This window comes from Bradyrhizobium sp. 172 (assembly GCF_023101065.1).
GTDB classification, from domain to species: Bacteria; Pseudomonadota; Alphaproteobacteria; order Rhizobiales; family Xanthobacteraceae; genus Bradyrhizobium; species Bradyrhizobium canariense_D.
Map to the genome: position 1 here is coordinate 4510729 of NZ_CP064701.1, position 55698 is coordinate 4566426.

The following is a 55698-nucleotide window of genomic DNA, read 5'->3' on the forward strand; positions in this document are numbered from 1 at the left end:
AAGTGCAACATCGATGCCGGAAGGAAACTCAGGAATCGTTCCGACGAGAGCAACGCCGACTGCATAAGGATCGAATACACGGTTACGCTGGCACGTGGCACCTCCAGCCCGGAGGCGTGAAATGCGTTGGCAATCCAGCCGCCCGGAAAGCTTTCGCGCGGCGGCAGGCACCAACGCTCGTTGACCAGCTCGTCGAGGCGGATCTTGCGCCGCCCCACCCACGGACTGTGCAAGCCTGCGACAACGACACCGCTTTCGTGCAACAGCACTTCGACGTCGGTATCGGCAGCGGGTGTCGGGCTCGGCAGGCGCCCTATCATGAGGTCGATGTCGTGATTGCGCAGATGACGATCCTGAAGCTCCGGCGGTTCGCCCTCGATGATGTGAAGCGCGAGCCTCGGATATTGCCGGGATAGCCGGTCAATGATGGCCGGCAGTAGTCCGGCCATCACGGGCTCGGTGCTGCCAATGCGCAATTCACCCACCGCGGGATCAGCGAGCGATTGCAGCTCGTCGACGCCACTCCGCAAATCGTTGCACAAAGCAATGCTGCGCTTGAGCAAGGCCTTGCCGTAAAGCGTGGGCTCAACGCCGAGCCGGCTGCGCTCCAGAAGCGGAAGGCCGATCGTTTGCTCCAGGCTTGCGATCATCTTGGATATGACAGGCTGAGAAATGGCTAGGTGCTCGGCCGCCTTCGCCATGCTCCCGTATTCCACGACGGCGATAAACACGTTCAGTTGCCGCAGCTTGATCCGACGGCTGATCTGGGATGCATCGAGCATGCGACCCTTTCCGAAATGGAATAGAACTATCGAGAAATAGAACTTTTCTTATATAGATCCGCGGGACAAGCTGCAATTCGCGTTACCCTCCACCGCCAAGGTTTGGAGCAGCCATGTCGAACATTCATGTACCCCGTCGCACCTTCCTGTTCGGAAGCCTCGCGGGATTGTTGCTGCCCGGCCAGGTCGCCGCGCAACCTTATCCGTCCAATCTCATACGTGTTGTAGTCCCTGCCGGCGCGGGGACACCGCCCGACATCATCAGCCGCATGATCGCCGACGAGCTCGCCGCCAATGAAGGCTGGCGACTTGTGGTGGAAGATCGCCCCGGTGCGCTGCAGACCATTGCCATGAACGACGTGAGCGGTCGTCCGGCGGACGGCTATACACTGCTGACCATGAGCCTTCCGATGACGGTCACCCCGGCCCTGCTTCCGAAGGCGGAGACACGGGCGGATGTGGATTTCGATCCGGTGATCAAGATATCGAAATCCTACACCGTGCTCGTTACAACGCCTTCCTTGCCGGTCGACTCGTTAGCCGGTCTGGTGGCGTTGCTCAAGAGCAAGCCAGGGAAGCTCAACTTCTCTTCCGCGGGCTTCGGCACCCCCTCGCACCTGATCGGCGAAATGTTTGCATTGCAGGCGGGCGTGCGCGCCACCCACGTGCCCTACCAGCAGTTTTCCCAAGCAATCACCGATCTGATCAGCGGCAACGTCCAATACATGTTTGTCACCACGCTTCCGGTTATTGACCTCATTGCGACCGGCAAGTTGCGAGCGCTTGCCGTCACCGCCCCCACCAGGATTGCTGCCCTGGGAGACATTCCCACTGTGATCGAGGCAGGCTTTCCCGATCTGGTGACAGCCGATTGGATCGGCTTTGCAGCGAAGCGTGGAACGGCTGCGGAAGTAACGTCGCAGCTCAACAAGGCAATTAACAAGGTACTTCTCGAGCCGAAGATCCGTGCTTCCCTCGACAAGATAGGAGCCGTAGCCGTGGGTGGCACCGCCGCAGAATTTGGTGAGGGAATCCGGAGTGACATCGCCCACTGGGCCAAGGTCGTCAAGGATGCGGATATCAAGCTGCCTTGATGAGCCAGACCCCATCCAAAGCCCAGACGAGTGGCCGCGATGCAGCAGCATTGGCGATCACGCCGCCGCAGATTGTCGGCCCGTTCTACCCGGTCTCGGAGCACCCCGATCTGGCAACCGATCTGGCGCGTCCAAGCGGCAGCACCGCTGAGGCGCTGGGCCAGCTCATCCATCTCAGCGGACGCGTGCTCACGCGTTCGGGAGCGCCGGTGCCGCATGCACGCATTGACATCTGGCAAGCCAACGCGGCGGGGAAATATCGTCATCCGAGTGATATCAATCCGGCGCCGCTCGATCCCAATTTCAAAGGCTTCGCGCGTCTCACAACGGATGCGGCCGGGCACTACAGCTTTCGTACCGTCAAACCGGGCCGCTATCCGACAGCAGAGGGCGAGGTCAGGCCGCCGCACATTCATCTCACCGTTGAGGGGCGGTTCGATTGCCTGGTGACCCAGTTGTATTTCGCTGGCGAAGAAGAAAACGTGACCGACCGCTGGCTCAATGCGGCCCCGCATCCGGAAAGGTTAATCGTTACTCTGCAAAATTCGCCATCACGCCTTGAGAGGCATGCGTTGATCGCGCATTTCGACATTGTTCTTGCCAGCGGATGACAAGCGTTTCAGGTGGCTCCAAGCCCGATTTGGGTCGTTCGCCACCGGCGCTGACGCGTCGGGCAAAACACCCCCGTCAAGGCCTCCGCGCAAAAATATTTCGCTTTTCCGAATTTCGGATTTGTGGCATACGCCCGTCATCCTGGCCCTGCCAAAGGGGCGTTCGCGACCGTCACGACATGCGGGCCGGGTGGCGGTGGACGCGGCAGCGACGGCGCGGGCGGCGTGACGACAGGGCGGGCAACCGTGAGTCCTCGCGCGACGCGTACGACACGGCGCTGGAGAGCGGGCTTGTCGGTCATCGGGGGTGAGCACACGCAAGCCCTCGATGATTTCGGCCGGACCGTCCGCGGATGGAGAAGTCGTGTGGTCCTGACGCCCGGGGTCTGTGCGTCAAGCCTCGCGGTGATGTGGCGGCCCGACCGGGCGCGCGCATCATCGATCGGCCAGGCGACGGGGGCAATAGTGCATCGCTCCCCGGGGAGAGCACGAAGGACACCGTTAAAACCATCCGCGCAGGGAAGGCCGGGCGATCGGCCACCCTATCGGTCCACCCCGTGTGCATTCCTGTAGCGCACGGACCAACGGGTGCCGCCGGCGCCCGGCCTTCCCTGCGCCCTTTGGCCTCCAGTTGGGCGATGAACGGCAGCAAGGTTCGGGCAGAATCTGCCGCGGGAACGCGCAAGCGTGCGCCCTCCCCGGCGCGACCGGCCAACGCTGTACACACTGTCGCACCGCTTTTCGCCCGCGCCTCGAGCTGGTAGAATGGCGATATTGTTTGGGGAATTTTGATGCGCGCGAGGATTTTCAATCGCGTCCCGGGGCTGGCGATGCTGGTCGCAGCCCTGCTCGTCGTCGCAACGCACCCGGCATCGGCCGAGAAGCGCATCGCGCTCGTGGTCGGCAACTCCGCCTACAAGAACATCACGCCGCTCGACAATCCATCCAAGGACGCGAGCCTGATGGCGGACACGCTTGGCCTGCTCGGCTTTACGCTGGTCGGAGGCCGCGCCCAGCTCGATCTTGACAAGGGCGCGATGGATCTGGCGGTGCAGAGCTTTGGCCGGCAGGTGCAGGGCGCCGACGTCGCGCTGTTCTATTATGCCGGCCACGGCGTGCAGGTCTCGGGCGCCAACTATCTCGTGCCGGTCGGCGCCAATCCGACCCGCGAGGCCGACGTCGACTTCCAGATGACCGATGTCAACCTCGTGCTGCGCCAGATGCAGGGATCGGGCACGCGCCTCAACCTCGTGATCCTGGACGCCTGCCGCAACAACCCCTTCGGCTCACGCGGCCTGCGCGCCTCCGATGGCGGCCTCGCGCAGATGCGCGCGCCCGAGGGCACGCTGATCTCCTACGCAACCCAACCCGGCAACGTCGCCCAGGACGGCAGCGACGGCCACAGCCCCTACACCAAGGCCTTGGCCGCGACGGTCCGGACCGCGGGCCTCGACGTGTTCCAGACCTTCAACCAGGTCGGCCTCGCGGTGAAGCGCGCCACGTCCGGCGCGCAGCAGCCCTGGGTGTCGTCCTCGCCGCTCGACGGCACCTTCTATTTCGTCGCCCCCACGCAAACCGCGCCGCCGCAGGTCGCAGCGATGCAGCCCGATCCGCCGCCGGCGGATCGGCTGCGCGCCGATCCGGACCGCGTCCCCTTGCGCGATGCCGCCCTGCTGAGCGAACTCAGCGAGCGGCTCTACGAGCTCAATTTCGATCCTGACAGCCCTGATGGACTGACCCGCGCGATCACGAAACTCCAGCAGCGGATTTCCATGGCGCCGACGGGCGAAGCCACCGAAGGCCTGCTGTTGCGGATGCGCAAGATGGAGGACCTGAAGCCATGGGGCTCGATCGTCTACGGCCCCGACGGCAGCAAATGGGGCATCTCCTGGAACCACGCCTCGCGGCGCGCGGCGGTGGCGGATGCGCGCGGCAATTGCGCCGGCGCCAAATGTCCGATCGAGCTGTCTTTCTATGGCAACCGCTGCGGCGCGTTCGCGATCTCCGACAAATCCTGGTCGCTGGTCCAGCGCGACAGCGTGCAGCGCGCGAAAGATGCCGCGCTTGACGAATGCGGCAAGGCTGGCAAAGCTTGCCGCATTATCGGTTCCGTCTGTGCCGACGGCTCCGGCCGCTGATACGATTTTTCATTCTGGATTTTTACTCATGCGCGCCATCATCCCTGCGATTGCCCTGACCGTCTTCCTGTCCGCCGTCGGCGCTCCACCGTCCGCCGTTGCGCAGTCCGGCAGCGCCGGCGGCTCGATCGGCAATGACGAGAAATCGCTGTCCGGCTCGCGGTCGGATCGTTCCGCCGAGCCGGCGCCCTCGGCGCGCCGCAGCAAGCCCGCCGAGGAGCCGCGCAGCTCCTCGCGACGCGGTGGTGGAGGCGGTGGCGTGAGTTTCGACGGCGCCTGGATGGTCGTCAGCGTCGGCTGCGGCGGCACCACGTCCGGCGCGGTCGTGGTCTCCTCGGGCAAGGTCATAGGCCAAGGCGTCACGGGTACCGTCAGCGCGAGCGGCGCGGTCAGCACGTTCGGTCAAGGCGATGGCGTGACCTTTACCGGCTCGGGCCGCCTCGCTGCCCGCAGCGGCTCCGGTTCCTTCCGCCGCTCGGACGGCTGCGGCGGAACCTGGACTTCGACCAAGCAATAGCAGCGAAAAAGTCTGGTTTCGCGGGGGAACGAACGCCGCGCAAGCCCGATTCAGGCCACATCCTCTCCGGATTTGCGGCTCATTGCCACCCAAGTCTTTGACGACAAAGGGAAGGTAACGAGTTGCGTCATGCGTAATCGGGAGACCAGGATGGGCAACCGCACCGCAAAATTCTTATCTGCCCTCGTAGGCAGCATCATTGCCGGCGCGCCACTTGCCGCCGTGTCGCAGAATGCATCGACGCCACCGAGCACGGCAAATGCCGCGAGCGACTGCCTTGGCTCGCCAAAGGGCGCCGCGCCGCAGGGCCAGCATTGGCATTATCGCCTCGAGCGCGCGACCAAGCGGCAGTGCTGGTATCTGCGCGCCGAAGGCGGCAAGGCCACCCAAACCGCACAGACTGCGCCCGATACGCCTGCAGCGGATTCAGCCGTGCCGCAGCAGCACTCGGTCGAGGACGCGCGCGCCGAATATCTGACGCCGCAGAGCATCGCCGCCGTGAAGACGCCTGCACAGGCGGGACCGGCGCCGACGCAGCAAGCTGCGAACCCCTCCGCTGACGCCAACGCACAGCAGCCCGCCGTCGCCGGGCGCTGGCCCGACGCCTCCACGGCGTCCGCCGCGCCCACAGAGCAGCCGTCGCCTGCACCTGTCGCGGCCGCCGCGCAGCCGACCGCGAAGCCGGCGAAGTCCCCTGCTCCGATGGCTCTGGCCGCGGCAGACAGCACCGCCGACAAGCAGACCGGCTCGCTCCAGATGCTGCTGCTCGTGATCGGCGGCGCGCTGGCGCTTGCCGGCATCCTCGCCAGCGTCATCTACCGCTTCGCCGGTGGACGCATGCGCGTCCAGGCCGCCGACCAGCGCCGCGTCAACTGGGACAATTTTGAGCCGCACGATCACGACGATGGCCGTGCACCCTGGCTCAACGCTGCGCCCGCCGGCGCGCCGCACGCTCGGCAGCCCCGCCCGGTGGATTTCGATGCCCTGCGTCCGCAGTCAACCCAGCTCAAGACCGCGCAGCTCGCCGCGATCGATCGCGAGATCGATGTGATCGACGAGCTCGCCCCGCAAGCGCAAGACCAAGTCCACGTCGAGGCCGCAGAGCTCGACGAGGCCGATATCTTCAACGGAGAATTCCAGATCGAGGCCGCACCGCAGCTCGCGGCCAACGACGTGAATGACGAAGAGCCGGCCGGCCATGACGACGCGGGAGTCGAGAACGCCATCGACATCGACGTGATCACGACGATGCTGGAACGGTTGGCGAAGGACGGGCCGCGGCTGACGCAGCCTACTAGCCTTGAAGTTGACCTTGCAGACCTCGCACGAAGCCCACGAGGCCGGTCTGCCGCTCGCGCTTGAGGCGTTCGGCCTTCAGGATCGACTGCACCTCGGCGAAGGCCTCGTCAACGTCGTGGTTGATGACGATGTAGTCGTACTCGGCCCAGTGGCTCATCTCGTGGCTGGCGCGGCTCATGCGCTTGCGGATCACCTCGTCGGAATCCTGCGCGCGCGAATGCAGCCGCTTCTCGAGATCGGCAGCCGAGGGCGGCAGGATGAACACGCTGACGACGTCGGCGCGCGCCTTCTCTCGGAGCTGCTGCGTGCCCTGCCAGTCGATGTCGAACAGCACGTCCTGCCCGGCTGACAGCGCCGCCTCGACCGGCGCACGCGGCGTGCCGTAACTGTTGTCGAACACGGTCGCCCATTCCAGCAGCTGGTCGGCTTTCACCATCGCGCCGAAGGTAGCCTTGTCGACGAACGAATAATCCCTGCCGTCGACCTCGCCCGGCCGCATCGCCCGCGTGGTCGCCGACACCGACATTCGAAGGCCGGGCATACGGTCGATCAACATGCGCGACAGCGTCGTCTTGCCCGCGCCCGACGGCGAGGACAGCACGAACATCAATCCGCGCCGCTCGACACCATCAGTTCCGTGACCGCCAATCGTCATCGATCACTCCAGATTCTGGACCTGCTCGCGGAACTGCTCGACCACGTTCTTCATGGCGAGCCCCGTATTGGTCAGCTCGATGTCGTTCGACTTCGAGCAGCAGGTGTTGACTTCGCGGTGAAACTCCTGCGCCAGGAAGTCGAGCTTGCGCCCGACCGGGCCGCCCTTGCCGATCAGCTCGCGCGCCTGCGCGATGTGCGAGGCGATCCGATCGAGCTCCTCGCGGATGTCGGCCCTGGTCGCAATCAGGATCGCTTCCTGCATCAGGCGGTCGGAATCAAAACGGTCGGAGGTGTCGAGGAGGCTCGCGATCTGCTCGGCGAGCCTGGCCTTGACCGCCTCGGGCTTGCGACCGGGCGCGGCCTCCGCCTTCTTCGCCAGCTGCTCGACCTCGTCGACGCGCTGGATCAGGATCTGCCCGAGCGAGGTCCCCTCACGCTTGCGCATCTCGACGAGTTCGGCGAGCGCCTTGTCGAAGGCATCCGCGGCGGCGGCGCGCGCGGCCTTGTCCTCCTCCTCGTCGCCCTCGGGCTCGGCGACCTCAATGACCCCCTTGATGGCCAAAAGCCCGTCGACGCTCGGCGCGACCGCATCGACCTTGCCGGCGATCACGGCGGCGGCCTTGAGGACGGCGTTGAGCACGTCCTCGTTGACGCGGACGCTGGTGGCTGCATTGGCCCGCTTGACGGTCAGATTGGCGTAGACGGTGCCTCGTGAGAGCAGCTCGGCGGCGCGCTTCTTGGCATGAGCCTCCAGCTCGTCGAACCCCTGCGGCAGCCGCACCCGCAAGTCAAAGCCCTTGGCATTGACCGACTTCAATTCCCATTCGAACGTATACGGCCCACTCGCGCCGTGGCTTCGGGCAAAGCCGGTCATGGACGACAACGCCATCAGGTCAATTTCTCCAGAAGCACGGGATTCGCGCGGCCATCAAGCCACGCGAATCTTAAGACTATTTTGCAGGAAAATGTAATCCGCAAAGTCCCGCGGGGCAGGTCTACGCGCAGGCCTAGCGCTGCACCACCGGGGGCGAGGCCTGCACCGCGCCTTGTCGGGCCGGCGGCGGACCCGGGGGGCGAGCGGCCGGCGGCTTCTTCTGCTGGTTGGGGCGTGCCGGCGTCGTCGCCGTCGGCGTATCGGCGGCGCCGGGCGCGGCGGCGGCCGGCGGCTGCGCGTCCTCGGCCGGCTCGACCGTGTCGTTCTGGATCTGCTTTTCCATGGCGCGCAGCTTGGCGACGTTCTTCTGGTGCGCGTCGTAGGTCTCGGTAAAGGAATGCCCGCCGGTACCATCCGCGACGAAATAGAGGTCGCGGGTACGGGCCGGGTTGGCGGCAGCCTCGAGCGAGGCGCGGCCGGGGTTGGAGATCGGGCCCGGCGGCAGGCCCTCGATGACATAGGTGTTGTAGGGCGAAGGCTGCGTGATCTCGCTGCGCTTGATCGGACGGCCGAGCGTGCCCTTGCCCCCGACGAGGCCATAGATGATCGTGGGATCGGACTGCAGCTTGATCCTCTGCTTCAGGCGATTGACGAACACCGCGGCGACACGGCTGCGCTCGTCAGGCTTGCCGGTCTCTTTCTCGACGATCGAGGCCAGCGTCACCAGTTGCTCCGGACTCTTGACCGGAATGTCCTGATTGCGGCGCTCCCAGATCTCGGTCAGCACGCGCTTGTGCGCCTGCTGCATGCGCTGGATCACCTGATCGCGCGGGGTGCCGCGCGGGAACTTGTAGGTCTCGGGCAGCAGCGTGCCTTCGCGCGGCAGCTCACGCACGCTGCCGGTGAAGATGTCGTTGTCGGACAGGCGCGCCACGATCTGCTCGGAGGTGAGGCCCTCCGGAATCGTCACGGCATGCTGCACCACCTTGCCCTCGACGATTGTGGCAATGACGTCGCGCAAGGACGCGTTCTTCTGGAACGAGTATTCACCGGGCTTGAGGTCCGAGCTCGCCTTCAACGCAGCGACGCTGGCAATGAACGCCCACGGATTGACGTCGGTCACGCCTTCCCGGTTCAGCGTCTCGGCGATGTCGCGCTTGCCGGCGCGCTGCGGGATGTTGACGATCTTGTCTTCCTTCAGCGGTCCCGGCGCCTCGAGCACCTGCCGGCCGTAATAGTACACGCCGCCCGCACCGATCATTGCAATCAGCAGCAGGGTGATGATGGCGTTGCCGACGATCACGAACGGATTGCGCGCGCGGTCCGATCGCTTCGGCGGCGGCGGGACCTGCTCGGGCTCGAGCGCTGCCCGCGGGCTCCGGGGCGAAATGGGCGGCCTTTCACTCATCGAAGCAACCTGAATCCTGCCGGTTCAAATGCGACCCGACAATCGCTTGTCTGGCCAAGTACACGCGCCCACTTGTATGACTATCGCCGAATACGGCAAAATGGTGGATTCGTCGCAAACACAAACTATTGGACCGGACGCCGGAAGATCACCGATGCGTTGGTACCGCCAAAACCGAAAGAATTCGACAACGCGACGTTGACCTCGCGCTTCTTCGCCTTGTGCGGCACGAGATCGATCGCAGTCTCGACCGATGGATTGTCCAAGTTGATGGTCGGTGGCACGACATTATCGCGAATCGCGAGAATGGCGAAGATCGCCTCGATCGCGCCAGCCGCACCCAGAAGGTGACCGGTCGACGATTTGGTCGAGGACATCGCGACCTTGGAAGCGGCATTGCCGAGCAGACGCTCGACCGCACCGAGCTCGATCTCGTCACCGAGCGGTGTCGAGGTGCCGTGCGCATTGATGTAGTCGAGATCGGACGCGGTGAGGCCGGCGCGCTTGAGCGCTGCCGCCATGCTGCGGAAGCCACCGTCGCCGTCGGGTGACGGCGAGGTGATGTGGTAGGCATCGCCCGAGAGACCGTAGCCGATCACCTCGGCATAGATCTTCGCGCCGCGGCGCTCGGCGTGTTCGAGCTCTTCCAGGACCAGAACGCCGGCGCCCTCGCCCATCACGAAGCCGTCCCGGTCCTTGTCGTAGGGACGCGAGGCCTTCTCAGGCGTTTCGTTGAAGGCTGTCGAGAGCGCACGCGCGGCGTTGAAGCCGGCAATGCCGATGCGGCCGATCGGCGATTCCGCGCCGCCCGCAACCATGACGTCGGCATCGCCGAGCGCGATCAGGCGGGCGGCATCGCCGACCGCGTGAGCGCCGGTCGAGCAGGCCGTGACCACCGAATGGTTCGGCCCCTTCAGCCCATGCTTGATCGAGACATAACCGGAGGCGAGATTGATCAGGCGGCCCGGAATGAAGAACGGCGAGACCCGGCGCGGCCCGCGTTCCTTCAGCAGGACCGCAGTCTCGGCGATACCGTTGAGGCCGCCGATGCCGGATCCAATCATGGTGCCGGTGGCGCATTTATCCTCTTCGGTCTCGGGATGCCAGTTGGCATCGTCGAGCGCCTGGCCGGCTGCGGCCATGCCGAAGATGATGAAGTCGTCGACCTTGCGCTGGTCCTTCGGCTCCATCCAGATGTCGGGATTGAAAGTGTCGTTGGTGCCGTCGCCGCGCACGACCGTGCAGCCGATCTTGGTCTGAAGATCGGAGACATCGAAGCTCTCGATTTTGCGTGCGCCGCTTTCGCCGTCGAGGATGCGCTTCCAGGTCGGCTCGACTCCGCAGCCGAGTGGCGAAACCATGCCAAGACCCGTAACGACAACCCGCCTCATGTCCGAAAACTCCGCATCGAAAGATTCACGGCCAATAACAAGAAACCGGCTGACCGCTGTTGGGCGGTCCGTCCGGTTTCAATGTTGTCCCCGCGAAAATGAAGAGCGTTAGCTCTTCGCGTTCTTCTCGAGAAACTTGGTGGCGTCGCCGACGGTGAGAATCGTTTCCGCGGCATCGTCCGGAATCTCGCAACCGAATTCCTCTTCGAACGCCATCACCAGCTCGACGGTGTCCAGACTGTCGGCGCCGAGGTCGTCGATGAAGCTCGCAGCGTCGACAACCTTCTCGGGTTCAACACCAAGGTGTTCGACCACGATCTTCTTAACCCGCTCGCCAATCTCACTCATTGCATAACCTCGTGTTGTTCCCTGTAGACCCGACCCCCCGGGACGATACGAGCCGTCGTGGTCGTTGACTGCCTTCGCTTACGAACTTTGATCTGGCCCCATCCTAACCGATGCAGGCCCGGCGAATGACGGCCAAGGCTCCGCATCGCCAATATACAGGGTTTCAAAAACCTGCAATGGCGTTCTTTGCCCATCCGTTGAAGGTCCGGTTATCATACTTCAATTGCGTTGACTACAAGCCTCATTTCGCTCCGGAAACGGCCGTTTGCCGCATTCGGCTGCCCAAGGGGCGGTGCGGCATGAGGCGTCAGATCATGGCCATGCCGCCGTTGACGTGGATGGTTTGGCCGGTGACATAGGCCGCTTCGTTCGAACTCAGGTAGACGGCGGCCGCCGCGATGTCCTCTGGCGTCCCCAGGCGATTGGCCGGAACCTTGGTCAGAATCGTTTCGCGCTGCTTGTCGTTGAGCGCATCGGTCATCGGGGTCTTGATGAAGCCGGGAGCGATGCAGTTCGCGGTGACGCCGCGCTTGGCGTATTCGGCACCCAGCGTCTTGATCATCCCGATCAGGCCTGCCTTCGACGCAGTATAATTGCCCTGCCCCGGGTTGCCGGTGACGCCGACCACCGAAGTGATGGCGATGATGCGGCCGAAGCGCTTGCGCATCATCAATTTGGTTGCGGCGCGGGCAAGCCGGAAGGTCGAGGTCAAATTGATGTTGATGACCTCCTCCCAGTCTTCGTCACGGAGCTGCACGAAGAGATTGTCGCGCGTGATGCCGGCATTGGCGACGAGGATGTCGACCTGTCCCATCGCCGCCTCCGCACCGGGCACCAGCGCTTCGACCTCCTCGACTTTGGAGAGATTGCAGGGCAGCACATGGGTGCGCTCGCCGAGCTTGCCTGCAAGCTCATCCAGCACTTCCTTGCGCGTCCCCGATATCGCGACGGTGGCGCCCTGCGCGTGCAGCGCCTGCGCGATCGCGCCGCCGATGCCGCCGGTTGCGCCGGTGACGAGCGCCTTTTTGCCAGTCAGATCGAACATCGATAACTCCTCCAAGGCACGATCCGGAAACGCGCGCAGCGGTTTTCCGAAAGGGTCGTGCGTCAACTGTAGAACTCGCGCGCGACGACGAATTATCGCGCTTCAGGCCTGCTTGGCAGCAGCCAATGCATCTTTGGCAGCAGCAATGTCGTTGGGACCGCCGACCGCAACGCCGACGGCACCGTCTGCGATACGCTTGACCAGGCCCGTCAGCACCTTGCCGGCACCGATCTCAAAGAAACGGGTGACGCCCTGCCCCGCCATATAGGCAACCGACTCGCGCCACCGCACAGTGCCGGTGACCTGCTCGACCAGGCGCCGGCGGATCTCGTCGGGATCGGTGATCGCGCTCGCCAGCACATTCGACACCAGCGGGGCGGCCGGCGCCTTGATCGTGACCCCGGCCAGCGCCTCCGCCATTGCGTCGGCAGCCGGCTGCATCAGTTTGCAATGGAACGGTGCGGACACCGGCAGCAGCATTGCTCGCTTAGCGCCCTTGGTTTTGGCGATCTCGACGGCGCGATCGACCGCAGCCTTGTCGCCGGAGACGACCACTTGCCCGCCGCCATTGTCGTTGGCGGCTTGGCAGACCTCTCCCTGAGCGGCCTCCTCCGCCACCGCCACGGCGGCCTCGTAGTCGAGGCCGAGCAGAGCGGCCATCGCACCGACGCCGACCGGCACAGCTTTTTGCATTGCGAGACCGCGGATGCGAAGCAGCCGCGCCGTGTCGGAAATCGTCAGGCTGTCGGCCGCGGCCAGCGCCGAATATTCGCCGAGCGAGTGGCCGGCGACGAAGGCCGCATCCCGCCGCACGGAAAACCCGGCTTCGGCCTCCAGCACCCGCAGGGTGGCGATAGACACCGCCATCAGGGCCGGCTGGGCGTTTTGGGTGAGCTGGAGGGTTTCAGCCGGACCATCCCAGATGGTCGCCGTCAGCTTCTCCCCCAGCGCGGCATCGACCTCGTCGAACACGGCGCGCGCCACCGGAAAGGCATCGGCCAGGGCCTTGCCCATGCCGACCGCCTGGGAACCCTGCCCCGGAAATGTGAATGCTGCCGTCATCGGCGCTCCCTGCTTGTCGGGCGTGATCTCTGCGAGAACCGGCAGCCGATGACGCGCGGCCTTAGGCCATGGTTCCGGATCAAGCTCCAAAGGGGGCCGTAGACACTGTCCGGGGCCGGAATGTCAAGCCAAGATGGGAACTTCGATCAGCCTTCGACTGGCAGCCTTCAACCGGAGTGACGGGTTCCTAGAATCCGCCAGCCGTCTGGTTGGCATCGACCTCGGACCCCGCCTGCGCGCGGCGCGCGCTGTTGACCAATTGCCCCGGCCGGTCATCGCGGTTCGGCTTCGCGGTCGCAAGCCGCAGCACGGCGGCGTAACTCGGTTGCACCTCCATCCGGCCCGCATGCCGGCTCTCACTCAGCAAGCGGTGCACCTTCGGCAGATTGTAGCAGGGCACGTAGAACAAGAGATGATGTTCGAGGTGGTAGTTCACGTAGTACGGCGCGATGAACAAGCGCTCGAGGAAATTGGCATAGGTGGTGCGGGTATTGCGCAGGGGATCGCTGCTGTCAGGTACGACCGCGTGCTCTGCGATGTTGCGGATGCGGGTGATGACCATCATCCAGGTCAGGAGCGGCACCAGCCATAGCAGCGGATAGGCCCACCACACGCCGGCCGCCGTGAGCGCTGCGAACATCGCGCCATTGACCAGACATTGCGGGCCAAGCTTCTCCCACAAATGCGCCGCGCGCTGCCGCGATGGCCAGTCCTTCGGCCCGAGCGCGTTGAGCAATTGCGCCTTGCGCTGCTGGTAGCCGGTCTGCCCGGTGAGGTCGCGAATGAACTTGCGGCGATAGCTCAGCTTCGTGATCGGAAACGGCGCCGATAGCACGAGATCGGGATCGTCCTCCTGCTGGGTGCGCGCATGGTGCTGAAGGTGATAGCGCCGATAGCTGCGCGTCTCCGCAAACAGAGGATAGGCGCAGAACCACTGGCTTAGGGTCAGATTGGTCTTCTCGTCGGGGGACAGGCAGCCATGCGCGCCGTCATGCATGAGGATCGCGAGCCCGAGCTGGCGCGAGCCGATGATGGCAACGGCGAGCACATAAGTGATCGGATTGGGCCACCACGCGACCAAGGCGATTGCCGCGATGATGAGCGCCCAGGCGTGCGCGATCAGCGCGACGCCTTTCCAGGTCACGCGCCGGCGCACGTCGGCAAGTTGCTCGTCGGTCAGGAAATCGCGGGCACGCATGCGAAGCGCAGTCATGGCCTAATCCTCCTCATTCGAATTGCTCGATGCGTCGCGCGCGTCGACGAGGCGCAGCCGCGCAGTGTCATCAGAGGATTTCGCCTGTTCGCCCAGCACGCGCAGCATCTCGGCGCACAGCGCCTCGGGCGAACGGCCCATGGCGTAGCCCTCAAGGATGACGCCGATGGCGACGGCCCAGAACCGCCGCGAACTCTCGTCGGGCGCGCGCAGGGAGCGCCAGCCGTGCCGCGCGACCTGGCTCGCATAGGCCCGCGCACCTTCACTGTGCAGGCGCTCGATGGTGCGCTCGACCAGCGGCGCGAGATCCTGGCGCCGCCGCGTCAGCGTCAGCGCCTCGGCGAAGAAGGCCACCGAATCGCACGTCGTCACGGTCTCGGCCAGCGCGTGGGTATAATCCCGCGGCGCGCGCGCCTTCAGCGCCGCCTGCTCGGTCGCCCGCGCCAGATACAGCAGCTCGCGGCAGGCGCATTCGACGAACAGCGCCTCCTTGGTACGGAAATAATAGGTGATCTGGCTCGGGAACGCGTTCGCAGCGGCCGCGATGTCGGTGATCGCCGTACCCGACAGCCCCCGCTCCCGAAACAGCGGGCTCGCGGCATCAAGCAGCAGCGAGCGCATTTTGCGGCCGGCCGACCGCGTGGCGCGGGCGGCGTGTTTGGGATCGCCTGCCTCCTTGAGGGGCTCGTGGGCCGGCTTTTCTGCCATTGGAGTTCGCTCCGGTTGATTTATTTGTATAATATACAAACAAACAAATCAAGCCGGTATGATGGTCGGCGGCGGATCCGGCCGCCCGCATTGCGATCCCCGCGCCGAAACGGCGCCTGCAACCTTGCCAAGTCAGCCGAAATCCGTATAAGGCGCCCATCCGCAGACCCCGGCCGGGAGCTGAACGGACGGTCTCAGCAAATCATTTGTGATTTTGGTGTGGCAGGGCCAGTCGGCCCGTCGTCCCGTGTTTCCGCCTTCTGAGCTTAATCCCAGAGTCCTTTCCGAAGGCCTCTTAAGGGCTTGACGCCGGGCGATGCGCCAACATGAGGAAAGGACTTCCATGGCTCTCTATGAGCATGTTTTTCTCGCGCGCCAAGACGCGAGCACGCAGCAGGTCGAAGAGCTGACTGCGCAGATGACCGGCATCGTCGAAGGTCTCGGCGGCAAGGTCACCAAGACCGAGAATTGGGGCGTACGCTCCCTCACCTACCGCATGAACAAGAACCGCAAGGCGCATTTCGTGCTGCTCAACATCGACGCGCCGTCCGCGGCGATCGCCGAGATCGAGCGCCAGGAGGGCATCAGCGAAGACGTGATCCGCTATCTCAGCGTCCGCGTCGAGGAGCTCGAGGAAGGCCCGTCCGCGATGATGCGCAAGGCCGACCGTGACCGCGAGCGTGACGACCGTGGCGGCGGCTTCCGTGGCGATCGCGAAGGCGGTGGCTTCCGTGGCGACCGCGAGGGTGGTTTCCGTGGTGGCGATCGTGAAGGCGGCGGCTTCCGCGGTGACCGCGGTCCGCGCCGTCCGCGTGAAGACGCTGAAACCACCACCACCACCACGACGGATGGGGAGTAAGAACAATGGCTGAAGCTGGTGCACGCCGCCCGTTTTTCCGTCGCCGCAAGAGCTGCCCGTTCACGGGCGCGAATGCTCCGAAGATCGACTACAAGGACTCCAAACTGCTGATGCGTTACGTCTCCGAGCGCGGCAAGATCGTGCCGAGCCGCATCACCGCGGTTTCCGCGAAGAAGCAGCGTGAGCTTGCCCGCGCCATCAAGCGCGCGCGGTTCCTGGGCCTGTTGCCCTACGTCATTCGCTAAGACGAATTCGGCCGGCGGCGACATCGCCGCCGGCCGTACGACCTAGTTTCTCATAAGGCTTCCGGGTCGTCCGGTCGCCGATGGTTGGGGCGAGATGCCTCTAACCGCTCGAAGGGAGCGGGACAGCTGATGATGGCCTTTGGACTGATAGCCCTGATCGCCGGCGCTGCGTCGGCCGTGATGTTCGCCTCGATCATTTCGGGCGCGCTGATCTCTCTCGTCCTGTTCTATCTCGCACCGCTGCCGCTGATGGTCGCTTCGATCGGCTGGGGACCGCTTTGCGCGAGCCTGGGCGGCATCGCCGCCGCGCTTGGCCTCGGCGCCCTGTTCGGCCTGCCCTATTGCATCGCCTTCGCCCTCACCGTCGCATTGCCGGCCTGGTGGCTCGGCCATCTCGTCCTGCTCAGCCGGCCGGTCGGAGCCGCCGCGCCGGAGCCCGCCGCCGAGCCGCCCACCGAGCCTGCGCTGGAGTGGTATCCGGTCGGCCGTATCCTGCTGTGGATCGCGGGCTTCGCCACACTGACCACGATCGCCGCGCTGCTCACGATCGGCACCGACGCGGAGACCATCACCGGCACGCTGCGCCGCGGCTTGATGCGCCTCCTCCGCGCCGCCGACCCGCAGAGCTCCGGCGAGACCGACCAATTCGTCGGCGCACTGGTGCGTATCTTGCCGGCGGGTGCCACCATCGTTGCGATGATGACGCTGACCCTCAACCTCTGGCTCAGCACCAAGGTGACGGCGACGTCGGGCCGGTTGCGGCGCCCCTGGCCGGACCTGATGACCGCGGAGCTGCCGCCGATGACGCTCGTGGCGCTCTGCGTCGCGCTCGCCTTCTGCTTCACCGGCGGACTGCTTGCGATCGCGGCGCAAATCGCGACGGCTGCGCTGATGATGGGGTACGCGCTGACCGGCTTTGCCGTGCTGCATACGCTGACGCTGGCGCTGAAGAGCCGCACCTTCTGGCTCGGCTCGACCTACGCCGTCGTCGTCGTGTTCGGATGGCCCGTCATCGCGATGGTGATCCTCGGCCTCGCCGATGCCGTGTTCGGCCTCCGCGAACGCTTCCTTCGCACGCGCCAGCCACCGCCGCTGCCGACCTCTTGAGTTCAAGTCCGAAAGTTCAAGTTCGAAATTCCACCTCACTCAACACATCAAAGGAGAACGAATATGGAAGTCATTTTGCTGGAACGCGTCAACAAGCTCGGTCACATGGGCGAAGTCGTGAAGGTTCGCGACGGCTATGCCCGCAATTTCCTGCTCAAGCGCGGCAAGGCGCTGCGCGCCACCGCCGACAACCGTGCCAAGTACGACGGCATGAAGGCCGAGCTCGAGGCTCGCAACCTTGAGTCCAAGGGCGAGGCGTCCAAGGTCGCCGAGAAGATCCAGGGCAAGAACATCATCGTGATCCGTCAAGCTTCGGAAGCCGGTCAACTGTTCGGCTCGGTCAACGTGCGCGACATCGTCGTGGCGTTCGAAGCCGACGGCGTTTCGCTGTCCCGCCCGCAGGTTCAGCTCGATGCGCCGATCAAGACCATCGGCAAGCACACCATCACGGTCGCCATCCACCCCGAGGTCGAGGTCGAGATCAGTGTCACCGTGGCGCGCAGCCAGGACGAGGCCGAGCGCATCAACCGCGGCGAGGACATCTCGAGCCGGAACGAAGACCGGGATGCTGCGGCCGAAGCGATCGCAGCCGCCGGCGAGTTCTTCGACCCGGAAGCCCTGCAGGACGACGCCGAGCCGGCGCCGGCCGCGGAAGAGACCGAGAAGTAAGCCTCGCGTTCGCGCAGGCTTTCGAAGCCCGGTCGCCTCAGGCGGCCGGGTTTTTCGTTGTGGCGGCACAATCCTCGCTCAGCATCGCGATCGACGCGAGCGCCGTCGCCGTATGGTCTCGACCCCGGCGCTGACGCAGAAAACGCCGGCTGCGGCGACGGAGACCTGACGGCCCGACTTGATCACCCTCGCCCGGCAGATCCGCTTCTCGCCGACCGCGGGCGACAGCAGATTGAGCTTGTAGCCGAAGGCCGCGCGAGAGCGCGGCCTTCGCATGTCTAAAAATGTGGTCGCCTATCGCGAAATCGGCGGCGTCGGCGGACCGGACGATTCGGCTGGCGCCGGTGGAGTCGCAGCGGTCGCGGGCGGCGCCGGTTCCTGCGACTTCGCTGGCGGTTCGGCGCTCGCGGCGGGCTTGGGAGCAGCCTCTTCCGCCGCCTTGGGCGCAGCTGGCTCGGGGGGCTTCGCGGCGGACGGTGCGGCCGGCGTCACCTGCGGCACCGGATCGGGCCGCAACGCCGGAGCTTCGCTGCCGCGCGGCTCCACCTTGGCGCTTTCCGGCTTGGCCTCGGCGGGCTTGTCGGACGGCTTGCTGCCTTCGGGTTTGCTGCCTTCGGGTTTGCTGCCTTCGGATTTAGCTTCGCCGGAATCCACCTTCGCAGTCTCGGGCTTTGTCTCAGGCTTGGACTCGACCTTCGGCTCGCTCTTCTTGTCGTCTGCCGTCGGCGCCGCGGCATCGACCTTCGGCGCCTCATCACTTCCCGGCTTGCCGCGCTTGCCGAGACGCTTGGCCTTGCGCCCTTCGGGGACAGCCTGGCCCTCGGGCTTCGCACCTTCCTTCGTTCCTTCTTCGGCCGGCCGCGCGGCGCGCTTCTGACGCGTGCCCTCGGCCGCGGGAGCGGCACCCTCGCCTTCCGGCTTGGCGGACTCCTGGGAACGTTGCCGGCGGCCCTGATGTTCAGGAGACTGCGCGGGATTGGTATTGGCTTCCTTGTCCTTATCCTTGGCGCCGTCCTTCTTGTCCTTGCCGTCCTTATGGCCGTCCTTCGCCTGGAAGCGGGTGTCGGTGGCCCCGTTGGAGACGAGGTAGGAGGCAAGCACGCCGGCCATGTCGGGGCTGGTCGTGTAATGCTGGCGCAGGAAGCCCGGCAAGGAGCCCGGCGCCACTGTTTTCAAAAGGCCGCGCGGGCTCTTGTGACATGCATTACAGGTCTGCGCGAAAAGCTGGGATGGGGCCTTGCCGGCCTCGAGGTTCGTCGCCTGCGCGAAAACGGTATCGGTCGCGCCGAAGCCGATCAGAAGCAAGATCGTCGCGAGGCTGAGCGCTCGGCTCGACATTCCCATCATCTCCATTGAATTCCGAGAGGTGCAGCCGGCAGGCGGCGCCGCGGCGGGTCACCTTTTATCCGATTGAGCCGCGAATGGAAGCAGGCACCGCGCGCAAGGATGTGATTAAGCGGTTTTGGAATATCCGCTTTGAGCACAGCGCAATAGCGGGCCCGGGACACCTCCCTAGATCTAGATGCAAGCGCATAGGAACCGCTGAGATGCCCGGGCGTAGGGTGTGAAAGGCCGGGTTAGTCGCATCTCTTCGGGTTCGCTCGAGAGGATGGGTGCCGATGGACCGATTGTTGCGTCAATTCCTGTCTCAATTCATCCGCCGCGGGTCGATGACGGTGACCACGGCGAAGGGCTCGAAGTTCACCGTCGGCGACGGCTCGGGCGAACCGGTCGCAGTCCGCTTCGTCACCGCGGACGCAGAGCGGAAGATCCTCGTCAATCCCGAGCTCGGGCTTGGCGAGGCCTATATGGACGGCGAGTTCATTGTCGAGCATGGCACCATAGCTGATGCTCTCGCGATCCTGCTCGGTCAACCCGACCTGTTGCCGCACTGGGCAAAACCCTGGTGGCACCTGCGCTATCTGGTGCGGCACCTGAAGCAGTTCAATCCGCGCCCGCGATCCCGCCGCAACGTCGCACATCATTACGATCTCGATGCGAGGCTCTATTCGCTCTTCCTCGACGCCGACAAGCAATATAGCTGCGCCTATTTCGAGACGCCGGAGAGCACGCTCGACGATGCACAGCTTGCCAAGAAACGGCACGTCGCCGCAAAGCTGCTCGTCAAGAGCGGCCAGCGCGTCCTCGACATCGGTTCGGGCTGGGGCGGACTTGGGCTCTATCTCGCCGAGATCGCAGGTGCTGACGTCACCGGCATAACGTTGTCGACCGAGCAGTTGCAGATCGCCAATGCGCGCGCAGCCGAAAAGGGCCTGACCGGATCGGCCAAATTCCTGCTTCAGGACTATCGCGACATCGCCGGTCCGTTCGACCGCATCGTCTCAGTCGGCATGCTGGAGCATGTCGGCGCCCGCTTCTACGACACCTACTTCCGGCGCTGCGCCGAGCTGCTGGATAAGGACGGCGTCATGTTGCTGCACTCGATCGGCCGTTCGCAGGGCCCGGACTCCACCAATCCCTGGATCGCCAAATACATCTTTCCCGGCGGCTACATCCCCGCCCTCTCGGAGGTGCTGCCGGCGATCGAGCGGGCGGGCTTGCTGGTCTGCGACATCGAGATTTTGCGCCTTCATTACGCCGAAACCCTGAAGGCATGGCGCGAGCGCTTCATGGCGCGACGCGAAGAAGCCGTGCAGCTGTATGACGAGCGCTTCGCGCTGATGTGGGAATTTTATCTAGCAGCCAGCGAGATGACGTTCCGCAAGCAGCATATGATGAACTTCCAGATTCAACTCACCCGCCGTCAGGGCGTCGTGCCGATGACGCGCAACTACATCGCGCGTGAAGAAGCCCGACTGCGGGCCGTCGAAGCCGGCGCCACGCCGAGGCTGAAGCTGGCTGGTGAATGAGTCCTAGTGGCGCAGGGTCGAAACCGGAGCGGACGGGGAAGAGGCCGTTAAGGCCAATTGCATCCGCAGCGCTTTCAGGATTTCAGGGGCGACCGGTTCCCGACGCACTTCCGGCCGCTCAGCGTGCTCCATGGCCGCGATCAGCCCCGACAGCCAAAGTCGGCTGCCTGCTTCGCTTCGCCAATTCCGGGGCTGCCGTTCTGGCCGCATCGCTTGCCTCGTTCCCTGGTGGCAGATCAGGAGACAACCCCCCGCCCGCTAACCTGTTCCGGCTGTACCCCCGAAAGAATCCGGGGAGATGTGATCTGCTTCACATAAGTCTCGTCAGCCCTGGCTTAGACCGTCGCCGTGAGCAACGAGACCAAAACCTCATTCGACGTGCAGGACGACCTCCGCACCGATTACGCCCTGATCGCTACCGGCGTCGGGGCGGCCCTGGTTGCACTGGTCTACCTCCTGCTGGTCTGAACCGAGCCAAAAGCGCCTGGCCGTGGGTCATTCCCGCGCGTCTCGATGTGTCTGCCCGGCACCCCATCAGGTTCACTTCATCCGGCGTTTTCCGGGGTGCGTAACGACCGCATCTAGGCCGCGACCTGGTTCCACGAAATCCGTCAAGCGCGGCGCGTGCTGCGGCGGTCAATCATCCACCATTTTAATGATCGGTTGATAGCGGCGAGCTTTTGCTTCCGCTTTGGGCTGAGGCGGCGCTTTATCCCGGCCCCGCATCCGCCCCAGAAAATTGCTATCGCTCGACCATGGCCCTGACTGATTCGAACGTTCTCAAACTCGCGCCCGAAGCCGGAACCCCGGCCTATCGGAGCGCGCCGCATAACATCGAGGCGGAACAGAGCCTTCTGGGCGCGATCCTGGTCAACAACGACGCGTTTTACCGCGTCTCCGATTTTCTGGAGCCGAAGCATTATTTCGAGCCGCTGCACCAGACCATCTTCGAGACCGCCAGCAGCCTGATCCGGATGGGCAAGATCGCGACGCCCGTCACCCTGAAGACCTTCCTGCCCGCCGACACCGACATCGGCGGCATGACCATCGGGCAATATCTGGCGCGCCTCGCCGCCGAAGCGACGACCATCATCAATGCGCAGGATTATGGGCGCACCATCTACGATCTGGCATTGCGACGCGACCTGATCGGCATCGGCGAGGACATGGTCAATGTCGCCTATGACGCCCCGGTCGACTTCGCGCCGCGGGCGCAGATCGAGGACGCCGAGCGCCGCCTCTACGAACTCGCCGAATCCGGCCGCTATGACGGAGGCTTCCAGAAATTCTCGCAGGCGCTGACGCTTGCGGTCGATCTGGCCGCGAAAGCGTTCCAGCGCGACGGAAAGCTGTCGGGCATCTCGACGGGCCTGCGCGACCTCGACACCAAAATGGGCGGGTTGCAGCACTCCGACCTCATCATCGTCGCCGGCCGCCCCGGCATGGGCAAGACGTCGCTAGCGACCAACATCGCCTACAACGTCGCCCGGGCCTATGTTCCAGAACTCCAGGCCGACGGCACCATGAAGGCTGCCCATGGCGGCGTCATCGGCTTCTTCTCCTGCGAAATGTCGGCCGACCAGCTCGCCACGCGTATTGTGGCCGAGCGCACCGGCATCCCTTCCTCCTCGATCCGCCGCGGCGGCATCTCGGAGGCCGATTTCGAGAAGATCCGCGAGGTCTCGATCGAGCTGCAGTCGCTGCCCTTCTATGTCGACGAGACCGGCGGTCTCTCGATTGCGCAGCTCATGGCGCGCGCCCGCCGGCTGAAGCGGCAGAAGGGCCTCGACCTCATCGTCATCGACTACATCCAGCTCTTGTCGGGTTCGGGCAAGCGCAGCGAAAACCGCGTGCAGGAAATCACCGAGATCACGACCAGTCTGAAGGCGCTCGCCAAGGAACTCAGCGTGCCCGTGATTGCGCTTTCGCAGCTCTCGCGCCAGGTCGAATCGCGCGACGACAAGCGGCCACAGCTCTCGGATTTGCGCGAATCCGGCTCGATCGAGCAGGACGCCGACGTCGTGCTGTTCGTCTATCGCGAGGAATATTACCTCGGAAACAAGGAGCCGCGCCCGGGCACACCCGAGCACGAAAAATGGCGCCTGGACATGGATCTTGCGCACGGCAAGGCCGAAGTCATCATCGGCAAGCAGCGCCACGGCCCGACCGGCACCGTCGATCTGGCCTTCGAAGCGTCGGTCACCCGGTTCGGCGACCTTGCGCCGGACAGCCAGGTGCCGGACCGCGGCGGCGGCGACTACTGAGTTCCCTGGGTTGAACCTGACCGGCCTCTTGCGTAAAACGGCGCCATGACAATGGCGTCCGACCCGAAAATGATCCCGCAATCCGGCCTTCTCTCCGCGGAGGCCAATCAGGCTGCCGCGCTCGCGACCTTCGGCGGCGTGCTCACCGTCGATCTCGATGCCATCATCGCCAATTGGCGCAAGCTCGAGAAGACGGCGGTGCCGGCCGAATGCTCGGCGGTGATCAAGGCAGACGCCTATGGCTGCGGCGCCGAGCAAGTCGCGCGTGCCCTGAACAAGGCCGGCTGCAAGACCTTCTTCGTCGCCACCATCGGGGAAGCGCGCAAGGTGCGCGCGGCGGTGCCGGAGCCTGCGATCTACGTGCTCGGCGGCTATTTCCAGAACACCGGCGAGCACTACGCCCAGATCAACTGCCGCCCCGTGATCGGCGATCTCAACGAGCTCGCCGAATGGGACGTGTTCTGCCGCCGCACCGGCTGGACCGGTGGCGCCGCCATCCACATCGACACCGGCATGAATCGGCTCGGCCTGACGCTCGCGGAAGCGCAGGCCATTATCCCCCGCATCAACGCCGGCGATCACGGCATTACGCTGGTGATGAGCCATCTGGTTTCGGCCGAGCAGCTCAACAACCCGGTGAATGCCAAGCAACTCGCGGCCTTCCGCGGCATCGCCAGCGAATTCTCCGGCGTGCCGGCGGCGCTCGCCAATTCGTCCGGCGTCTTCCTCGGCGCGCCCTTCCAGTTCGACATGGTGCGGCCGGGCGCCGCGCTTTACGGCGTCAACCCGACGCCGGAGGCTGACAATCCGATGCAGCCGGTGGTCGATCTCAAGGCCCGCATTGTGCAGATCCGCAATGTCGAGCGCGGCGAGAGCGTCGGCTATGGCGGCACCTGGACGGCACGGCGACCGACGAAACTCGCGATCATCGCGGTCGGTTATGCCGACGGCTATTTCCGCGCCGCAAGCTCCAATGACGGCACCCGCGGCGCCGAGGTCATCGTCGCCGGCAAGCGCTGTCCGGTCGCCGGCCGCGTTTCGATGGACCTGATCGCGATCGATATCACCGATCTGCCGCCGAATGCGGCGCGGCGCGGCCACATGGTCACGCTGCTCGGCGAGGGCATCACCGTCGACGAGCTCGCGCATCATTTCGGAACGATCGGCTACGAGGTGCTGACCAGCCTCGGCCGCCGCTACGCCCGCATCTACAAGGGCGGAAATGTGGTGGAGCCGCTGGCCAAGCCGGCTTCCGCGCAGGCGGTCGAGCAGCAGACGCCCGCTCCGCCATCGATCGAACAGCCCGCAAGCGCGCCGCCGCTGCCGGGCTGAGCGACTTGCCGCCTACTTCTTTTTCCTGCTGTCCAGCGCCGTCTTGCAGGTTGCGCTGAGCTTGTCGCGCTTGGCGTTGAGGCAGGCGACGATGCCGCCGCCCGGCGCAATGCCGGCGCAGAATTTGTCGTAGTCGGCCTTGCACGCGCCGCGCGGATCGGATGATTGTGCCGAGGCAACCCCGGAGAACGCAACGGCGACGGCGATGACGGCAAAGCTCAACTTGGACATTGTTTCTCCGGTAACGGAAGGCAGGAGCCGGTAGCTCTACATGAAGATCGCGACATTCAACATCAACAACATCAATCGCCGCCTGCCCAATCTGTTGGCATGGATGCGAACGGCGAAGCCAGATGTCGTCGCACTTCAGGAGTTGAAGGCAAGTGATGGCGAATTTCCGGCGACCGCGATCGAAAAGGCCGGTTACGGCGCAGTGTGGTGTGGACAGAAGACCTGGAACGGCGTCGCCATCCTGGCCCGCAATGCCGAGCCCATTCTCACCCGCGATCGCTTGCCGGGAAAACCTGCCGATCACGAAGCCCGCTACATCGAGGCCGCGGTACGCGGTGTCATCGTCACCAGCATCTACCTGCCGAACGGCAATCCGCAGCCGGGACCGAAATTCGACTACAAGCTCGACTGGTTCGCGCGGCTCAAGCGCCATGCCAGAACCTTGCTCAAGCAGGAGCTGCCCGTGGTGCTCGCCGGCGACTACAACGTTGCACCTGATGAGCTCGACATCTATCCGACGCGCTCGTGGGACAAGGATGCCTTGATCCAACCGAAGAGCCGTGCGGCCTTTGCCTCGCTGCTGGCACAAGGCTGGTGTGACGCGATCCGCGAACTGCACCCCGAGCAGCGCATCTACACCTTCTGGGATTACAAGCGAAACCGCTGGCCGCGAGATGCGGGCCTGCGGCTCGACCATGTCCTGCTCAGCCCTGCCCTCGTCTCACGCCTGGCAAAAGCCGGCGTGGACAAGAAGGTTCGCGGCGAAGAAGGCGCGAGCGACCACGCACCGGCGTGGGTCGTGCTGCGCTAGGTCAACGCCCGTAATACTCCTGCACCGTGTCCCACGCTGCTTTCTGCAGCAGCTCCACCGTCGGGCCGTCCAGTCCCATCGTGTAGGAATTGCCGACCGGCGAGCGGCCGGTCAGCGCGGCGAACGTCACGCAGGTCGCCAGATATGTGCCTGCGGGGCTCGGGTGCCGCTTGTCCGGCGCATACAGATTGAGCTCGGGCTGCAGCTTGCGCACGCGCGCGAAGGCAAAACCTGCGGGGATCACCAGCGCATCATTGGCATTGCCTGCGATTGTGTAGGCCTCGGCCAACGCTTCCGTCATCTCAGGCTTGTCGGCGTAAGCCCAGGACATGAACAAGACCGGCCGCATGCCGTTGGCGCGGACGATCTCGCTGTCCTTCTTTACGAAGGTCGTGAACGCGTCCTTCAATTGCGGATGGATGGGGCACTGGCTGCAATCCATCATCACGACGGCGTCGTACTGCCTGCCCGGCTTGTTGAAGACGACGTTGTTCTGCTCGTCGAACGAATAGGCGCCGAGGCCACCCGGCCGCAGCAGGTTGTCCATGTCATGCCAATCGAGGCCGGAACCGCCGATCGTCGCCATGGTGTTGCGATAGGCCGTCTTGTTTTCAGGGTCCGCAGCCCGCTCCATGAAGGAGAGATGCCCGGGCATGCCGTTGTTGTAATAGAAGAAGCTGTTGCCGACGAACAGCGCGGCCTTGGGGAAATCCGGTCCTGATGTCGTGACCTTGGGCCTGGTCTGCGCCTGCGCATTGAAGCCGGCTACAACGGCCAGACACATCGCGAGCATCACTCGCGCGAAAAGACGCATCATCGGCTTCCTCCCCTTTTTCTGTCGGGCCGGAAACAGATCAGCTTTTCAAGAGGGCCTCAAGAGCACGGACGAGCAGCAGACATGCGCGAGAGCGCATGCTCACCATAAATTCTTGCCATCGATCATGGTCACCGGCACGGTCTCGAGATCGAACTCGTCGAACAGGCGCGCGTTGACGGCGACCCTCGGATTGTCGAAATCGGGCTTGCCGGTCGACCAGTCCGGCGACTCCGAATAGGTACCGCAGCCGCAGCTTGCGCAGAAATGGTGTTTGACCGTTCGGCTGCCCCAGAGATAGGTCGCGAGGTTCTCCGCGGGCGACAGCAGCCGAAACTGCGCCGGCGTGTAATAGGCCCACAACGCGCCGCGCTTGGCGCAGAGCGAACAGGTGCAACGGGTGACGCTCGCGGGCGCCTCCGTCACCTCGAACACCGTCTCACCGCAATGACAGCTTCCCTCGACCCGCATGACCCACTGTTTGTTTTGTCAGGAGATGGTCGTAGCCGGACCCTGCTGCCAACATGCTGTCAGCAGCGCGCAGCCGGACTTGCCCCATGTGCTGCGAGCACCGACTTGCCGCGCCAACTCAACAAAAACATGAAAAACAACCCCATGCACAGTAGCCGATGGCTGGCAAATCAATGGGTTACGCATGCTCCGAAACACTGATTTGACGCGTCGGGCAAACACTGGCGGGATGTTTTCAGAAGCGGTCGTCGACACGGTGGAGCGTGGACTTCATCGCAGCAGCGCGTCATGCGATGCGAAGGGCCTACGGGAGACAGCTCGGGCTTCGATATGAAGGGGCAGCCCGTCGACGCCCCTCTTCGGGGACGTCGACGGCATGAAATTGCGATGGCAAATTGCAATCCTTGGTGCTGCTCTAACCGGCGCAGCTCTGAGCTACGCTTATACTCATACCGCAATCGGGGTGACTGAGCCGTGCCGGAGAAGTTCTTCGGGCGAGGTGGTGGTCTGTCCTCCGCCCTACAAGCCATAAATTGTTTGTGCCTGTCACAAGCTTCCGACCGGATGACCTCGTAGGCGACTTGAATTGCCTCCTTGTCCTCCGTTGCAGGATGAGGACGGAGGACGAATTACTGCGCCTCGGCGATCTTCGCTCCAGATGACGGCATCTGCGCGTGAGTTGCCGAGGGCCGGTTCGGCGGTGATGCCGGGTCCGGTAATCGGAAAGCGGCGTCGGCTGGCGCTCCCTGGGGTGCTCGGCGGGCAACGGTCGTCGGAAGCACGATCACTTTCGCGCCGACTTTCACGCGATCATAGAGGTCAACGACGTCCTCATTGGTCAGTCGGATACAGCCGGACGAGACCCGCTTCCCGATCGTATCGGGCTTGTTGGTGCCGTGAATTCGATATTCGGTCTCGCCCAGATACATCGCCCGAGCGCCGAGCGGGTTGCCAGGACCTCCGGCCATGAACCGCGGCAGATAAGGCTGACGCGAGACCATCTCCGCAGGCGGATGCCAATCCGGCCATTCTGCCTTACGAGCCACAGTCTGCTCACCGGACCATGTGAAACCTTCGCGGCCAACACCGATGCCATAGCGCAGTGCCTGCGCGTCGTTCAGAACGAGATAGAGGAATGTGTTCTTGGTATCGATGATCACGGTGCCCGGCGTCTGGCGGCTGGCGTAGTCAACCACCTGCCGCACGAATGCTCCGGGAACGTCAGCCGCTTTGGGCGGTTCGACCAGAGGCGCCGGGGCCGTAAGCGGAGCCGAAGCCGGCGTCGGAGCTGATGCATGAACAGGCGTTGAGACGTAAACCGGAGTTGATGACGCTTGGGCTTCGTGCGCGGACGGCTTTCGTGCCGGTTGCACGTTCGCCGGTCGGGACAGCAAGCCGTACCCCAACGCTGCGACGGCGACGGCGCCAACTGCAACTCTCGCGGCCATCGGGATTGCGAACGTCTGCGCCTTTCCGCGTTTGGCTCGCTTACCCATACTCTTCTTCCCCCAGGTCACTATGCCCAAGAGAGGTACCCAGTAAGATTTAAGAAACTTCGAAGCGATTTCGCTCAGACTGGAACCGTCGGCGATGGTTAACGCCGGGCTCTCGGCAAGATAAGGTTCTCTCGCCTCGCGGATCGCCCGCGCCGCTGGCCGCGGCTAAACTCTCCCGATTCGTGGAGACTGGTTTGGCTTTCTTGTTCGTCCTGATCGTCGGCCTCGTCGCAGGCACCATTTCCGGCATCGTCGGCACGGGCTCGTCGATCATGCTGATGCCGGTGCTGGTCTATGCCTATGGGCCAAAGGAGGCGGTGCCGATCATGGCATTGGCCGCCGTCATGGCCAACTTGTCACGAATCCTGGCCTGGTGGCGCGAGGTCGACTGGCGGGCCTGCACGGCTTATTCGGTGACAGGCATTCCAGCCGCCGTGCTCGGCGCGCGGACGCTGCTGGCCCTGCCCTCGCACGCCGTCGATCTCGCCATCGGCGTCTTCCTGATCGCGATGGTGCCGGTTCGGCACTGGCTGGCGCGGCACGATCTCAAGGCCAATCTCTGGCATCTGGCGATCGGCGGGGCCGTCATCGGCTATCTCACCGGCATCGTCGTCTCCACCGGCCCGCTCAGCGTGCCGCTATTCCTGTTCTACGGCTTGTCCCGCGGCGCTTTCCTCGCCACCGAAGCGGCATCTTCGCTCGGGCTCTATGTTGCGAAATCCGTGACCTTCGAACGTTTCGGCGCGCTGACCGGCGATGTGTTCGTCAAAGGCCTGGTCGCAGGATCGTCGCTGATGGCCGGCGCCTTCATCGCCAAACGCTTCGTGCTGCGCTTGAAGCCGGAGATGTTCCGCTTGGTGATGGACGCAATCATGATCGCGGCCGGCCTCTCCATGCTCTGGAACGCGGCGCAGCCGTAGCCGGGCTTCGGGGAGCGCCCGGACTCACTCTCTCGACCCGTCATTCCGTGCTATCAGCAAACCTGAAACCCCCGACTCGCTGTCCCCGGACTCGCTGTCCCCATGGCCAAGAACACACTTTCCTTCGTCTGCCAGAACTGCGGCGCGGCCTATAACCGCTGGCAGGGCAAGTGCGAGTCCTGTGGCGAGTGGAATACGCTCGCGGAGGAGGACACGACCGGCAGCGTGCCGGTGTCGATCCGCTCCAAGCGCAAGGGGCGGACCTTCGCGCTCGAGAGCCTGTCCGGAAAAACCCAGGACGCCCCGCGCCTGTCCTCCGGCATGACGGAGCTCGATCGCGTGACCGGCGGCGGCTTTGTCCGCGGCTCGGTGCTGCTGGTCGGCGGCGATCCCGGCATCGGCAAGTCGACGCTGCTGACGCAGGCCACAAGCCTGCTCGCGCGCGCCGGACACCGCGTCGTCTACATCTCCGGCGAAGAGGCGGTCGCGCAGGTGCGGTTGCGCGCCGAACGGCTCGGGCTGTCGGATGCGCCGGTGCAGCTCGCCGCCGAAACGTCGGTCGAGGACATTGTCTCGACGCTGTCTGAGGGCGCGGTGCCGCGGCTGATCGTGATCGATTCGATCCAGACCATGTGGACCGACACGGTGGAATCGGCACCCGGCACGGTGACGCAGGTGCGCGCCTCGGCGCAGGCCCTGATCCGTTTTGCCAAAAGGACCGGCGCGGCCATCATCCTGGTCGGCCATGTCACCAAGGACGGACAGATCGCCGGCCCTCGCGTGGTCGAGCACATGGTCGATGCGGTGCTGTCGTTCGAGGGCGAAGGCTCGCAGCAATTCCGCATCCTGCGCGCCGTGAAGAATCGTTTCGGGCCGACCGACGAGATCGGCGTGTTCGAGATGACCGGGCTTGGCCTGCGCGAAGTCACCAATCCTTCCGAGCTGTTTTTGTCGGAGCGCGATCTCGGCACGCCCGGCACCGCAGTCTTCGCGGGTATCGAGGGTACAAGACCCGTTCTGGTCGAATTGCAGGCACTGGTGGCGCCGACCTCGCTCGGCACCCCGCGCCGGGCCGTGGTGGGCTGGGATCCGAGCCGGCTATCGATGGTGCTGGCGGTGCTGGAAGCCCATTGCGGGGTGAAGCTGTCCGGCCACGACGTCTATCTGAACGTCGCGGGCGGCCTGCGCATCCACGAGCCCGCGGCTGATCTGGCCGCCGCGGCGGCGCTGGTGTCCTCGCTGGTTAATGCGCAGTTGCCCTCCGATGCGGTCTATTTCGGCGAGATCTCGCTGTCCGGCGTGGTGCGCCCGGTAGCGCAGACCCCGGCCCGGCTGAAAGAAGCGGCAAAACTCGGCTTCCAGCGTGCCGTTCTGCCCGAATCGGCCCGGGGCGAAGCCGGCGGCGATGCCGGCTTGTCGCTGAACGCGATCAACAGCCTGACGACATTGGTCGCCGAGATCGCCGCACGCGGCTCCCGGCGGGGCGACTCGAGCGCACCGGCAGAGAAAAATGCCACACCAGCAAGATTCCGCCGTGGAGAGGGTTAGCCGGTGGTGACGTCCCCCGCCCTCGCCGCTATACAGCCGTCACAAAAGCAGCATGGGATTGCGTGGTTGCGGCCTTGCCGGGAACGTCGTCTGGCCCTCACTTAGGGCGGCGGCCAAGCACCGATTCGCTGAGCACCTTGAAGTACGAGCGGACCAGACCAGCCGATGCCAGTAACCATCCTCGACCTGATCCTGCTCGGTGTGATGCTGATTTCGGGCCTGCTCGCCATGGTTCGCGGCTTCATGCGCGAGATCCTGTCGATCGCGGCCTGGGGCACGGCGGCGATTGTCACGCTTTATTCATTCTCGAAGCTGCTGCCGACCGCAAAGACCTATTTCAACAACGATACCGTCGCGAGCGTGGTCGTGGTTGCCGGCGTGTTCGTGGGCACTTTGGTCGTGGTCTCCGTGATCACGGTCCGGATCTCCGACATGATCCTGGATTCGCGCATCGGCGCACTGGACCGCACCCTCGGCTTTCTGTTCGGGCTGGCGCGCGGACTTTTGATCGTCGTGGTCGCCTTCCTGTTCTTCACCTGGCTCGTGCCGGACAAGCAGCGCCCGGATTGGGTCACGGGGGCCAAATCCCGCGTGGTGCTGCAGGGAACCGGGGATTGGCTGATGGCCCTCTTGCCTGACGACCCCGAGAACACCATCTTGAAGAGATTCAAGAAAAACAAACCAGATGAAGAGCAAACTGATTCCGAGCAGCAGCCTTCGGGCAGTGGCGACGGATACAGCAAACCGGCTCGTGACAGCCTTAAAAAGCTGATCGAGAAACCCGCGGCGCGTTGATTAAGCCCTAACGAGAGGCTCGGACGAGATGCGAAATCCTGACCAGGACGCCCTACTTGATCTCGGCCCGGCCGCGCTGGAACTTCAAGACGATCTGGAGGGGGATACGCTGCGCGAGGAATGCGGCGTCTTCGGCATCTACGGCCACCCCGATGCCGCCGCCATCACGGCGCTCGGCCTGCATGCCCTTCAGCACCGCGGCCAGGAAGCCGCCGGCATCGTCTCCTATGACGGCGGCCGCTTTCATTCCGAACGCCGCCTCGGCCTCGTCGGCGACACCTTCTCCCGCCGCGAGGTGATCGATCGCCTGCCCGGCACAATGGCAGTCGGCCATGTCCGCTATTCCACCACCGGCGCGACGATCCTGCGCAACGTGCAACCGCTGTTCGCCGAACTGAATGCCGGCGGCCTTGCGGTCGCCCACAACGGCAATCTCACCAACGGCCTGACGCTGCGCCGCGAGCTCGTGAGGAACGGCGCGATGATGCAGTCGACCACCGACACCGAGGTGATCCTGCACTTGGTCGCGCGCTCCAGGCGCAGCCGCTTCATCGAACGCTATATCGACGCGCTGCGCGAGATCGAGGGCGCCTATGCGCTGGTGTCGCTGACCAACAAGAAGCTGGTCGGCGCGCGCGATCCGCGCGGCATCCGTCCGCTGGTGCTCGGCGAACTCGATGGTTGTCCGATCCTGACCTCCGAGACCTGCGCACTCGACATCATCGGCGCACGCTTCGTCCGCGACATCGAGCCCGGCGAGGTCATCGTGTTCGACGAGAACGGGCAGGACATCCACAAGCCGTTCCCGCCGATCGCGCCGCGTCCCTGCATCTTCGAGTACATCTACTTCTCCCGTCCGGATTCCATCGTCCACGGCCGCTCGGTCTACGAGGTGCGCAAGGCCTTTGGTGCCCAGCTTGCGCGCGAGAGCCACGTGCCGGTCGACGTCGTGGTGCCGGTGCCGGATTCCGGCGTGCCCGCGGCGGTTGGCTACAGCCAGCATTCCGGCATCCCGTTCGAACTCGGCATCATCCGCAACCACTATGTCGGCCGCACCTTCATCCAGCCGACGCAGGCGATCCGCGAATCCGGTGTGCGCATGAAGCATTCGGCCAACCGCGCCGCGATCGAAGGCAAGCGCATCATCCTGATCGACGATTCGCTGGTACGCGGCACCACCTCGAAGAAGATCGTCCGCATGATGCGCGATGCCGGCGCCAAGGAAGTGCATTTCCGCCTCGCCTCGCCGCCGATCCTCTATCCCGACTATTACGGTATCGATCTGCCGGACCGTGGTGGTCTTCTTGCGGCGACACATTCGCTGGAAGAGATGCGCGAGATCATCGGCGCCGACTCGCTCGCCTTCCTGTCGATCGACGGCATGTACCGCGCCATGGGCGAGCCCGGCCGTGACCCCGCCAATCCGAAATTCTCGGATCATTGCTTCACCGGGGCTTATCCGACCCACCTCACCGACCAGACCCAGACCGAGCAGCAGCCGCGGCAATTGTCGTTGCTGGCGGAGGCGAGCTAGGCTCGTCGTCGTGGCGAAAGCCAGGACCCATTACCACAGGCCTTTCTGGTTCGAAGAAGGTGTGACAATCATCTTCCCTAGCCATAAACGTCACGGCGTATGGGTCCTGGCTTTCGCCAGGACGACGCTGGATAGAACCTTTCAATGACAAATCCCCTCGCCAACCGCATCGCTCTCGTCACCGGCGCCTCGCGCGGCATCGGCTTCGCCACGGCAAAAGCGCTGGCCAGGGCCGGCGCGCATATCGTTGCGGTCGCGCGCACGCAGGGCGGGCTGGAAGAGCTCGACGACGAGATCCGCAAGGACGGCGGCAGCGCCACGCTGGTGCCGCTCAACCTCACCGATTCCGACGGCATCGCGCGGCTCGGCGCCGGCCTGCACGAACGCTACGGCAAGCTCGACATCCTGGTCGGCAATGCCGGCGTGCTCGGCCCCTCCTCGCCGATCGGCCATATCGAGCTGAAGGCCTTCACCGACGTGATGGCGGTCAATGTCTCCGCGAATTTCCAGTTGATCCGCTGCATGGAGCCGCTGCTCAAGCAGTCGGACGCCGGCCGCGCGGTGTTCGTCACTTCCGGCGCGGCCAACAAGGCGACCGCCTATGTCAGCCCCTACGCCGCCTCCAAGGCGGCGCTGGAAACGCTGGCGCGCGCCTGGGCGCAGGAGACCGCGAACACCAAGCTGCGCGTCAATCTGTTCAATCCGGGCCCCGTCCGCACCCGGATGCGCGCGACGCTGATGCCGGGCGAGGATCCGGCGACGCTCGATACAGCCGAGCAGGTCGCCGAATTCATCGTGCCGATGTGCGCGCCGGATTGGACCGAGACCGGCAAGTTCTACGACTACAAGACCCGGACCTTGATGAGCTTCCGCTCCCCGGCCTGATTGACTTGACCGCCTCCCCGCGATTGACTGCCCGCGCTCAAGCGGCAGCAAGCTGCAGGCCAATAAAGGGAGGTTGCCATGGCGCCATGGCGGAATCGCGCAGGCTTTAAGCGTGCGCTCGCAAATGTCTCTCGCGTCCTCTCCGTTCTGATCGTGGCCGTCGCGTTTGCGCTTCCGGGCGCGGCGACCGCCGGCGATGTCCCGACCTTCGCGGTCGATGCTTCCTGGCCAAAGCCGTTGCCGAACAACTGGATCCTCGGCCAGGTCGGCGGCATTACCGTCGACTGGCAGGGCCACATCTGGGTGATCCATCGTCCCCGCTCGCTCACCGACGACGAGAAAGGCGCGAGCCTCACTCCGCCGCGCTCGAAATGCTGCGTCTCGGCGCCGCCCGTGCTCGAATTCGACACGGATGGCAATCTGCTGCGATCGTGGGGCGGCGCGGGCGAAGGCTATGAATGGGTCGGCCGCGAGCACGGCATCGAGGTCGACGAGCGCGGCTTCGTCTGGGTCGGCGGCAATGCCGACAATGACAACGCCATCCTGAAATTCACGCTCGACGGCAAGTTCGTCGCCCAGATCGGCAAGATCGCGCCGAGCCTCGGCAGCAGCGACACGACCCAGCTCGGCAAGCCCGCCGAGACCGCGATCGACAAGGCCGCCAACGAAATCTACGTTGCCGATGGCTACGGCAATCGCCGCGTCATCGTGTTCGATGCGACCACGCTCGCCTACAAGCGGCACTGGGGCGCCTACGGCAACAAGCCTGACGATACCAAGCAGGCTCCTTACGATCCCAAAGCGCCGGTTGCGCAGCAATTCGGTAATCCCGTCCACTGCGTGAAGCTCGCCAATGACGGGCTTGTCTACGTCTGCGATCGCATCAACAACCGCATCCAGGTGTTCAAGACGGACGGCACCTTCGTGAAGGAGTTCTTCTTCGAGAAGAACACGCTCGGCAACGGCGCGGTGTGGGACATCGCGATCTGGCCCGATCCGAAGCAGACCTGGCTGCTCAGCGCCGACGGTGAGAACAACGAGATCAGGGTGATCAGGCGCGAGGACGGCAGCGTGGTCGGCAGCTTCGGGCACAACGGCCGCAATGCCGGACAATTCCACTGGGTGCATGCCATGGCGATCAACGCCAAGGGTAACGTCTATACCGCCGAGGTCGACACCGGAAAGCGGATCCAGAAATTCAAGCTGACATCGGACGCGCTGAAATAGCGTCTCGACGCATTTTGCCCAAAAGTTAACCGAGGGAGGACGCTGCGACGCAGCGTCATCCGGCTTTAGGCGCATTGCCGCCGGCCGTGGGACACGGTAGAGCCATCAGCCGGAACAAGGCTCCGTTCAAGAGAGCCGTCCGCATGTTTGACAATGGAGGAAACCTTTTATGACGACGACGTTCGCGCGCCGCTCCGCGGCCCTTCTGGCCTGTGCCGCCTTCGGTTTTGCCACATCCGCCTTCGCTCAAGACAAGACCGTCAAGATCGGCGTGCTCAACGACATGTCGAGCCTCTATGCCGACATCGGCGGCCCGAACTCCGTGGTCGCAATCAAGATGGCCGTTGAGGATTCCGGCCTGCTCAAGAAGGGCTGGAAGATCGACGTCATCAGCGGCGACCATCAGAACAAGCCGGACGTCGGCGTCAACATTGCCCGGCAATGGATCGACAACGACAAGGTCGATGCGATCGCCGACACGCCGAATTCCGGTGTCGCCCTGGCGGTCAGCAACCTGGTCAAGGAAAAGAACTCGGTGCTGCTCAATTCCGGCGCGGCCTCCGCCGACCTGACCGGCAAGGCCTGCACGCCGAACACGGTCTCCTATACCTACGACACCTACATGTTGGCCAACGGCACCGGCAAGGCGCTGACCAAGGCCGGCGGCGACAGCTGGTTTTTCCTGACCGCAGATTATGCCTTCGGCCATGCGCTCGAACGCGACACCACCGCGGTCGTGACTGCGAACGGCGGCAAGGTGCTCGGCAGCGTCAAGCATCCGATCAATACCGCGGACTTCTCGTCCTTCCTGCTGCAGGCGCAATCGTCCAAGGCCAAGGTGGTGGGCCTTGCCAATGCCGGCGGCGACACCACGAACTCGATCAAGCAGGCCGCCGAGTTCGGCATTGTGCAGGGCGGGCAGAAGCTCGCGGCGCTGCTGCTGTTCATCAACGACGTGCATTCGCTGGGTCTGAAGACCGCCCAGGGCCTGACCTTCACGGAATCCTTCTACTGGGACATGAACGAGCAGACCCGCGCCTGGTCGAAGCGATTCTCGGCGCTGGCCAACAAGAATGCGATGCCCTCCATGACGCAGGCCGGCAATTACGCGATGGTGCTGCATTATCTCAAGGCGATGGACGCGCTCGGCAGCAATCCGCATGACGGCGCCAAGGTCGTCGCCAAGATGAAGGAGCTTCCGACCGACGATCCGCTGTTCGGCAAGGGTCCGCTGCGCGAGGATGGGCGTCGTCTCATCCCGGCCTATCTGTTCGAGGTGAAGAAGCCCGACGAATCGAAGGGACCGTGGGATTACTACAAGCAGATCGCCACGATCGCGGCGGAAGACGCGGCCAAGCCGCTCAAGGACAGCGAGTGCCCGCTGGTGAAGAAGTAAGGGCGTAGCAATTGCGCAACTGCCTCCACGACGTCATGCCCGGGCTTGTCCCGGACATCTACGTTCTGGACCGGACCAAGAACGTGGATGGCCGGGACAAGCCCGGCCATGACGGCCCTCTTCAAGGCCCCTTGGCGACAGCCAGCGCCCGCACCGCGATCGCCGCGCACGCCACCATCAGCACCGCCGCGAGCAGGAACGGCGCGCCGGGCAGCTGCCACGGCGCGCTGGCGCCGATGAAATATGAAAACGTCAGCGTGAACAGGAACGGGCCGACGAGCTGCGACACGCTCTGCACGCTCGCGGTCGCGCCCTGCAACTGGCCCTGCTGATCCGGCGCGACCAGCCGCGTCATCAGCGATTGCATGGCGGCGCCCGAAATGCCCCACAGCGACATCACGGGAATGCCGATCCAGAACAGCGGCCCGGTCGGCGCCGCGCCGAAGATCACGAAGCCAATCGCGCCACAGCACAGGCCGAGCAACAAGGCGTTCCGCTCGCCGAGCACACGCACGATCGGGCCGATCGCGAGCCCCTGCACCACCATCGCGCAGATGCCGACCATCGCCAGCGTCAGCCCCACGGTTTTCGAATCCCAGCCGTAGCGATAAGTGGCGTAGAGCACGAAGGTCGAGGGCAACACGACATGCGCGACCTGCGCGATGAAATTGACGACGGACAGCGCGGCGAGCACCGCGTTGGAACGCAGCAGGCGGAGCGCTCCGAGCGGATTGGCGCTCCTCCAGCGGAACGGCGCGCGCTTGTCCGGCGCCAACGATTCCGGCAGGACGAAGAGCCCATAGAGCGCATTGGCGAAGCTCAAGGCCGCCGAGGCCCAGAACGGCAGGCGCGGATCGATATCGCCGAGCAGGCCGCCCAGCGCCGGGCCCAGCACGAAGCCGGCGCCGAATGCAGCGCCAATCCTGCCGAACACCGCTGCGCGCCGCTCCGGCGGCGTGATGTCGGCGATATAGGCAAAGGCGGTCGAGATGCTGGCCGAGGTGATGCCCGAGATGACGCGGCCGACGAACAGCCAGACCAGCGACGGCGCCAGCGCCATCAGCACATAGTCTGCCGCGAGCCCGAAATTCGACAGCAGCACCACCGGCCGCCGCCCGAAGCGGTCCGACAGCGCGCCGAGCACCGGCGAGAATACGAACTGCATCAGCGCCCAGGCGGTGCCGAACAGGCCGAAGATGCGGGCCGCATGGGCCGTGTCGTTGTCGACGAAGCTCTCGATCAGTTTTGGCAGGATCGGCATGATCACGCCGAGCGCGAGCATGTCGAGCAGGATGGTGACGAAGATGAAGGCGACCGCACCGCGCCGGACTGGCGCTGCGCCCTGCGCCATCGCCTCGCCGGCGTCGTTGCTCACGACGGCCGCTTGCGCTTGTGGGCGAACGGATTGGCCTTCTCGCGCAAGGTGATGCGCACCGGCGTGCCCGGCAGCTCGAAGGCCTCACGCAGCGAATTGGTGAGATATCGCAGATACGACTGCGGTACCGCGTCCGCACGCGAGCAGAACAACACGAAGCTTGGCGGGCGGGCCTTGGTCTGCGTGATGTAGTTCAGCTTGAGTCGTCGTCCGGACACGGCCGGCGGCGGATTGGCTTGGACCGCCTCCTCGAACCAGCGGTTCAGCGCCGCGGTCGACACACGCCTGTTCCAAAGCGCATAGGCATCCTGGATCGCCTGCATCAATCGATCGATGCCCTCGCCCATCAAGCCGGAGACGGCGACGATCGGCACGCCCTTGATCTGCGGCAGCAAGTGATCGGCATCGCGGCGCAGGTTCGAGATCGCGCCGCCGCCCTTGCTTTCCATCAGGTCCCATTTGTTGACGGCGAGCACGACGGCCCGACCCTCGCGCTCGATCAGGTCGGCAATGCGAAGATCCTGCTCCTCGAAGCGGTTCTGCGCATCCATCATCATCACGACGACTTCGGCAAAGCGCACCGCGCGCAGTGCGTCGGCGACCGAGAGCTTCTCGAGCTTCTCCTCGATCCGCGAGCGCCGGCGCAGACCTGCGGTGTCGAACACCCGAAACTCGCGCCCCTTCCAGTTGATCTCGACCGCGATGGAATCGCGCGTGGTACCCGCCTCCGGGCTCGTCAGCAGGCGCTCCTCGCCGAGCAGATGATTGATCATCGTCGACTTGCCGGCGTTGGGCCGGCCGACGATCGCGACCCGGATCGGACGCGTGGCCGCCTCTTCCTCCGTCAGCGGCTCGTCGTCCTCGACCTCATCCTCCTCGACGGGCTCCGGCATCAGCTCTCTCAAGGCGTCATAGAGCTCACCCAGGCCCTCGCCATGCTCGGCCGAGATCTGGATGGGATCGCCGAGGCCGAGCGCGAAAGCCTCCATCGCGCCGGCATCGCCGTGCTTGCCTTCGCTCTTGTTCGCGACGAGCATCACCGGCTTGTTGGCCTTGCGGGCGAAATCGGCGAAGGCGCGATCGTTGGGCGTGAGGCCCATGCGGGCATCAATCACGAAGAACAGCGCGTCGGCCTGTGCGATCGCGGCCTCCGTCTGCTCCTGCATGCGGGCGGTCAGCGAGCCCTTGGCACCCTCATCGAGGCCGGCGGTGTCGATGATCGTGAAGTCGAGATCGCCGAGCCTGGCCTCGCCCTCGCGGCGGTCGCGGGTGACGCCGGGGAGGTCATCGACAAGCGCGAGCTTCTGCCCGACCAGACGGTTGAACAGCGTCGACTTGCCGACATTGGGTCGGCCGATAATGGCAATCTTAAAGGACATGGGTCATTCGTGCGCTGCCGGAGCCGCGCCTGTCAATGAAATGAAAAAATCAGCGCGAGAAGCTGCCGCTCGGCATGGGCGCCGGGAAGGCGCCCTGCGTTTGCTGCTGGGTGGTCTGGGTCGGTTGCGCCTGCTGGACGGATTGATCGGGCGGCGGCGCGGTGGTGCGCTTGCGCACGATCTTCTGCCTGGGCGGCGGCGTGGCCGCGGGCGGCGCGGCCTCGGGCTGGGCCTCGCCGTCGACTTCGCCGGCGGGCGCCTCAGCCGGCGCGACGGCTGCGGTGGCCGGCTGCCTGGTCTTTTTCGCCTTGGCACCCTTCGCCGGCTTCGGCTCGGGCGCAGGCTCGGTGGGCAGAGCCGCAACGGCGGGTCCGTTCGGATCGGGCTGTTGCTGGGCGCCCTTGTACATATCCTTCGGAACGCCTTGCTCGAGGCCGGGCACGCCTTCCGGGAACACCGGCTTGCGGTCGCCCGGCAGCTTCTTCTTGGTGTCGAGGAAGTCGAGCATGTCGCTCGGATCGAAGCTGGAGCAACCGCCCAGCACGCCCGTGAAGGCGATCAGGACGGCGGTTGCGATCAAGCGTGGCGTGCGGCGCATGTCGGTATCTCGTCTCAGCTCTCGGCTCAGCTCTTCGCTACGGGCGGCAGCAGGGCCTGCAGCGCCTCGGCGCGTGAGCGCAGGCCGGGCGGCGTTTCGCCGTCCTCGGCAATCGCGTCGAGCCATTTGCGGGCCGCAGTCACATCGTTGTTGCGCCAGGCCGACAGCGCCAGCATCTCGCGGGCGGTGTGACGGAAGGTCGATTTGGGTGCGGTCGAGGCTTCCAGCCGCTGCTGCATGTCCGCATAGCCGGCGCTGTCGAGCAGGAGACCGGCGGCGCGGATCTTTGCCAGATCCTGCCACTCGCCGCCTACACTGCGGTCGGCGGCGATGTCGTCATACAGCTTGGCGCCTGCCTTGGGATCGCGGGCCGCCGCCTCGGCCGCAGCACGCAGCCGCGCCAGGGTGCGATAGCCCGATGGAGCCTTGGCAGCGAGCTCGGTGAAGGCCGCCTCGGCCTCCGCATGCTTGTCCTGCTCGGACAGCTCAGCGGCCTTCTCGAAGGCAGCACCGGCCTCGGCAGCCTTCTTGGCTTCAAGATATTGGTAACCGCGCCAGCCACCCACGGCGGCGACGATCAGCACCATCAGTGCGATAAAGACGATCGAATATTTATCCCACAGCTTCTTGAGCTGTTCGCGACGTACTTCCTCGTCGACTTCGTCAAATAATTCAGACACTTATGCTAATCCCATGCCCGTCCGGGTGCGCGCGCCAAAGCGTTCGCGTCAGGAATCCCGTCCCCACGTGGCGGCGGGGTACCCTAACGATATGGCGGTGGCAAGGCAAAGCGAGCCCGATCAAGGCGTTAACCACCCGGGACAGCCCGAGAGACCGCCTCCCCGGGTCAATTTCCCAACAGCTCCCGCAGCTGTCGCTTCAGCACCTTGCCATTGGCATTGCGCGGCAGCGGCTCCGCGGTGATCACCATGGTCTCCGGGACCTTGTAGTCGGACAGCCGTTCCGCGCACCAGGCGCGCAAGGCCTCGCTGTCCACCGGCGCACGCGCCACCACCACGGCGTGGACGCGTTCGCCCAGCACCGGGCACGTCTTGGCGACGATCGCGCTCTCAACCACGGCCGGGTGGCCGGCCAGCACGGACTCGACCTCGGCCGAATAGATCTTCAGGCCGCCGCGGTTGATCATGTCCTTCTGCCGGTCGAACACCCGGACAAATCCCTCCGCGTCGACCGAGCCGAGATCGCCGGAATGCCAGAACCCGCTGGTGAAGCTTTCGGCCGTGGCTTTCGGATTGTTCCAATAGCCCTTGATGACGGAGGCACTCTGGATCCAGAGCTCGCCGATTTCCCCAGGCGGCAGCTCACGCCCGTCCGCGTCCATCGCCAGGATGCGTGCACCCGGACACGGCAGTCCGACGCTGTCGATATGGCTTTCCGTCAACTCGCCCGGCATGATCGTGGACGGCGACGTGGTCTCGGTCGCACCGTAGCAATTCGCCAGCGCGAGGCCGGGAATGATCGCCTTGAGCTTCTCGATGGTGGCAACCGGCATCGGTGCGCCGCCAAAGCCGCCGATGCGCCAGCTCGACAGATCGTAGCTCTCGATATCGGGCTGGAGCAGGCACAGATTGTACATCGCCGGCACCATCACCGTGTAGGTGACGCGCTCGCGCGCGGCGAGCTTGAGATATTCGCCGGCTTTGAACTCCGGCATGATGATCAACGCGCCACCGCAGCAGATCATCGTCGTGATGTTGGCGACCACGCCGGTGACATGGCCGAGCGGCACTGCCGCGATCGAACGGTCGGCCGCCGTCAATTGCAGGCAGGACATGAAGATCATCGAGGAATGGACGATGTTGCAATGGGCCAGCATCGCGCCCTTCGGCTTGCCTGTCGTGCCCGAGGTGTAGAGGATCATCGCGGTGTCCTCCTCGCTCGTCTCGACCGGCGCCGCGGCCGGGGCGTTGTCGACGAGCACCGCGAAATCCGACAGAGCCGGATCGTGGTCGATGGCGATGCGGTCGATCACATCGGGCACGTCCAGTGCGTCCGGCAGCCGCTCCGCAAGTGCCGCCTCGTGGATCAGGATCTTGGCGCCGCAGTCGGCGAGCACATAGGCGATTTCCGGCTTCTGCTGCCGCGTGCTGAGCAGCACCGTGACAAGCCCCTCATGCGCGGCAGCAAACAGCAGCAGCGGGAATTCGACGCGGTTGCCGAGCAGGATCGCGACACGATCGCCGCGCTGCAATCCGAGCTTGCGAAATCCCGCCGCGATCCGCGCAGCCTGCTCGACGGCCTGCCGCCAGCTCAGCCGGACACCGCCTGAGATCAGCGCTTCGCCGTCGGGATTGCGGGCGCAGGCGTCCGCAATCATCGCCCACAGGCTCGACGGCCGATCGCAAAATGCCGGTACCACCCGATCGCCGAAGCGCGCCTCGAACCGCATTGGCGGGATCTGAGAATGCGGCCAGTCCATCGGATTGCCCTTGGCTTGTTACTTTCGTTATCTTCCGCGCACGGGCATGCGGTCCTGTCTTGTGCTGATCGGCTAGCCGCCCATCACGGGAACGCCGATGACGACGGGATGGAACGCAAAAGCCAGCGCCAGATAAGCGACGATTCCAACCACGACCGCGATCAGATCGTTGGTGACGCCGCCGACCGGAATCGGCGGACCGCCGCCATCGGTGCGACGCTTCAGCGTGATGCGGTCATACACCGCCCAGCCCAGAAAGGACCCGAACAGGATGATGGAGCCGAGATCGCCATTGGCCAGAAGATGCGCCGCCGCCCACAGCTTGATGCCGGCCAGCATCGGATGCTTCAGTGTCGCGTAAATGCGGCCGCGCAGATAGGACGCAACCACCAGGATGACCGCGGGCAGCATCAGTGCGAGCGTGATGTGCTTCAGCGCCTTCGGCGGATACCAGACGTCGATCCAGCCGGTCGCGCGATAATGCGCGAAGCCCCAGATGATCAGTGCGAGCCCCGCAAGCGAGGCAAGCGAATAGAGGATCTTGTAGGTCCCCTCGCCCACTCTCGCGATGGCCTGCGCGCGTGCATCGCGTTTCGTCGTGAACACATGCGCCGCAAAAAACAGCGCAAGCCCCAGGATCATAACCAGCAGACCCACGAGATTCTCCCCTCAACCAGCGCCCCAGCCCATGGCGTATCATCGATTGGCCGCGGGTCGCAACTGATGCGCTACTTGCCGATCTCGCGATTGTCGACATACCGGATCGCGATCGGCCGCCCGGCGATGGCACCGCCAAGGCCGCCGGTGAATTTCAGCGGCAGGCAGGCGTTCAACGATGAATTGATCGCATTGAGGTAGGAGGTTCTCGTCTCGGCGGGGACGCCTGCGGTCGCATAGGTCAGGCGCGGCGGGCCGATCAGGCCGCCCGATTTGTTGAAGCTGAAACGCACGGCGATCTGCATGCCCGCGCGCGCATTGTCCGATGGCGGTGACCAGCAGGTGCGCAGCTCGGCGAAGAGATCGCCGATCGTATCGAGATCGTGATCGGGCTTCTGATATTTGGCGCGATCGGCGTCCGCTGGCACGCTTTGGATCGTGAGCTGGAGGTTCTGCCCATAGGGATAGTCGATCTCGGGAATACAGGGACCAGGCTCAAGCGGGCTGCAATAGGACGGCGTGCAGGGCCGGCCGTCGAGCACACTGCATGGCTCGTGCGAAAACGGAATTGGGTTGATCTGTCGCGGCCGCGCGTCGGCGGCAACGATCGAGATCGCCAGCAGGAGAAAAACAAGGATGCCGCGCCACATCATGCGATCTCACAATACCGCAAGAGTAAAACGTGGCATTACCTCCGACAACGTCAAGATCGCCGGCGTTCACGTGCTCGCGTTCAACCTCGGTGTCGTCGCCCGGCTTGACCGGGCGACCCAGTACTCCGGGACGTCTGTGATTGAGCCGGGAAGCCGCGGCGTACTGGATGCCCCGGTCAAGCCGGGGCATGACAGCGGAGGGTGAGGAGCGGACGGAGCTACGCCCTAGCCCTTCTTCTTGACGTCCTTGACGTTGGTGAACTCGATGCCCTCGGCACGTTCCCTTGTGTAGCCGAGATAGAACTCGTTCCGCGCCAGATAGACGGGATCCCCGTCGACATCGTCGGCGATGCTGGAGGTGTTGGCAGCGATGAAGGTATCGAGCTTCTTGCGGTCGTCCGAAGAGACCCAGCGCGCGAGCTGGAACTCGCTGACCTCGAATTCGACTGGGAGGGAATATTCCGCATCCAGCCGGGCCTTCAGCACGTCGAGCTGGAGTGCGCCAACGACGCCAACCAACGCCGGTGCGCCGTCGCGCGGGCGGAATACCTGCACCACGCCCTCTTCCGACATCTGCTGAAGCGCTTCCTTCAGCTTCTTCGCTTTCATGGCATCGGTGAGACGCACGCGGCGGACGATTTCCGGCGCAAAGCTCGGCACGCCCACGAAGTTGAAATCCTCACCGTCGGTCAGCGTGTCGCCGATGCGCAGCGTGCCGTGATTGGGAATGCCGACGACGTCGCCGGCATAAGCCTCGTCCGCAACCGAACGGTCCTGCGCGAAGAAGAATTGCGGGCTGGACAGCGGCATGCTCTTGCCGGTGCGCACGAGCTTCGCCTTCATGCCGCGGCTCAGCTTGCCGGAGCAGAGGCGGGCGAAAGCGATGCGGTCGCGGTGGTTGGGATCCATGTTGGCCTGGATCTTGAACACGAAGGCGCTCATGCGCGGGTCGGTGGCTTCGACCTTGCGCTGGTCGCTCTCCTGCGCGCGCGGCTCGGGCGCGAACTTGCCGAGTCCTTGCAGCAGGTCACCGACGCCGAAATTGCGCAGCGCGCTGCCGAAATAAACCGGCGTCAGATGACCCTCGCGAAACGCTTCGAGCTCGAACGGTTTTGAAGCCGCGGTGACGAGTTCGAGCTCGTCCTTGACCGCCGACACGTCGAGATTGGCATTGAGCTTGGCGAGCTCGGCGATCTCGATCTGCTGCGCCGCGCCAGTTTTGGCGCCACCGCCTTCGAGCAGGCGCACGCCGCCATTGACGACGTCATAGGTGCCGAGGAACTCGCGGCCGCGGCCGACAGGCCAGGTCATCGGCGTGGTATCGAGCGCCAGCGTCTTCTCGATCTCGTCGAGAAGGTCGAAGACGTCGCGGCTCTCGCGGTCCATCTTGTTGATGAAGGTGATGATCGGGATATCCCGAAGACGACACACCTCGAACAGCTTTCGGGTGCGCGCCTCGATGCCCTTGGCGGCGTCGATCACCATGACGGCGGAATCGACCGCCGTGAGCGTGCGATAGGTGTCTTCCGAAAAGTCCTCGTGGCCCGGCGTGTCCAGCAGGTTGAACACGAGGCCCTCGAACTCGAAGGTCATGACCGAGGTCACGACCGAGATGCCGCGCTCGCGCTCGATCTTCATCCAGTCCGAACGCGTGTTGCGCCGCTCGCCCTTGGCCTTGACCTGGCCGGCCAGATTGATGGCGCCACCGAACAGCAGCAGCTTTTCGGTCAGCGTGGTCTTGCCGGCGTCCGGATGCGAGATGATCGCAAAGGTACGCCGCCGCGACACTTCAGCGGCAAGCGAGGAAGGGGCCGTCGATTCGGCTGTGGTGGCGATGTCGGACATTGCGGCAGCGTTTGGCAGGGAAAATGAGCCTGATCAAGCCTGATCTGGTGATTGCGGAGGCTTCCGGCCAGCCCCATATCGGGCTTGGGTTGGGAGGGACGGCCTTCCCTTGCTATCAGCACACCAGTCGCGGGGACGACCCTGCCTTGAATGGAGGGTCGTCATGGCCTGGAGCATCCTGTTCGTCGCCGGTCTGCTGGAGATCTCCTGGGCCATCGGCCTCAAATATACCGAGGGGTTCACCAGGCTCGTTCCGTCAATCCTCACGCTCGGCGCCATGGCCGGCAGCATCATCCTGCTCGGGCTCGCTCTCAAATCGCTGCCGATTGGAACCGCTTATGCGGTCTGGACCGGCATCGGTGCGGTCGGCACCGCGACGCTCGGCATCGTCCTGTTCGGCGAGCCGGCCACCGCGTTCCGCCTCGCCAGCATCGGGCTGATCGTCGCCGGCATTGTCGGACTGAAGCTGGTTACCTGACGAAGATCTTGACCGCCCACCAGCTCAGCGCGGCGACGATGGCCGAGGCCGGCATCGTGATCACCCAGGCATAGACTATCGAGCTGGCGACGTTCCAGCGCACCGCCGAGAGGCGGCGGGCCGCGCCGACGCCGACGATGGCGCCGGTGATGGTGTGGGTGGTCGAGACCGGAACACCGAGAAAGGTCGCCATGAACAGGGTCGCGGCACCGCCGGTCTCGGCGCAAAAGCCCTGCATCGGGGTCAGCCTGGTGATGCGCAGGCCCATGGTGCGGACGATGCGCCAGCCGCCCATCAGCGTCCCCATCGCCATCGCGGCCTGGCACGAGAGCACCACCCAGAAGGGTACGAAGAATTCGCCGCCGAGCTGGCCCTGCGAATAGAGCAGCACGGCGATGATGCCCATGGTCTTCTGAGCGTCGTTACCACCATGGCCGAGCGAATAGAGCGAGGCGGAGGCGAATTGCAGGATGCGGAAGGCGCGATCCACGGCAAAGGGCGTGGAGCGCACCGAGGCCCAGGAGACGATCGCGACCAGCACCATCGCGAGCAGGAAGCCGACCAGCGGAGACAGCACGATGGCGATCACCGTCTTGGACAACCCGCTCCAGACCGCCGCTGAAAGGCCGGCTTTGGCCACGCCGGCACCAAACAAGCCGCCGATCAATGCATGAGACGAGGACGATGGGATGCCGAGCGCCCATGTCACCAGGTTCCAGACGATGGCGCCGACCAGCGCGGCGAAGATCACCTGAGCATCCACGATCGCGGGATCGATGATGCCGGTGCCGATAGTCTGGGCAACGTGCAGCCCGAACACCATGAAGGCGACGAAGTTGAAGAACGCGGCCCAGAACACCGCGTATTGCGGCCGCAGCACGCGGGTCGAGACGATGGTCGCGATCGAATTGGCGGCGTCGTGCAGGCCGTTCAGGAAGTCGAACAGCAGCGCGACGGCGATCAATCCGACAAGGACGGGAAGACCCAACGCAACATCCACGGCGTGGCCCCTGCCCTAAACTTGCTCGATGACGATGCTGTTGATCTCGTTCGCGACGTCGTCGAAGCGGTCGGCGACTTTCTCGAGATGGTCGTAGATCTCTGCGCCGACGATGAAATCCATCGCGTTGCCGCCGCGATGCTTGAGGAACAGTTCCTTCAGCCCGATATCATGGAGATCGTCGACGCGGCCTTCCAGCTTGCCAAGCTCTTCCGTGATCGCGGTCAGCATGGCCACGTTCTGACCGATCTTCTGCATCAGCGGCAGCGCGCGGCCGACCAGATTGGCGCATTCGATCAGAAGCCCGCCGATCTCCCGCATCGGCGGCTCGAAGCTGCGGACCTCGAACAGCATCACGGCCTTTGCGGTCTGCTGCATCTGGTCGATGGCGTCGTCCATCGAGGTGATCAGGTTCTTGATGTCGCCGCGGTCGAACGGGGTGATGAAGGTGCGGCGCACCGCGGTCAGCACCTCACGGGTGATGTTGTCGGCATCGTTCTCGAACTGGTTGACGCGCTGGCAATAGACCGGCGTCTCCTCGCCCCCGTTGAGCATGCTCTGGAGCGCGATCGAGCCCTGGATCACGGTCTGGGCGTGGCGGTCGAACAGGTCGAAGAACCGTTCTTCCTTCGGCAGGAAAGCGCGAAACAATCGCATCATGGGAGAGAGACTACCGGTTGGATGATGGCCTGGCCCAAGCGGGCCGTCATGAAACTGTCATAGACCATTTTCGATCCACGCGCGTGCCACCTCACGCCCGTGGAGCCGGATCATCCACCGCTTTCGCGCGTCAACACATCTTCTATTATATCAACGACTTACAGCGACCGCCGGAAGTAATGCGCGATTTCGCCGATGACGCCACGGCGGAAGGTGAGCACGCAGATCACGAAGATCGAGCCCTGGATCACGGTCACCCATTGGCCGAACCCCGCCAGATATTGCTGCATGGCGATGATCACGAAGGCACCGACCACGGGACCGAAGACGGTTCCGAGTCCGCCGACCAGCGTCATCAGCACGACTTCGCCCGACATCGACCAGTGCACGTCGGTGAGCGAGGCATTCTGCGCCACGAAGACTTTCAGCGCACCGGCAAAGCCGGCCAGCGTGCCCGACAGGACGAAAGCCAGGAACTTGTACTGATCGGTGCGGTAACCCAGCGAGATCGCGCGCGGCTCGTTCTCGCGGATCGCCTTGAGGACTTCGCCGAACGGCGAGTTGATGATGCGGAAGATCAGCAGGAAGCCGGCGAGGAAACCGACCAGCACCACGTAGTAGAGCACGGTGGGCTTGGTCAGATCGAAGACGCCGAACATGCGTCCCTGCGGAATGCCCTGGATACCGTCTTCGCCATGGGTGAACGGCGCCTGGAGGTAGATGAAGTACAAGAGCTGCGACAGCGCCAGCGTGATCATCGAGAAATAGATGCCCTGGCGGCGGATCGAGATATAGCCCGTGATGAGCGAGAGCACGAAGGCACCGGCGACCCCGACGAGGATGCCGAGTTCCGGCGGCAGCGCCCATACTTTCAGCGCATGCGCGCTGCAATAGCCGGCCGTGCCCAGGAACATCGCATGGCCGAAGGACAGTAAACCGCCGTAGCCGATCAGCAGGTTGAAGGCGCAGGCGAGCAGCGCGAAGCACAGCGCCTGCATCACGAAGAACGGGTAGACCCCCGTGAATGGCACCGAAGCCAGCAGCAGCGCCATCACCACGAACACGATCATCTCGTCGCGGATCGCGCGCGGGGTTACCGGCAGCGTGTCGTCCGTCAAGGCTGTCATATCAGGCCGCCCTTCCCGTCAATCCCGTTGGCTTCACCAAGAGCACCAGCACCATCAGCACGAACACGACGGTGTTGGAGGCCTCGGGGTAGAAATATTTGGTCAGGCCTTCGATCACACCGAGCGCGAAGCCGGTGATGATGGAGCCCATGATCGATCCCATGCCGCCGATCACGACCACCGCGAACACCACGATGATGAGGTCGGCGCCCATCAACGGCCGCACCTGGTTGATCGGCGCCGACAGCACGCCGGCGAGTGCTGCAAGGCCGACACCGAGGCCGTAGGTCAGCGTGATCATGCGCGGCACGTTGACGCCGAAGGCGCGCACGAGCGTCGGGTTTTCGGTGGCGGCGCGCAAATAGGCGCCGAGCCGCGTCTTCTCGATCAGGAACCAGGTCGCGATGCAGACCACCAGCGAGAAGATGACGACCCAGCCGCGATAGACCGGCAGGAACATGAAGCCGAGATTCATGCCGCCCTTGAGCTGGTCCGGAATGGCGTAAGGCAGGCCGGAGGAGCCGAAGTAGTTCTGAAACACGCCCTGCACGATCAGCGCAATGCCGAAGGTCAGCAGCAGGCCGTAGAGATGATCCAGCCCGGTCAGCCATTGCAGCATGGTCCGTTCCAGGATCATGCCGAAGATGCCGACGATAACAGGCGCAAGCAGCAACGCCCACCAGTAGTTGATGCCGCCGAGGTTCAGCAGGAAGTAGGCGACGAACGCGCCCATCATGTAGAGCGCGCCATGGGCGAAATTGATGATGTTGAGCATGCCGAAGATCACGGCAAGCCCGAGACTGAGCAGCGCGTAGAACGAGCCGTTGATCAGTCCTACCAGTAGCTGAGCGTAAAGAGCCTGCATCGATCCCGCACCTGGTCCCTTCGGCGTTCCCTGAAAGTCGCCCGCAGGCCTGATGGCCTGCGGGCGGTTAGCTTACTTCTTCAAGAGCGCGCACTTGCTCTCGGACAGCGGCGTGAAGGCCTGGTCGCCCGGCACCGTGCCGACCAGCTTGTAGAAGTCCCACGGTCCCTTGGACTCGGAGGGCTTCTTCACCTCGAACAGATAGGCATTGTGGATGGTGCGGCCGTTGGGCTGGATCTCGCCCTTGCCGAACAGATCGTCTTCCGTCGGCATCGACTTCATCTTCTCGACGACCTTGACGCCGTCATGCGGGTTGCCGCCGAGCGCTTCCAGTGCCTTGAAATAGTGACGCACGCCCGCATAGACGCCGGCCTGCACCATGGTCGGCGGCGCGTTGTTCTTCATCTTCTCGGCGAAGCGCTTCGAGAACGCCCGGGTCTGGTCGTTCATGTCCCAGTAGAAGGTCTCGGTGAAGTTGAGGCCCTGTGCGGTCTCGAGCCCGATCGCCTTGACGTCGGTGAGGAACAGCAGCAGCGCCGCGAGCTTCTGGCCGCCCTTGACGATGCCGAACTCGGCCGCCTGCTTGATCGTGTTGGTGGTATCGCCGCCGGCATTGGCAAGGCCGATGATCTTGGCCTTGGAAGCCTGCGCCTGCAGCAGGAAGGACGAGAAGTCCGGCGTGTTCAGCGGGTGCTTGACGCCGCCGACCACCTTGCCGCCATTTGCGGTAACGACAGCGGTGGTGTCGCGCTCCAGCGCCGCGCCAAAGGCGTAGTCCGCGGTCAGGAAGAACCACGTGTCGCCGCCGGCCTTCACCAGCGCCTGGCCGGTGGTGTGGGCAAGCATGTAGGTGTCGTAGGTCCAGTGCACCGTGTTGGGCGAGCACTGCGCGTTGGTCAAATCCGAGGTCGCCGCGCCCGAGTTGATATAGACGCCGTTCTTTTCCTTGATGACGTTGTTGACCGCGAGCGCCACGCCGGAATTCGGCACGTCGACGATGAGGTCGACCTTGTCGACGTCGAACCATTGCCGCGCGATCGCGGTGCCGATGTCGGGCTTGTTCTGGTGATCACCCGAGATGATGTCGATCTTCCAGCCCTTCGCAGCCAGACCGGAATCTTCAATGGCCATCTGCGCGGCGAGCGTCGAGCCCGGCCCGCCAAGATCGGCATAGAGCCCGGACTGATCGGACAACGCGCCGATCTTGACGGTCTTGTCCTGCGCGAAGGCTACGCCCGCGGTGGTCACGGCCAGCGCCGTGCCGAGCAGAAACGACGCAATCGACTTTGTCATCATGCTACTTCCCTATGAATCTTCTTGTTGGCAGTTCTAGACACCGAGATAGGTGTGGAGCTTGTCCATGTTGGCGGCGAGCTCCGCATTGGAAAATCCGTCAATGATCTTGCCGTGCTCGACCACGTAATAGCGGTCAGCGACAGTGGATGCGAACCGGAAGTTCTGCTCGACCAGGAGGATCGTAAAACCCTCCTTCTTGAGCCGCGCAATGGTGTGGCCGATCTGCTGGATGATGACGGGCGCGAGACCCTCCGTCGGCTCGTCCAGCATCAGGAAGTTCGCGCCGGTGCGCAGGATGCGCGCGATCGCGAGCATCTGCTGCTCGCCGCCGGAGAGTTTGGTTCCCTGGCTGTTGAGCCGTTCCTTCAGGTTCGGAAACAGATCGAAGATCTGCTCGAGCGGCAATCCGCCGGGACGCACCACCGGTGGCAGCAGCAGGTTCTCGCGGACATCGAGGCTGGCGAAAATTCCCCGCTCTTCCGGGCAGAACGCGATTCCCATCCGCGCGATCTTGTCCGAGGTCGTGCGGATGATGTCCTGGTTATTGAACTTCACCGAGCCGGTGCGCTTGCCGATGATGCCCATGATCGACTTCAGCGTGGTGGTCTTGCCGGCGCCGTTGCGCCCGAGCAGGGTGACGACCTCGCCCGCGTTCACGTCGAAGTTGATCCCGTGCAGGATGTGGGACTCGCCGTACCAAGCTTCGAGGTTGCGGACCTGGAGGAGGTTGCCGCCGCTCGCGGCCTTTGCGGGAGCTTCCGCCGTTGCAGTCTCAGCCATGACCGGCTCCCAAATAGGCTTCCTTGACGCGTTCGTCCTTGGTGAGCTCGCTGTAATGGCCTTGCGCCAGCACCTGGCCGCGCGTCAACACGGTGATGATGTCGGAGAGATTGGCAACGACGCTCAGATTATGCTCGACCATCAGGATGGTGTATTTCGCGGAGATGCGCTTGATCAACGCCGCGATCTTGTCGATGTCCTCGTGGCCCATGCCGGCCATCGGCTCGTCCAGCAGCATCATCTCCGGGTCGAGCGCGAGCGTGGTTGCGATCTCCAGTGCGCGCTTGCGCCCGTAGGGCATCTCGACCGCGGGCGTATTGGAAAACTCGCTGAGGCCGACATCGTTCAACAGCTCGCGCGCGCGATCGTTGAATTGGTTGAGGACGGACTTGGAGCGCCAGAAATCGAAGGAGCTGCCGTGCTGGCGCTGAAGCGCGACGCGCACGTTTTCCAGCGCGGTGAGATGGGGAAATACCGCCGAGATCTGGAACGAGCGAACCAGCCCCAGGCGAGCCACGTCGGCGGGCGCCATCGCGGTGATGTCCTGCCCCTTGTACAGGATTTTTCCGGCAGACGGTTTGAGGAACTTGGTCAAAAGATTGAAGCACGTCGTCTTGCCGGCGCCGTTCGGGCCGATCAACGCGTGAATGCTCCCACGGCGAACCTTGAGCGCAACGTCGCGGACGGCGAAGAAGCCCGCGAACTCCTTGGTCAAGCCTTCCGTTTCGAGAATGAACTCATCGGCCAAACAGTTTTCCCCCTGCCCGCACAACGCGCGTGGCTATCCTTGTTGCTTCGGCTTTCCGGAGGCCCTTGGAGCCACTCCCTGGAGCCCATCCGGAACGCCGCCTCCGGGCGCGGAATATGCCGGAGGTGACGGGGGTTAGGCAAGGCGGAAAGCTGAGCAGGTCAGGCCTCCGGCCGGGAGACTTATGCTCCCTTAGTCGGACATGTTTTGATGTCGCGCCTGCCCGGCTTCCCGGTTCGCAAAGCGCCGGTCATCAAGCCGTCGTTAACGGTCTTTCGTTCCATGCGCCAGCCTTCATAGAAAATTTTCCCGCAGCGAGGATCATGCGCGCGTTTCATGCGTCCGGAATTTCTATTCGCCGGGAATATTGTCTTGGATTTTGCAAGCGCGGCTCCTTCCGTGGTCAAGTCGATCAGGCAGCGTGATCTCCTGAACACGTGGCTGCGGCTCTATGCGCGCGAGCAGACGGCCCCGGCGATCTGGGAGTACCAGCCTGCGCGGCTCGAGGAAGAGCTCTCCGATCTGATCTATTATACGGTGGATGCGTCGATGCCGACACCGCGTCTGACCATCCAGAGCGAAGGCACGCGCATCTCGCGCGCCTATGGACACACCGGCAAGGGCGTTCTGCTCGACGACTATATCGGGCCGCGTCTCGCGCCCCTGGTGATGCCGGTCTATCATGAATGCGTGGCGCGTGGGCTGCCTGTCTACAGCGTTGCCGACGTCGATGACATCTACGGCCGTATCGTCGCCTATGAGCGCCTGCTGCTGCCGTTCCAGAGCGACGGCAAGGTCTGTCACATCATCGCGTCGCTCAAGACCTTCTGCGAGGACGGCGGCTTCGAGATCAAGAATCTGATGCGCGGAAATGACGCGCTGCCGCGCCCGAGATTGCGCGCGGTGATCGACCACGACCTGTTCCATCGCACCCCGGGCCGCATCGCGCCGGCCGAACTGGTCGAGTTCGCGGACCAGCAGGGCTCAGGTGTTCCCACCGAGATCATCGAGCTGAACTAGCGGTCAGCGCGATTTGGCGGCGGCTTCCTTGGTCGTGACTTCCTTGGCATAGATCTCCGGCTTGAAGCCGACCAGCAGCTTGCCGCCGACTTCAAGCACCGGCCGCTTGATCATCGATGGTTGCGCTAGCATCAACGCCAGCGCCTTTTTCTCGGAGAGGCCTTCCTTGTCGGCATCGGGCAGCTTCTTGAAAGTCGTGCCGGCGCGGTTGAGCAGCGTCTCCCAACCGACCTTCTCGCTCCACTGCTTGAGCTTGTCCTTCTCCACGCCCGCCGTCTTGTAGTCGTGAAACGCGTAGGCGACGCCATGGCTGTCGAGCCAGGCGCGCGCCTTCTTCATGGTGTCGCAGTTCTTGATGCCGTAGATGATGTTGGGCAAAGCGTTCCTCGCGCATGCGTCGTATCGTGATCCCAAGGCGTTGTACGCAACTCCGGTTCGCGCGACAATATTGCGAAAACGATGCCAGCTCTTCGAACGGACACTCCATGCACGTCACCCACGATCCAGCCGCGACCGCATCGCCGACCATCGACTTCGACACTTTTCTCGCGGTCGATATCCGCGTCGGCACCATCGTCGATGCAAAGCCGTTCCCCGAGGCGCGCAAGCCGGCCTGGCGGCTGTGGATCGACTTCGGTCCCGCGATCGGCGTGCGCAAGAGCTCGGCGCAGATCACCGAAAATCATCCGCTTGAAACGCTAGTGGGCCAACAGGTGGCTGCGGTCGTGAATTTCCCGCCGCGCCAGATCGGCCCCGTTGTCTCGGAGGTGCTGACCCTCGGTTTCCCCGATGCCGACGGCAAGGTCGTGCTGGTGCAGCCGAGCAAGCCCGTGCCGAACGGCGGACGGCTGTTCTAGCACCGCGCGCTCAAGGGGCGGTTCCTGGCCGCCGGGGGCGCCCTTTAAGGTTCACCTCCTCGTTCCCGGCCCCCGGTTCCTCGGGCTTGACCACGATACTCTTTGAGCTAAAAATGACTGACTGATCGTTTTTTATCTTATCCAGTGCTACGGAACCGCTTGTCCTGCAGAACGACTAAACGATTGATCTGTCAGTTTTTTGTGGATGGCCGAATGCCGAAAATCAGCGACAAGCAACGTGAAGGCCGGCGGCAGCAGATTCTCGAAGCCGCCCTTGCCTGCTTCGCCGAGGACGGTTTTCACCAGACCGGGATGGCCGACATCGTCAAACGGTCGGGGCTGAGCCACGGTGCGGTCTATCTCTACTTCCAGAGCAAGGACGATCTGATCGAGGCACTCGCCGACGACCGGCATCGGCGCGAGGCCGTGCTCAATTCGGTCGCGCAAGGATCCGGCGATCCGATCGAAGGACTTCACGCGCTGGTCGGCGTCTACGCGCAATGGCTCACCGACTCCGCCGGCGAAGCGCGCCGCCGTGTCGGCATCCATGGCTGGGCCGAAGCCCTACGCAACCGCCGCGTCCGCACCAGCGTCGTGGAAGGCATCGACATACCCCGCGCCCTGATCGTCGCCCTGGTCGAGCGGGGCCAGCATGGCGGCCTCATCAAACGCGATCTCGGTGCGGAAGCGATCGCGCGCGTGCTGATCGCGATCTTCCAGGGTTTTGTGCTGCAAAAATGCTGGGGCCAGGATTTTGACATCGAGGCCTGCATGGCGGCCGTGACCAGCGTGATCGATGGATTTCGCACCACAAAGGCCGACGTCAAGCGACGGACCAGGAGCTGAGCGATGTCGTGGGTCCATGACCTGCTCGCAGGCATTGGGGTCGGCCTCATCGGCGGGCTGACATCGGGCTTCATGGGCACGAGTCCCGGAGGCGGCCTCGTGATTTTCAGCGTACTGCTACTGGGCGCCGAGCAACACGTCGCCCAGGGGACATCGCTGATCACGCAGGTTCCACCGACGGGACTCGCGGGCGTTCGCCGCTACTGGCAGAGCGGCAATCGCAGCCCGTTGCTGTGGATCGTCTGGATCGGCATCGGGTTTCTCTTCGGCGGTGCCGGCGGCGGCTACGCTGCGGCCGCAGTCTCCGACTCGGTGTTGCAATGGACCTACGTCGTCTATCTCGTCGCGCTGATCGCTCTCCTGATCCTGCGCAGCGACCGCGAGGAGAAAAGCAATGAGACCTGCGACCGAGACAAGCTGCCTTGGCTGCCGCTGCTCCTCATCGGCATGCTT

At 64.2% G+C, this 55698-nt stretch carries 57 protein-coding genes and 1 pseudogene (2 of these 58 cut by a window edge); 26 read left to right on the plus strand and 32 right to left on the minus strand.

Annotated elements, in window-relative coordinates; all coding sequences use genetic code 11:
• Window positions 1-782 carry the 5' portion of a LysR family transcriptional regulator gene (locus IVB07_RS21850; RefSeq protein ID WP_018459107.1) on the minus strand. The gene continues 211 nt to the left of window position 1, outside the view, so 782 of the gene's 993 nt are visible here — the first part of the coding sequence; the start codon lies at window positions 780-782; its stop codon lies beyond the left edge, outside the window.
• Between the two features lie 113 nt (window positions 783-895).
• Here IVB07_RS21850 and IVB07_RS21855 point away from each other — a divergent pair, with 113 nt between their 5' ends.
• The 5 genes from IVB07_RS21855 to IVB07_RS21875 all read left to right on the plus strand — a co-directional run bounded on the left by IVB07_RS21855 (window position 896) and on the right by IVB07_RS21875 (window position 6504).
• Entirely contained in the window at window positions 896-1876 is a 981-nt protein-coding gene (locus IVB07_RS21855; protein WP_018459108.1) for a tripartite tricarboxylate transporter substrate-binding protein, read from the plus strand.
• A complete protein-coding gene (locus IVB07_RS21860) occupies window positions 1876-2487 on the plus strand; it encodes a protocatechuate 3,4-dioxygenase (protein ID WP_026233735.1) in 612 nt (203 codons plus the stop codon). The genes IVB07_RS21855 and IVB07_RS21860 overlap by 1 nt, the downstream gene beginning before the upstream one ends.
• Window positions 2488-3278: 791 nt before the next feature.
• Entirely contained in the window at window positions 3279-4625 is a 1347-nt protein-coding gene (locus tag IVB07_RS21865; protein WP_247297476.1) for a caspase family protein, read from the plus strand.
• Window positions 4626-4653: 28 nt separating this feature from the next.
• Window positions 4654-5142 carry a hypothetical protein gene (locus tag IVB07_RS21870; protein WP_018459111.1) on the plus strand — a complete coding sequence of 163 codons (489 nt, stop codon included), beginning with the start codon at window positions 4654-4656 and terminating at the stop codon, window positions 5140-5142.
• 150 nt (window positions 5143-5292) lie between these two features.
• Window positions 5293-6504, plus strand: a complete 1212-nt coding sequence (locus IVB07_RS21875) for a hypothetical protein (protein WP_018459112.1) — start codon at window positions 5293-5295, stop codon at window positions 6502-6504.
• On the opposite strand, the gene gmk is transcribed toward IVB07_RS21875, so the two are convergent.
• The 9 genes from gmk to IVB07_RS21920 all read right to left on the minus strand — a co-directional run bounded on the left by gmk (window position 6437) and on the right by IVB07_RS21920 (window position 15147).
• Window positions 6437-7096, minus strand: a complete 660-nt coding sequence (gene gmk, locus IVB07_RS21880) for a guanylate kinase (protein ID WP_018459113.1) — start codon at window positions 7094-7096, stop codon at window positions 6437-6439. The genes IVB07_RS21875 and gmk overlap by 68 nt on opposite strands.
• 3 nt (window positions 7097-7099) lie before the next feature.
• A complete protein-coding gene (locus IVB07_RS21885; protein WP_018459114.1) occupies window positions 7100-7987 on the minus strand; it encodes a YicC/YloC family endoribonuclease in 888 nt (295 codons plus the stop codon).
• Between the two features lie 118 nt (window positions 7988-8105).
• Complete coding sequence (mltG, locus tag IVB07_RS21890) at window positions 8106-9380, minus strand: endolytic transglycosylase MltG (RefSeq protein WP_018459115.1); 1275 nt, start codon at window positions 9378-9380, stop codon at window positions 8106-8108.
• 125 nt (window positions 9381-9505) lie between these two features.
• A complete protein-coding gene (fabF, locus tag IVB07_RS21895; protein ID WP_026233736.1) occupies window positions 9506-10771 on the minus strand; it encodes a beta-ketoacyl-ACP synthase II in 1266 nt (421 codons plus the stop codon).
• A gap of 108 nt (window positions 10772-10879) precedes the next feature.
• On the minus strand, window positions 10880-11119 hold the full coding sequence (locus IVB07_RS21900) for an acyl carrier protein (protein WP_006020277.1): 240 nt from the start codon (window positions 11117-11119) through the stop codon (window positions 10880-10882).
• A 307-nt stretch (window positions 11120-11426) separates the two neighbouring features.
• Window positions 11427-12164: a 3-oxoacyl-[acyl-carrier-protein] reductase gene (gene fabG / locus IVB07_RS21905; protein WP_026233737.1), complete on the minus strand. Its 738-nt coding sequence runs from the start codon at window positions 12162-12164 to the stop codon at window positions 11427-11429.
• Window positions 12165-12266: 102 nt separating this feature from the next.
• Entirely contained in the window at window positions 12267-13226 is a 960-nt protein-coding gene (gene fabD, locus IVB07_RS21910) for an ACP S-malonyltransferase (RefSeq protein ID WP_026233738.1), read from the minus strand.
• Between the two features lie 187 nt (window positions 13227-13413).
• The gene (locus tag IVB07_RS21915) at window positions 13414-14439 is read right to left on the minus strand and encodes a fatty acid desaturase family protein (protein ID WP_018459119.1); all 1026 of its coding nucleotides are present in this window, start codon (window positions 14437-14439) and stop codon (window positions 13414-13416) included.
• A gap of 3 nt (window positions 14440-14442) precedes the next feature.
• Complete coding sequence (locus IVB07_RS21920) at window positions 14443-15147, minus strand: TetR/AcrR family transcriptional regulator C-terminal domain-containing protein (RefSeq protein WP_018459120.1); 705 nt, start codon at window positions 15145-15147, stop codon at window positions 14443-14445.
• Window positions 15148-15490: 343 nt separating this feature from the next.
• Here IVB07_RS21920 and rpsF point away from each other — a divergent pair, with 343 nt between their 5' ends.
• From rpsF to rplI, 4 genes are all read left to right on the plus strand, one after another.
• On the plus strand, window positions 15491-16006 hold the full coding sequence (gene rpsF, locus IVB07_RS21925; protein WP_018459121.1) for a 30S ribosomal protein S6: 516 nt from the start codon (window positions 15491-15493) through the stop codon (window positions 16004-16006).
• Between the two features lie 5 nt (window positions 16007-16011).
• Window positions 16012-16251: a 30S ribosomal protein S18 gene (rpsR, locus tag IVB07_RS21930; RefSeq protein ID WP_007592020.1), complete on the plus strand. Its 240-nt coding sequence runs from the start codon at window positions 16012-16014 to the stop codon at window positions 16249-16251.
• A 129-nt stretch (window positions 16252-16380) separates the two neighbouring features.
• Window positions 16381-17358: a membrane protein gene (locus IVB07_RS21935; protein WP_018459122.1), complete on the plus strand. Its 978-nt coding sequence runs from the start codon at window positions 16381-16383 to the stop codon at window positions 17356-17358.
• Between the two features lie 63 nt (window positions 17359-17421).
• Complete coding sequence (gene rplI / locus IVB07_RS21940) at window positions 17422-18027, plus strand: 50S ribosomal protein L9 (RefSeq protein ID WP_007609316.1); 606 nt, start codon at window positions 17422-17424, stop codon at window positions 18025-18027.
• A gap of 37 nt (window positions 18028-18064) precedes the next feature.
• On the opposite strand, the pseudogene IVB07_RS21945 reads toward rplI, so the two are convergent.
• Both IVB07_RS21945 and IVB07_RS21950 read right to left on the minus strand, forming a co-directional pair.
• Window positions 18065-18270, minus strand: a pseudogene (locus IVB07_RS21945) (PaaI family thioesterase); the annotation flags it as partial.
• A gap of 51 nt (window positions 18271-18321) precedes the next feature.
• Window positions 18322-19365, minus strand: coding sequence for a hypothetical protein (locus tag IVB07_RS21950; RefSeq protein ID WP_247766673.1), 1044 nt, complete (start codon window positions 19363-19365; stop codon window positions 18322-18324).
• A gap of 281 nt (window positions 19366-19646) precedes the next feature.
• Here IVB07_RS21950 and IVB07_RS21955 point away from each other — a divergent pair, with 281 nt between their 5' ends.
• The 3 genes from IVB07_RS21955 (at window position 19647) to alr (ending at window position 24493) form a co-directional block, all read left to right on the plus strand.
• Complete coding sequence (locus IVB07_RS21955; RefSeq protein ID WP_018459125.1) at window positions 19647-20897, plus strand: cyclopropane-fatty-acyl-phospholipid synthase family protein; 1251 nt, start codon at window positions 19647-19649, stop codon at window positions 20895-20897.
• 755 nt (window positions 20898-21652) lie between these two features.
• The gene (locus IVB07_RS21960) at window positions 21653-23161 is read left to right on the plus strand and encodes a replicative DNA helicase (protein WP_018459126.1); all 1509 of its coding nucleotides are present in this window, start codon (window positions 21653-21655) and stop codon (window positions 23159-23161) included.
• Window positions 23162-23212: 51 nt separating this feature from the next.
• Entirely contained in the window at window positions 23213-24493 is a 1281-nt protein-coding gene (alr, locus tag IVB07_RS21965) for an alanine racemase (RefSeq protein ID WP_018459127.1), read from the plus strand.
• 12 nt (window positions 24494-24505) lie between these two features.
• Here alr and IVB07_RS21970 read toward each other — a convergent pair whose 3' ends face one another.
• On the minus strand, window positions 24506-24724 hold the full coding sequence (locus IVB07_RS21970; RefSeq protein ID WP_018459128.1) for a hypothetical protein: 219 nt from the start codon (window positions 24722-24724) through the stop codon (window positions 24506-24508).
• Window positions 24725-24764: 40 nt separating this feature from the next.
• On the opposite strand from IVB07_RS21970, the gene IVB07_RS21975 reads away from it, so the two are divergent.
• Complete coding sequence (locus IVB07_RS21975) at window positions 24765-25535, plus strand: exodeoxyribonuclease III (protein ID WP_018459129.1); 771 nt, start codon at window positions 24765-24767, stop codon at window positions 25533-25535.
• A gap of 1 nt (window position 25536) precedes the next feature.
• On the opposite strand, the gene IVB07_RS21980 is transcribed toward IVB07_RS21975, so the two are convergent.
• The 3 genes from IVB07_RS21980 to IVB07_RS21990 form a co-directional block, all read right to left on the minus strand.
• Window positions 25537-26352, minus strand: coding sequence for a hypothetical protein (locus IVB07_RS21980; protein WP_018459130.1), 816 nt, complete (start codon window positions 26350-26352; stop codon window positions 25537-25539).
• A 99-nt stretch (window positions 26353-26451) separates the two neighbouring features.
• A complete protein-coding gene (locus IVB07_RS21985; RefSeq protein WP_018459131.1) occupies window positions 26452-26820 on the minus strand; it encodes a GFA family protein in 369 nt (122 codons plus the stop codon).
• 629 nt (window positions 26821-27449) lie between these two features.
• Complete coding sequence (locus IVB07_RS21990) at window positions 27450-28316, minus strand: L,D-transpeptidase (protein ID WP_026233741.1); 867 nt, start codon at window positions 28314-28316, stop codon at window positions 27450-27452.
• A gap of 194 nt (window positions 28317-28510) precedes the next feature.
• On the opposite strand from IVB07_RS21990, the gene IVB07_RS21995 reads away from it, so the two are divergent.
• From IVB07_RS21995 to IVB07_RS22025, 7 genes are all read left to right on the plus strand, one after another.
• On the plus strand, window positions 28511-29236 hold the full coding sequence (locus IVB07_RS21995) for a sulfite exporter TauE/SafE family protein (RefSeq protein WP_018459133.1): 726 nt from the start codon (window positions 28511-28513) through the stop codon (window positions 29234-29236).
• Between the two features lie 102 nt (window positions 29237-29338).
• Window positions 29339-30784: a DNA repair protein RadA gene (gene radA, locus IVB07_RS22000; protein ID WP_018459134.1), complete on the plus strand. Its 1446-nt coding sequence runs from the start codon at window positions 29339-29341 to the stop codon at window positions 30782-30784.
• A gap of 165 nt (window positions 30785-30949) precedes the next feature.
• A complete protein-coding gene (locus IVB07_RS22005; protein ID WP_007592055.1) occupies window positions 30950-31579 on the plus strand; it encodes a CvpA family protein in 630 nt (209 codons plus the stop codon).
• 28 nt (window positions 31580-31607) lie between these two features.
• A complete protein-coding gene (purF, locus tag IVB07_RS22010; RefSeq protein ID WP_018459135.1) occupies window positions 31608-33113 on the plus strand; it encodes an amidophosphoribosyltransferase in 1506 nt (501 codons plus the stop codon).
• A 144-nt stretch (window positions 33114-33257) separates the two neighbouring features.
• Window positions 33258-33998 (plus strand): SDR family NAD(P)-dependent oxidoreductase, encoded by a 741-nt coding sequence (locus IVB07_RS22015; protein WP_018459136.1) that lies wholly within the window; start codon window positions 33258-33260, stop codon window positions 33996-33998.
• A 78-nt stretch (window positions 33999-34076) separates the two neighbouring features.
• Window positions 34077-35225 carry a hypothetical protein gene (locus IVB07_RS22020; protein WP_018459137.1) on the plus strand — a complete coding sequence of 383 codons (1149 nt, stop codon included), beginning with the start codon at window positions 34077-34079 and terminating at the stop codon, window positions 35223-35225.
• Window positions 35226-35394: 169 nt separating this feature from the next.
• Entirely contained in the window at window positions 35395-36621 is a 1227-nt protein-coding gene (locus IVB07_RS22025) for an ABC transporter substrate-binding protein (protein WP_018459138.1), read from the plus strand.
• 121 nt (window positions 36622-36742) lie between these two features.
• On the opposite strand, the gene IVB07_RS22030 is transcribed toward IVB07_RS22025, so the two are convergent.
• From IVB07_RS22030 to IVB07_RS22060, 7 genes are all read right to left on the minus strand, one after another.
• The gene (locus IVB07_RS22030) at window positions 36743-37996 is read right to left on the minus strand and encodes a tetracycline resistance MFS efflux pump (RefSeq protein ID WP_018459139.1); all 1254 of its coding nucleotides are present in this window, start codon (window positions 37994-37996) and stop codon (window positions 36743-36745) included.
• Window positions 37993-39375, minus strand: a complete 1383-nt coding sequence (gene der / locus IVB07_RS22035) for a ribosome biogenesis GTPase Der (RefSeq protein WP_018459140.1) — start codon at window positions 39373-39375, stop codon at window positions 37993-37995. The genes IVB07_RS22030 and der overlap by 4 nt, the downstream gene beginning before the upstream one ends.
• Window positions 39376-39424: 49 nt before the next feature.
• The gene (locus IVB07_RS22040; protein ID WP_026233742.1) at window positions 39425-39973 is read right to left on the minus strand and encodes a hypothetical protein; all 549 of its coding nucleotides are present in this window, start codon (window positions 39971-39973) and stop codon (window positions 39425-39427) included.
• 26 nt (window positions 39974-39999) lie between these two features.
• Entirely contained in the window at window positions 40000-40653 is a 654-nt protein-coding gene (locus IVB07_RS22045; RefSeq protein WP_018459142.1) for a tetratricopeptide repeat protein, read from the minus strand.
• A gap of 167 nt (window positions 40654-40820) precedes the next feature.
• Complete coding sequence (locus IVB07_RS22050; RefSeq protein WP_247362958.1) at window positions 40821-42413, minus strand: class I adenylate-forming enzyme family protein; 1593 nt, start codon at window positions 42411-42413, stop codon at window positions 40821-40823.
• A 72-nt stretch (window positions 42414-42485) separates the two neighbouring features.
• Window positions 42486-43070, minus strand: a complete 585-nt coding sequence (locus tag IVB07_RS22055) for an NnrU family protein (RefSeq protein WP_026233743.1) — start codon at window positions 43068-43070, stop codon at window positions 42486-42488.
• Between the two features lie 71 nt (window positions 43071-43141).
• The gene (locus IVB07_RS22060) at window positions 43142-43720 is read right to left on the minus strand and encodes a hypothetical protein (RefSeq protein ID WP_026233744.1); all 579 of its coding nucleotides are present in this window, start codon (window positions 43718-43720) and stop codon (window positions 43142-43144) included.
• On the opposite strand from IVB07_RS22060, the gene IVB07_RS22065 reads away from it, so the two are divergent.
• Complete coding sequence (locus tag IVB07_RS22065; protein ID WP_157643098.1) at window positions 43707-43928, plus strand: hypothetical protein; 222 nt, start codon at window positions 43707-43709, stop codon at window positions 43926-43928. The genes IVB07_RS22060 and IVB07_RS22065 overlap by 14 nt on opposite strands.
• Window positions 43929-43948: 20 nt before the next feature.
• Here IVB07_RS22065 and IVB07_RS22070 read toward each other — a convergent pair whose 3' ends face one another.
• Window positions 43949-45568 (minus strand): peptide chain release factor 3, encoded by a 1620-nt coding sequence (locus IVB07_RS22070; RefSeq protein ID WP_247766675.1) that lies wholly within the window; start codon window positions 45566-45568, stop codon window positions 43949-43951.
• Window positions 45569-45731: 163 nt separating this feature from the next.
• Here IVB07_RS22070 and sugE point away from each other — a divergent pair, with 163 nt between their 5' ends.
• A complete protein-coding gene (gene sugE / locus IVB07_RS22075; protein WP_018459148.1) occupies window positions 45732-46046 on the plus strand; it encodes a quaternary ammonium compound efflux SMR transporter SugE in 315 nt (104 codons plus the stop codon).
• Here the strand turns inward: sugE and IVB07_RS22080 are convergent.
• The 7 genes from IVB07_RS22080 to IVB07_RS22110 form a co-directional block, all read right to left on the minus strand.
• A complete protein-coding gene (locus tag IVB07_RS22080; RefSeq protein ID WP_026233745.1) occupies window positions 46039-47046 on the minus strand; it encodes an inorganic phosphate transporter in 1008 nt (335 codons plus the stop codon). The two genes, sugE and IVB07_RS22080, sit on opposite strands and share 8 nt — an antisense overlap.
• A gap of 15 nt (window positions 47047-47061) precedes the next feature.
• The gene (locus IVB07_RS22085; RefSeq protein WP_018459150.1) at window positions 47062-47706 is read right to left on the minus strand and encodes a DUF47 domain-containing protein; all 645 of its coding nucleotides are present in this window, start codon (window positions 47704-47706) and stop codon (window positions 47062-47064) included.
• Between the two features lie 158 nt (window positions 47707-47864).
• Entirely contained in the window at window positions 47865-48833 is a 969-nt protein-coding gene (locus IVB07_RS22090; RefSeq protein ID WP_007592084.1) for a branched-chain amino acid ABC transporter permease, read from the minus strand.
• 1 nt (window position 48834) lies between these two features.
• Window positions 48835-49698, minus strand: a complete 864-nt coding sequence (locus IVB07_RS22095; protein ID WP_018459151.1) for a branched-chain amino acid ABC transporter permease — start codon at window positions 49696-49698, stop codon at window positions 48835-48837.
• A gap of 72 nt (window positions 49699-49770) precedes the next feature.
• On the minus strand, window positions 49771-50994 hold the full coding sequence (locus tag IVB07_RS22100) for an ABC transporter substrate-binding protein (protein ID WP_018459152.1): 1224 nt from the start codon (window positions 50992-50994) through the stop codon (window positions 49771-49773).
• Between the two features lie 33 nt (window positions 50995-51027).
• Window positions 51028-51774, minus strand: coding sequence for an ABC transporter ATP-binding protein (locus IVB07_RS22105; RefSeq protein WP_007609233.1), 747 nt, complete (start codon window positions 51772-51774; stop codon window positions 51028-51030).
• Window positions 51767-52522 carry an ABC transporter ATP-binding protein gene (locus IVB07_RS22110; RefSeq protein ID WP_018459153.1) on the minus strand — a complete coding sequence of 252 codons (756 nt, stop codon included), beginning with the start codon at window positions 52520-52522 and terminating at the stop codon, window positions 51767-51769. The genes IVB07_RS22105 and IVB07_RS22110 overlap by 8 nt, the downstream gene beginning before the upstream one ends.
• A gap of 336 nt (window positions 52523-52858) precedes the next feature.
• Between IVB07_RS22110 and IVB07_RS22115 the strand changes: the two genes are divergently transcribed.
• Window positions 52859-53542, plus strand: coding sequence for a PAS domain-containing protein (locus IVB07_RS22115; RefSeq protein ID WP_018459154.1), 684 nt, complete (start codon window positions 52859-52861; stop codon window positions 53540-53542).
• Between the two features lie 3 nt (window positions 53543-53545).
• Here the strand turns inward: IVB07_RS22115 and IVB07_RS22120 are convergent, their stop codons facing one another.
• A complete protein-coding gene (locus IVB07_RS22120) occupies window positions 53546-53920 on the minus strand; it encodes an ArsC family reductase (protein ID WP_018459155.1) in 375 nt (124 codons plus the stop codon).
• A gap of 107 nt (window positions 53921-54027) precedes the next feature.
• On the opposite strand from IVB07_RS22120, the gene IVB07_RS22125 reads away from it, so the two are divergent.
• The 3 genes from IVB07_RS22125 to IVB07_RS22135 all read left to right on the plus strand — a co-directional run.
• On the plus strand, window positions 54028-54399 hold the full coding sequence (locus IVB07_RS22125; RefSeq protein WP_018459156.1) for a tRNA-binding protein: 372 nt from the start codon (window positions 54028-54030) through the stop codon (window positions 54397-54399).
• A gap of 213 nt (window positions 54400-54612) precedes the next feature.
• On the plus strand, window positions 54613-55245 hold the full coding sequence (locus IVB07_RS22130) for a TetR/AcrR family transcriptional regulator (protein ID WP_018459157.1): 633 nt from the start codon (window positions 54613-54615) through the stop codon (window positions 55243-55245).
• A gap of 3 nt (window positions 55246-55248) precedes the next feature.
• Window positions 55249-55698: the 5' portion of a sulfite exporter TauE/SafE family protein gene (locus IVB07_RS22135; RefSeq protein ID WP_018459158.1), read on the plus strand. The gene runs 333 nt beyond the window's last position; 450 of the gene's 783 nt are visible here — the first part of the coding sequence; the start codon lies at window positions 55249-55251; the stop codon falls past the right edge of the window.

Coding starts and splice junctions, on each gene's coding strand:
- IVB07_RS21855 (WP_018459108.1), top strand. CDS start 896: ATGTCGAACATTCATGTACCCCGTCGCACCTTCCTGTTCGGAAGCCTC.
- IVB07_RS21860 (WP_026233735.1), top strand. CDS start 1,876: ATGAGCCAGACCCCATCCAAAGCCCAGACGAGTGGCCGCGATGCAGCA.
- IVB07_RS21865 (WP_247297476.1), top strand. CDS start 3,279: ATGCGCGCGAGGATTTTCAATCGCGTCCCGGGGCTGGCGATGCTGGTC.
- IVB07_RS21870 (WP_018459111.1), top strand. CDS start 4,654: ATGCGCGCCATCATCCCTGCGATTGCCCTGACCGTCTTCCTGTCCGCC.
- IVB07_RS21875 (WP_018459112.1), top strand. CDS start 5,293: ATGGGCAACCGCACCGCAAAATTCTTATCTGCCCTCGTAGGCAGCATC.
- gmk (WP_018459113.1), bottom strand. CDS start 7,096: ATGACGATTGGCGGTCACGGAACTGATGGTGTCGAGCGGCGCGGATTG.
- IVB07_RS21885 (WP_018459114.1), bottom strand. CDS start 7,987: ATGGCGTTGTCGTCCATGACCGGCTTTGCCCGAAGCCACGGCGCGAGT.
- mltG (WP_018459115.1), bottom strand. CDS start 9,380: ATGAGTGAAAGGCCGCCCATTTCGCCCCGGAGCCCGCGGGCAGCGCTC.
- fabF (WP_026233736.1), bottom strand. CDS start 10,771: ATGAGGCGGGTTGTCGTTACGGGTCTTGGCATGGTTTCGCCACTCGGC.
- IVB07_RS21900 (WP_006020277.1), bottom strand. CDS start 11,119: ATGAGTGAGATTGGCGAGCGGGTTAAGAAGATCGTGGTCGAACACCTT.
- fabG (WP_026233737.1), bottom strand. CDS start 12,164: ATGTTCGATCTGACTGGCAAAAAGGCGCTCGTCACCGGCGCAACCGGC.
- fabD (WP_026233738.1), bottom strand. CDS start 13,226: ATGACGGCAGCATTCACATTTCCGGGGCAGGGTTCCCAGGCGGTCGGC.
- IVB07_RS21915 (WP_018459119.1), bottom strand. CDS start 14,439: ATGACTGCGCTTCGCATGCGTGCCCGCGATTTCCTGACCGACGAGCAA.
- IVB07_RS21920 (WP_018459120.1), bottom strand. CDS start 15,147: ATGGCAGAAAAGCCGGCCCACGAGCCCCTCAAGGAGGCAGGCGATCCC.
- rpsF (WP_018459121.1), top strand. CDS start 15,491: ATGGCTCTCTATGAGCATGTTTTTCTCGCGCGCCAAGACGCGAGCACG.
- rpsR (WP_007592020.1), top strand. CDS start 16,012: ATGGCTGAAGCTGGTGCACGCCGCCCGTTTTTCCGTCGCCGCAAGAGC.
- IVB07_RS21935 (WP_018459122.1), top strand. CDS start 16,381: ATGATGGCCTTTGGACTGATAGCCCTGATCGCCGGCGCTGCGTCGGCC.
- rplI (WP_007609316.1), top strand. CDS start 17,422: ATGGAAGTCATTTTGCTGGAACGCGTCAACAAGCTCGGTCACATGGGC.
- IVB07_RS21950 (WP_247766673.1), bottom strand. CDS start 19,365: ATGTCGAGCCGAGCGCTCAGCCTCGCGACGATCTTGCTTCTGATCGGC.
- IVB07_RS21955 (WP_018459125.1), top strand. CDS start 19,647: ATGGACCGATTGTTGCGTCAATTCCTGTCTCAATTCATCCGCCGCGGG.
- IVB07_RS21960 (WP_018459126.1), top strand. CDS start 21,653: ATGGCCCTGACTGATTCGAACGTTCTCAAACTCGCGCCCGAAGCCGGA.
- alr (WP_018459127.1), top strand. CDS start 23,213: ATGGCGTCCGACCCGAAAATGATCCCGCAATCCGGCCTTCTCTCCGCG.
- IVB07_RS21970 (WP_018459128.1), bottom strand. CDS start 24,724: ATGTCCAAGTTGAGCTTTGCCGTCATCGCCGTCGCCGTTGCGTTCTCC.
- IVB07_RS21975 (WP_018459129.1), top strand. CDS start 24,765: ATGAAGATCGCGACATTCAACATCAACAACATCAATCGCCGCCTGCCC.
- IVB07_RS21980 (WP_018459130.1), bottom strand. CDS start 26,352: ATGATGCGTCTTTTCGCGCGAGTGATGCTCGCGATGTGTCTGGCCGTT.
- IVB07_RS21985 (WP_018459131.1), bottom strand. CDS start 26,820: ATGCGGGTCGAGGGAAGCTGTCATTGCGGTGAGACGGTGTTCGAGGTG.
- IVB07_RS21990 (WP_026233741.1), bottom strand. CDS start 28,316: ATGGGTAAGCGAGCCAAACGCGGAAAGGCGCAGACGTTCGCAATCCCG.
- radA (WP_018459134.1), top strand. CDS start 29,339: ATGGCCAAGAACACACTTTCCTTCGTCTGCCAGAACTGCGGCGCGGCC.
- IVB07_RS22005 (WP_007592055.1), top strand. CDS start 30,950: ATGCCAGTAACCATCCTCGACCTGATCCTGCTCGGTGTGATGCTGATT.
- purF (WP_018459135.1), top strand. CDS start 31,608: ATGCGAAATCCTGACCAGGACGCCCTACTTGATCTCGGCCCGGCCGCG.
- IVB07_RS22015 (WP_018459136.1), top strand. CDS start 33,258: ATGACAAATCCCCTCGCCAACCGCATCGCTCTCGTCACCGGCGCCTCG.
- IVB07_RS22020 (WP_018459137.1), top strand. CDS start 34,077: ATGGCGCCATGGCGGAATCGCGCAGGCTTTAAGCGTGCGCTCGCAAAT.
- IVB07_RS22025 (WP_018459138.1), top strand. CDS start 35,395: ATGACGACGACGTTCGCGCGCCGCTCCGCGGCCCTTCTGGCCTGTGCC.
- der (WP_018459140.1), bottom strand. CDS start 39,375: ATGTCCTTTAAGATTGCCATTATCGGCCGACCCAATGTCGGCAAGTCG.
- IVB07_RS22040 (WP_026233742.1), bottom strand. CDS start 39,973: ATGCGCCGCACGCCACGCTTGATCGCAACCGCCGTCCTGATCGCCTTC.
- IVB07_RS22050 (WP_247362958.1), bottom strand. CDS start 42,413: ATGGACTGGCCGCATTCTCAGATCCCGCCAATGCGGTTCGAGGCGCGC.
- IVB07_RS22065 (WP_157643098.1), top strand. CDS start 43,707: ATGCCGCGCCACATCATGCGATCTCACAATACCGCAAGAGTAAAACGT.
- IVB07_RS22060 (WP_026233744.1), bottom strand. CDS start 43,720: ATGTGGCGCGGCATCCTTGTTTTTCTCCTGCTGGCGATCTCGATCGTT.
- IVB07_RS22070 (WP_247766675.1), bottom strand. CDS start 45,568: ATGTCCGACATCGCCACCACAGCCGAATCGACGGCCCCTTCCTCGCTT.
- sugE (WP_018459148.1), top strand. CDS start 45,732: ATGGCCTGGAGCATCCTGTTCGTCGCCGGTCTGCTGGAGATCTCCTGG.
- IVB07_RS22085 (WP_018459150.1), bottom strand. CDS start 47,706: ATGATGCGATTGTTTCGCGCTTTCCTGCCGAAGGAAGAACGGTTCTTC.
- IVB07_RS22090 (WP_007592084.1), bottom strand. CDS start 48,833: ATGACAGCCTTGACGGACGACACGCTGCCGGTAACCCCGCGCGCGATC.
- IVB07_RS22095 (WP_018459151.1), bottom strand. CDS start 49,698: ATGCAGGCTCTTTACGCTCAGCTACTGGTAGGACTGATCAACGGCTCG.
- IVB07_RS22100 (WP_018459152.1), bottom strand. CDS start 50,994: ATGATGACAAAGTCGATTGCGTCGTTTCTGCTCGGCACGGCGCTGGCC.
- IVB07_RS22105 (WP_007609233.1), bottom strand. CDS start 51,774: ATGGCTGAGACTGCAACGGCGGAAGCTCCCGCAAAGGCCGCGAGCGGC.
- IVB07_RS22115 (WP_018459154.1), top strand. CDS start 52,859: ATGCGTCCGGAATTTCTATTCGCCGGGAATATTGTCTTGGATTTTGCA.
- IVB07_RS22125 (WP_018459156.1), top strand. CDS start 54,028: ATGCACGTCACCCACGATCCAGCCGCGACCGCATCGCCGACCATCGAC.
- IVB07_RS22130 (WP_018459157.1), top strand. CDS start 54,613: ATGCCGAAAATCAGCGACAAGCAACGTGAAGGCCGGCGGCAGCAGATT.